Here is a 55,837-nt window from a genome sequence, read left to right as displayed (position 1 = left end):
AGTTTTTTGGAATAGATTGTTTTTACAATGCGGTTTTATTTTGGTTGGATGGATATCGTCATGAACCGTTTTCTTCAGACTTTGATTGTGACCGCGCCGATGGTGATTGCCGCGCCTTATGTGGCGGCGGAAACGCATCCTGCGCAAAAGCAGATGCAGCAGAATATTGATGCTGTGTTGAAAATTGCACGCAATACGTCTTTGACAGAAGCTCAACGTGTGAAACAGGTTGAGCAGTATGCCAACCGTTATCTGGATTATGAGCGTATTTCGGCTTTGGCGGTTGGTGCGCCATGGCGTGAATTTTCTGCCAAACAGAAAGCCGATTTTATCCGTGCATTCAAAGATATGGTGATTGCGATGTACTCGCATTCTGCACTGATTGGTGCGGCGGATGCAAATGTGCGCCTGTTGCCGAAGATGACGGCAAACGGCAATAAGTTTGACGTTTTCTCGGAAATTCAGACCAAAAAAGGTACTAAGTATGAAGTGGCCTACCAGCTTTACCAAAGTGGCGGTGCGTATAAGATTTACAACATCCGCGTGGACGGTACCAGCTTGGTAACGGTATACCGCAACCAATTTGGCGAGCTGATTAAGAGCAAAGGCATTGACGGTACGATTGCGACTGTCGAAGCCAAGGGCTTGAAGAAACAATAAGGCAGATTGAGAAAAAGGCCGTCTGAATATTCAGACGGCCTTTTTGTGTGACGGGCTGATTAAGCACGTTTGCGGAATTCGCCGGTACGGGTATCGATTTCGACTTTGTCGCCGTTTTCGATGTAAGACATCACTTGGATTTCAGTGCCACCGACCAGACGTGCGGTTTTCATCACTTTACCAGAGGTATCGCCTTTAACGGCAGGCTCGGTGTATTCAACTTCGCGAACGATGATGGTAGGCAATTCTACGGAGATTGGGTTGCCTTCGTAGAAAGTGACTTCGCATACGTCTTCCATGCCGTCAACGATGAATTTCAACGCGTCGCCGATGTTGTCGGCTTCGATTTCGTATTGGTTGAATTCTTCGTCCATAAAGACGTACATTGGGTCGGCAAAGTAGCTGTAAGTACAGTTTTTGCGGGCCAAGATTACGACGTCGAATTTGTCGTCGGCTTTATAAATGCTTTCAGAAGCGGCACCGGTCAGCAGGTTTTTCAGTTTCATGCTGACTTTGGCGGAAGAGCGACCGCCTTTGATGTATTCGGTTTTTTGAACAACCATAGGGTCGTTGCCAACCATAAATACGTTGCCGGCGCGCAGTTCTTGTGCTGTTTTCATTGTAGTTTTCCAATCAAATCGGTTGTAATAAAACGCGCTATTTTAGCGTATTTTTTTGTGCTTTGAAATAAAGGCAGCAAGTTTTTCAACGGCACTTTTTTGAGCAAAAAGTCCGTCCCGCCATTTTGCCGCGCTTTGCCACCATTCGTTTTGATGTGCCGTCAGGGTTTGCCATGCCTGCAGGCGCTGGTTGTCGCTGAGTGCTTCTCCGTTGTTGAGTTCGTCGGAAAGGCGGCGGTGTGCCGTGGCGACAACATCCGGATAAACCTGATGCGCTTTGTCCCAAAAAGCGTGCAGCTTGTCGAGATGGATATTTTCTTCTTGCGGATAGATGTGCCAAAAGAAAGGTTTTCCGGCGAGCTGGGCGCGAACAAAGCTGTCTTCGCCGCGTATGACGGCACCGTCGGCAAGGTTAAGCAGTTTATCAAAATCCTGTTGGGCGACAAAAGGGATTTTGATCAGGGTAATGTGTTCGCTCTGATACACATCGCCGTCTTCAAGCAGGACGTTTGGCGGCACTAGGCCGTTGTTTTTCAGGCTGGCGATGATTTGTGTACCTGCAAGCAGCAAGGTAATGGGTTGGCAGGCCTGTTGCCACATGGTCAGCCATTTTGCCCAAATATTGCTTTGATAGCCGAAAAGCAGCCATTCGGGCGTGTTTTTTGCGGGAAGTTTGAGTTGTCGGCGTAAGGTTTCCGTATCAAATCCGGCCGATTTGGCGTAATCGCGTTCGCGCAGCAGGCCGCCGCTTTTTTCGCTGAAACCCATAAACCAAAAATATTTCTGTATGCCGCTGGCTTGGGGTGAGGGCATTAAGTGCAGCCTTTCGTTGCTGTCTTCCGCGCTGAGGTATTCCCAGTTGAGCCAAAGCGGTCGGTGTCGGCGGATGATGGTTTGAACGTTGTCGGGCAGTTCGCAGGCGAAGGTTTCGATGACGATGTCGGGGGGAGGGGCTGTATCGGTATCTTCGGCATGGTCGGCTTGCCAAGCGTGAATGCCGATGCCTTGATGGATATTGGGAATCGAGGCTAAGTCAGGGCAGAGTGCCTGAAGGGACGGGAAGTCGTCTGTCCATAAATGCACTTGCCAGCCGAGTTCGCGTTGCAAAATACGCGCCAGCCGCCATGAAACGCCGATGTCGCCGAAGTTGTCGATGACATTGCAGAAAATCCAGCAGGTATAAGGTGAGGTGGTGTTCATGGAAAAATATGCCCAAGGCCGTCTGAAAACATCAGAATGCGCCGAAATAGTGGAATAAATAAACAATCAGCAAAACAATCGGGATAAACATCCAAATGCTTTGCCGTTTCAATTCGGGCTCTTGTTTGAGGTGGTGTTTGATGACGTCAAAGAGGACGAATTTAAATAGGAACGTGGCTTCGCAGGCAAGGATGATGCCGTTGATGAGGTGTTGCGTTTTGTCTTCGGGCGGGTTGAGGGCAAACCACAAAAGGGTGGCGAGCGGAATCAGGCAGACGACGAGCCAGCGCAGAAGGATGGGTTTGGACATGGTGTGCGTGCAAGAAATAAAAAGGGCATTATACCCTGTCGTCTTTCAGACAAGTGCAAATCAGGCTATCATTCGTTTTATTTGAAGCGAACATTTATCCCTATGCAAACCCAAGCCATCATCCGCCATATCGTTCAATGGCTCAAAGATTACGCCGAGCAGGCGCGTGCTAAAGGTTTTGTCGTCGGCGTATCCGGCGGCATCGATTCTGCTGTGGTTTCCACACTTGCCGCGCAAACCGGTTTGTCGGTTTTGTTGTTGGAAATGCCGATTCGTCAGAAATCCGACCAAGTCAACCGCGCGCAAGAACACATGGGCCGTCTGAAACAGCGTTATCCCAATGTAAAAGCGCAAAGCGTCGACTTGACCCAAACGTTCGATACTTTCGCTGATACCGTTGATGTCAGCGAAACCGAATTTCGCAACAAACAGCTGGCACTCGCCAATGCACGCAGCCGCCTGCGTATGACGACGCTTTATTATTACGGTCAGTTGCATGGTTTGCTGGTGGCGGGGACGGGCAACAAAATTGAAGATTTCGGCGTCGGTTTCTTCACCAAATACGGCGACGGCGGCGTGGACATCAGCCCGATTGCCGATTTGACCAAAACTCAAGTGTACGCGTTGGCTGCCGAGCTGGACGTCTCGGAAGACATTCAAAAAGCCGTACCGACAGACGGCCTTTGGGATACCGAGCGTACCGATGAAGAACAAATGGGCGCGTCTTATCCCGAACTCGAATGGGCGATGAGCGTGTACGACAGTCACAAGCCTGAAGATTTTGAGGGCAGACAGCGTGAAGTTTTGGCAATCTATACCCGATTGCACAAAGCCATGCAGCACAAAGTCAATCCGATTCCGGTTTGCAAGATTCCGGAAGAATTGTTTTAAGTTTGAATATCAAAAGGCCGTCTGAAAACGCTAGATTAAGGTTTTCAGACGGCCTTTTATATTTTATTTCAATAAGAATTAGGAATATGCTTGAAAAACAGCATCATCAGATACCAAAACAGTGTAGCCGCCGCCGCGCCCAGCAATACCCACGCGCTGATTTTGGCGATTTCCCGAATGGTGCGCTTTTGTTTGCGGCTGAACAAACGGTTCACAATCAATGCCGCTATGGCGCAAAAGAAAAAAATCGCAAAAGCCTGCCTATCATTCCACATTCTCCCAAAAATATTGCCTTTAATCAGGGCAGGCCGTCTGAAGCCTCATGCACAAAACAAAACGAAACGTTATAATACCCCTTTTGCCGCTTCACTTGGAAATTACAAATGACAACAAATGCCTCAGTGGGCATTGTAACGCCCCAGAAAATCCCGTTTGACACACCGCTTGCTCTGGAAAACGGCAAAACCTTACCCCGTTTCGATCTGATGATTGAAACCTACGGCACACTCAATGCCGACAAAAGTAATGCCGTCCTGATCTGCCACGCCCTGTCAGGCAATCATCATGTTGCCGGCAAGCACAGTGCGGAGGATAAATACGCCGGTTGGTGGGACAATATGGTCGGCCCCGGCAAACCTATTGATACCGACCGCTTTTTCGTTGTCGGTTTGAACAACTTGGGCGGCTGCGACGGCAGTACCGGCCCTTTATCCGAAAATCCTGAAACCGGCCGCGAATATGGCGCAGATTTTCCGGTTGTAACCGTCAAAGACTGGGTGAAGTCCCAATCCATGCTTGCCGATTATCTCGGCATTCAAAAATGGGCGGCCATTGTCGGCGGCAGCTTGGGCGGTATGCAGGCATTGCAATGGACGATTTCTTTGCCTGAACGCGTTGCCCACGCGCTCGTCATCGCTTCTGCGCCTAAACTTTCCACTCAAAACATCGCGTTTAACGATGTTGCCCGTCAGGCTATTTTGACCGATCCCGATTTTCATGAAGGAAATTACCGCAGCCATCATACCGTTCCTTCACGCGGTTTGCGTATCGCGCGCATGATGGGGCACATTACCTATCTTGCCGAAGACGGCTTGGGTCAAAAATTCGGCCGCGATTTAAAATCAGACGGCTATCAGTATGGTTACGGCGTTGAATTTGAAGTGGAATCTTATCTTCGCTATCAAGGCGACAAGTTTGTCGGCCGCTTTGATGCCAACACTTATCTGCTGATGACCAAGGCGCTTGACTACTTCGACCCGGCCGCCGATTACGGCCACAACCTCACGCGTGCCGTGGAGAATGTACAGGCCAAGTTTTTTGTTGCCAGCTTCAGCACTGACTGGCGCTTCTCGCCGCAACGTTCGCATGAATTGGTCAAGGCATTAATCGCTGCACAAAAATCTGTGCAGTACATTGAAGTCAAATCCAATCACGGACACGATGCCTTCTTGATGGAAGACGAAGCCTATATCCGCGCGGTTGCCGCTTATATGAACAACGTTTACAAGGACTGCCAAAAATGAATCTGCGCGACGATTTGCAACTCATTTACGATTGGATACCCGAAGGCAGCCGCGTACTCGATTTAGGCTGCGGCGACGGCGAGCTGTTGGCTGCGTTGGTGGAACATAAAAATTGCACCGGCTACGGCGTTGAAATCGATACCGACAGCGTGATTGCCGCCATATCCCGCGGTGTGAACGTCATTCAAGCCGATTTGGAAGAAGGTTTGGTGGCTTTTGGCGATCAAAGCTTTGATGTGATTGTCTTGAGCCAAACCATTCAGGCGATGCAGAACACGGAAAAAATCCTGCGCTGCCTGATGCGCGTGGCCAAGCAGGCTATTGTCAGCTTCCCTAATTTCGGCTACTGGCGCAACCGTTTTCAAATCGCCGTTGGCGGCCATATGCCGGTTTCCGAGCGGATGCCGTATCATTGGTACGATACGCCCAATATCCATTGGTGTACCCTCAAAGACTTCGATTTATTGTGTGCCAAAAATAAAATCCGTGTGCTTGAGCGTGCGGTCATGACGGGCAACCGACAGGTCAAACATCTGCCGAATTTATTAGGCAGCCTGGCGTTTTATCGCGTAGGTTGATTGCGGTTATCAATAAAGGCCGTCTGAACAGGTAATCACGAAAGCATGGCTTTTGCGGATACCTGTTCAGACGGCCTTTTATTGTTAAAGTCGGTTTAAGCCTGTGTCAATTTTTCCAACAAGGCCAAACTGCCGGCATCGACCAGACGGTAGGTTTCGTCAAAGTCGCCTGTGTACCACGGATCGGGAACGTGGTTGTAACCTGAATCGGGGATAAGGTCGGTCAGTTTGAAGATTTTGCCGGGGTGGAAACCGAGCTGCTTTTCGGTTTCTCTGAGGTTGTTGTCGTCCATCACGATGATGTAGTCGAAATGATCGGCATCGCTGGGTTTGATTTTGCTGCTGGTAAAGCCTGACGGGTCGATGCCATGTTGCTTGAGCGCGCGGCGTGTGCCTTCGTGCATGTTTTCGCCGTCGTGCCAACCTGATGTGCCTGCGCTGGCTGTAACGACGGCATTGCTCATGCCTGCTTCGCGGGCGCGGTGGCGCAGGACGTATTCGGCCATGGGGGAACGACAGATGTTGCCGAGGCAGACGAAAAGGATTTTGTGGGTTTTCATATGCGTGAAAATGAGCGGTAAGGTTTGAAAATCAATGCAACACGCTAAACCGTTTTCAGACGGCCTTGGCGTGTTGTATCTTCAATTTAGTTTACATTGCTGAAGAAAGGATTATGACCTTCCAGTTTCAACGCTTGGGCATAAGTAGGGATATTCTCGTTTTCGCCCAGTGGCTTGTGCAGCAGGTAGAGGTGCTCGATTCGGCATTCGGCCATCAGGTCGAGGAAGTTTTGCTGAACGATGGCGATATTGTCGGTTGAAGCCAGCTCCCAAGTGAAGGTCTGCGGAACAATTTCAAACGCGCTGTCTGTCGCGTTGAAGCTGAACTGGAGCTTGCCGTCCGCTTTTGCTGCGGCAACAACGCCGACGCGCGGGCTTTGCATACGGATGGCGCGGATGGCGTTGGTGGCAAAAACGTCCATGGCCATGCGTTGGCGGGTGTGGCTGCCTTCGGTCAGCGCGTCAAGCGGTGTATTGGGCGAGAGCGGGTTGGTAAAGAGGGTAACGCCGTCGAGGGCGAGATGCTCTTGCCAAACCTGCATCAATGGCAGGCCTGCCTGTTGCAGGTTGAGGCCCAAGGCCGTCTGAATGTCTTTATTGCCGTAGCCCAGCGCGTAAACAACATGGACGGATTGACCTTCGGGCAGCATCAATGGTTTGTATTCGAATTTTTGCAGGAATGCGCCTGCCGCTTCATCGTTTTGCTTGGCTTGGAACCATTCGCCCGGGGTAACGCTGCTCAAATCGGTCGATTGGACGAGGTAGGGTAGCCATTGCGTGTTTTGCGTGAGGGTGCGCAGGTTGGGGTAGTTTTGCAGGCAAGCAAAAAGGGCTTCGGTAGGCAGCATGAGCGGCAGGGTTTGTTCTCTTTTGCAACCGGCGACTAAAACGACAGGCAGGGCAAACCATTGGGCTTCGTTATCGTTTTCTGCCTTCAGGACTTCGCCCACGCTTTGAATCAGGCTGGTGTAAGTGCCGACATCTGGCGCCATGGTCATTGCCAATGAAAGGTTGATGTAATGGTTTTGGCTGAGCATGGTGCGGATTTCGGTTTGTAGTTGGCCAGCTGAAAGCTTGCGTGATGCGGAGGAGGAGTTGTGCGCCAGCTGATAGGCATTGAGCAGAAGGTAGTTTTTGATAGGGCTCTGCGGATAAGGGCGGGTATCTGGAAGAACAAAGGTTTTCATGACGGTTTGAAGTGTTGTGTTGTAAGTGTGGCGATTATAGCAATTTAGTCAGTCGGTGTGCTTGTTAATACATGAAATTCAAATAGCGATAGAGGATACGCTTCATTTCTACACGGTGTATGTATCGGCATTTTCTAAGATGAGGGGGCAAATGCCCGATGTGTTATAATCCATGACCAAACATAATTCAGAAAGGAACAAAATCATGCGCTTGCTTCATACTATGCTGCGTGTAGGCAATCTCGAACGCTCTTTGGATTTCTATCAAAACGTATTGAATATGCAACTGCTGCGCCGCCGCGATTATCCTGAAGGCCGTTTTACTTTGGCTTTTGTCGGTTATGGCGATGAAGCGGATCATACTGTTTTGGAACTGACCCACAACTGGGATACCGAGTCTTACGACTTGGGTGATGCTTACGGCCACATTGCGATTGAAGTCGATGATGCTTACGCCGCGTGTGAACGTGTCAAAGAGATGGGCGGCAAAGTGGTACGCGAAGCCGGTCCGATGAAACACGGCACGACTGTGATTGCGTTTGTTGAAGATCCGGATGGCTACAAAATTGAATTTATTCAAAAGAAAAAGCGGTAGCGATTCGGTGCAATATTCATCTTAAGACATAAGATAATGGAAAAGGCCGTCTGAACATTCAGACGGCCTTTTGTTTGATCAGCCCAACTGTTTTTGCTTTTCGCTTAACAGGGCGTGTACTTGAAGCGCAGTAGTGTAGCGGTCTTCTCCTGCTTCCATCGGATCGAGGAAATGCAGCTCGACCGTGCTGGAAGGCTGGCTGATGACCATGCAGATGGATTGCCAGAGGCTGATGTCGCCGTAGTAGGCAGTTTGCGGGTTGGGGCTGCTGCCGTCCGGATTCGGATAGCGGCAGAGTGCCGGAATAATCGGTACGCCTGCATCATAGGCCGTCTGAAAAAAGCTGGGTTTGAACGGCAGGATTTCACGGCCTTCGGTACTAGTGCCTTCGGGGAAAATGGTGACGGTATCGCCGTTTTTCAGCGCTTCGGTCACGCCTGCAATTTTGGCAGAGTTGCCTTTGATGCCGCGGTTGCGCGAGACGTAAACCGTTTGCGCCTGCGTGGCGAGATAACCGACCACCGGCCATTTGGCTACATCGTCTTTAGCCACGAAACGGCCGGGGAAAGCGCCGTTGACCGCCATAATATCTAACCATGAAATATGGTTGCTGATAAGCATCTGGCCGCGGCCCTCTTGCGGCGGCGTGCCGAAAGTTTGCAGTTTCATGCCGCAGGAAGCGAGCACGCGCAGCGACCATAATTGGATCGCGCGCAGTTTGCGTTTGCTGCTGTAAAAGGGAAACAGAAAAAACATTTCGGCCATGCCGTATAAAAGGCAGCCGGCAATACAGAGAAGACGGAAGATAAAACGGATTTTGGCGGTCATTGTGTGTGTTTTTATAAAGATTAGGCAGGCCGTCTGAAGTTTCAGACGGCCTTTTATTATGAATCGGCTTTAGGGGCAAAACGCTGCAAGTAGCGGTCGGAAAGGTGGTTGATGTCCATCATGATCAGCACATCCGCGCAGTTGAACGCTTCATCGACGCAAGGCTCGCCGCAGAACCACGCGCCTGCTTTGAGATAGCCTTTGATCAGGGCAGGTACAGGCGGATTTTCAGACGGCGTGATGCTGTCCCATTTGAGCGGGTTGAGCGGTTTGACACACCATTGTGCCGGAGCGAGGTATTTGTCTTTCAAAGCATGATACAGGCCGGCCGCATCGTTGCCGCCGTCACGCATTTCGATACTGCCGCAACCAATCATAAAGCGCAGGTTTTCGTCTTTCATGAATTTGACCAAACCGGTCCACAACAGCATGACCAAGCCGCCGTTGCGGTAGTCCGGGTGGGTACAGGCGCGGCCGAGTTCGACGGTTTGCGGCAGGATATCTTTCAAAGGCTCAAGATCAAATTCATGCTCGCTGTACCAGCCACCGACTTTTTTTGCGGTTTCTTCGGTAATCAGGCGGTAGCAGCCGATTACCTCGCCGGTTGCATCGTCAAAGGCGAGCAGGTGGTGGCAATGTTCATCATAAGGATCGACATCGCGGCCGTCATCGCTTTCGATTTCCGCACCCAATTCTTGGGCAAAAACTTGATAGCGCAATCTTTGGGCGGCTTCGATTTCAGCTTGGGTTTCTGCAAGGCGTACGCTCAGGCCGATTTTTGGGCCCGTTTGATTGAAACGGCTGGGGGACATGATATTTCCTGTTTGAAGAAAATGGCTGATTATAGCGGATATACGGACAGATTTATATTGATTTGCTTTGCGGTAGGGCAAATTATGTCGGGTTGTTGGAAAAAGGCTTCAGGCCGTCTGAATTTGGCATGCCAAGCGGTAGAAGCGTAAAATCAACGTTTTTGCCGCTTTTTTTTGTTATGGAAACCTCTTTTCTGCTTGCCGGAAAAATTATCGAGCTGACGCTGATTGTTTTGATGGGCGTGGCCTTGGTGAAGGCAGGGCTGTTGAAATCGGAAAACAGCTATACGCTCTCCGTCATTGCGCTTTACCTGATCAGCCCGTCCGTCATGATTCATGCCTTTCAGATGGACAATACGCCGCAGATTATCGAAGGGCTGAAGCTTTCCGTTATGCTGGCGGTGTTTTTCCATGTGGTGTTGATTGTTTTGGGCAGGGTGTTTAAACACTTGTTCAAACTCGATGCACTCGAACACGCGGCGACGGTGTACAGCAATTCGGGCAACCTGATTATCCCTTTGGTAATGTCGGTCTTTGGTGCGGAATGGGTGATTTACACCAGCGGTTTTATCATGGTGCAGACGTTTTTATTTTGGACGCATCTGCGCCTGTTGATTTGCGGCCGCGGCAATGTGGCTTGGAAAACCATTTTCACCAATATCAACATCTTATCCATGCTGGTCGGGCTGCTGATGTTTGCCTTTCAAATCAAGCTGCCGCATATTATCGATAATACGTTGGCGACGGTGGGCGGCATGATTGGGCCGGTTGCCATGTTGGTGGCAGGCATGCTGTTGGCCTCTTTGCCGCTACGCTCAATTATGTGGACGCCGAGGCTTTATCTCGTTGCTTTTTTAAGGTTGATTTTGATTCCGGTATTATTGCTTTTTTCCGTCAAAGTCTGCGGTTTTGCCCATCATGATGCGCATGCGGATACGGTTGTTTTGATCAGCTTTTTGGCAACGACTTCGCCTGCTGCCGCGACAGTTACCCAAATGGCGGTTGTTTACGGCAAAAATGCCCAAAAAGCCAGCGCGATTTATGGGCTGACGACCTTGCTTTGTGTGGTAACCATGCCGGTAATGATTGCGTTATATCGTTGGATTATTTAAGAAAAGGGCAGGCCGTCTGAAACTTTGACTTTATGTTTCAGACGGCCTGTTTGTTATTTTAAATTTGAAAATAACTTTTATTATCAATTAATTAAACAATTAAAAAACTATACAAAGCTGATTGCTGAGTGTATCCTTACGTCTAACATTCATTCAATATAAATCTTTAAAGGAACACAGCCATGACCGACTTTACCGTTTGGGAAACCGCACCTTTCAATTCTACGATTGACCATATCCTGCAACGTTATCACAACGTTCACCGCGCCCAGTTTGAAGAGTTGGTACCGCTGGCGCAAAAAGTGGCGCAGGTTCATGCCGACACTTTCCCTGCCGAAGTTCCTGATTTGTTGGCCTATATGCAAAACGAGCTGTTGATGCACATGATGAAAGAGGAGCGCATGTTGTTCCCAATGATTAATCAGGGCGTGGGTCGCGGCGCGGCCATGCCCATCAGCGTGATGATGCATGAACACGAAGACCACGATCAGGCCATCGCGCGCTTGGAAGAATTGACCAATAATTTTGAGCTTCCCGAAGGCGCTTGCGGCAGCTGGACCCGTTTGTACACTTTGGCCAAAGAGATGGTGGATGATTTGAAAGACCATATCCATTTGGAAAATGAGATTTTGTTCCACCGCGTTTTGGCTTCTTAAAATTTGAGCTTAATCAAGGCCGTCTGAATATTCAGACGGCCTGTTCTTTAATCCCTTGCTAAGTTAGTGCAATAGTTCTAAAATTTTAATAAAGAAACAAAATTAGGCAGTAAAGGCACACATCCGTTCTTTTGTTTACTTGAGAAGGAGTTTATGAATGAAACATTCTAAAGTTTTACTATCGGGTATTCTGTTTGTTGCTTTGACCGCGTGCGCCCAAACGATGGACGGCAGCTGGAGTGCCCTGCAGGATACGAAAACAGGCGTGCAGTCGCGGCCTTATTATGAATTTGGCAATGTACTTCAGAAGATTTCTTTTAAGAAAACCGGCAATCCGGAAAATGGTCTGAAAAAGCCTGTCTTGACGGTGTATCGTCAGGGCAAGCTGTTGGGCGAAGCATATAATTTGGAAGCCTCTCATGGCAGCCCCTTGTTGCCAACCCTGTTTCTAGTAAACGGCAAGTCATTAAATGTAAAGGACGGCAGCGATAAAAAACAATTGGCTTCTGCGAAGAGAATCGATTTTTACGATTTCGGCCACGGCCGTATCGGCCATGCAGTCTTTACCGCGCCTAACGGCATCTGTCAGGATATGAAACACGGCAAAGGTGTTTCCTACAAGCTGGTTACCAACTATGTTAATTTTCCGGATTATCCTTCGCCTGAAAATATCTTGATTATCACTGCGCAAGGCAAATATGAGCAAGACGGGTTTATATTGGATTCCACTGAGTCAAGAGTGACCAGTGCCAATAAAGAGTTTGCCAGAAAATATGGCGAAGCCCTGAAATCCAAGAATGGCCCTGAGACCAGGCATGTGAATATGGCCAATGCAGCCAGTGCGGAAAAAGGCAGACTGTTGGCTGATTATGTATGTAGGTGATGAAATCAAAGGCCGTCTGAAATTCAGACGGCCTTTTTGAATCATGAATGCATCTCTTGTTCAAACGACAGCAGAATCTGTTTCACTTCATCCGCTTCTTTGACGGCGCGGATGCGGTCAAACAATACCTGCGCCTGTTCAAACTCTTTTTTCATCATGCCCAGCCACTGTTTCAAACGGGCAACCGGATATTTGTTGTTGGCTTCTTTAGTAAGGCATAAGTCGAAGAATTGGACTATCCATGAAGAGACTTCGGCAAAGTTGGTGTCTTTGACTGTTTCGCCGTTTTCATATTGCTTGATTTGCCGCGCCAAGTCGGGACGAATCACCGCGCCGCGCCCAAGCATCACGCTGTCGCAGCCGCTGACGGTTTTAATGTCGAGATAGTCTTGAAGGCTGAACACATCGCCGTTGGCGGTAACGGGGATACTGACTGCATCGCGGATTTTGCGCACCCATTCCCAATGTGCCGGCGGTTCGTAGCCTTCGACTTTGGTGCGCGCATGGACAGTCAACGCGCATGCACCACCGTTTTCAATCGCAGAGGCGCATTCCAATGCCAGACTTTTGTCTTCATAACCGAGCCGCATCTTGGCAGTCAGCGGAATGTGTTGCGGCAGGCGTTGGCGCAGGGTGTGGACGATGTGGTAAATCAAGTCGGGCTCTTTGAGCAAGACCGCACCGCCTTTGTGTTTGTTGACAGTCGGCGCGGGGCAGCCGAAGTTGAGGTCGATTTTGTCCGCACCGAAACGCACGGCTTCCAAAGCATTGACGGCCATGTTTTCCGCATCGCTGCCCAAAAGTTGGACAGTACAGGGCGTGCCGGCCGGCGTGCGGTTGGCATGGGCGATTTCGGGAACATATTTAAGCCAAGTGGCGCGTGAGTAGACCGTGTGCGTAATGCGGACAAATTCGCTGACGCATTCGTCAAATCCGCCAATACGCGTCAACAGGTCGCGCATCACATCGTCCACCAGCCCCTGCATGGGGGCAAGAATAAGCTGCATGAGTCAGGCCGTCTGAAAAAAGGAGGACATATTGTAGCGGTATATCGGTTAAAATACAGCTTCCTTTTTCAGACGGCCTTTTTATGATGCACACAATTCCGGCAACCGCCGCCATGTTGGTAAAAAATTCAGAACGTTATCTTTCAGAAGTTTTGAGTGCGCTGAAAGACTTTGACGAAGTCCTGCTGTTGGACAACGGCTCAACCGACCGTACTTTTGAAATTGCCAAGGATTTTCCCAATGTCAGCTATTACAAGCATGACTTTATCGGATTTGGCCTGATGAAAAATCTGGCGGCCAGACTGGCGCAAAACGATTGGATTTTCAGCATAGACAGCGATGAAGTGGCGGATGAGGCTTTAATCGAATCCATTCGTGCGGCCGTTTTGGAAAATGAGAAGGAATATATTTTTTCGCTTTCTCGTTTGAACCATTATCACGGCAGACTGATTAAAGGCTGCGGCTGGTATCCGGATATTATTCCACGCCTTTATCATCGCAGATTTACCCGTTTTTCCGACCGTCAGGTGCATGAGTCTTTGGTGTTGCCGCAGGAAGCTAAGGTTAAACACCTTGATGGCCGTCTGAAACATTATTCTTTTGAAAACGCCGAAGGGCTGATTCAGAAAATGCAGCAGTACAGCTCGCTGTATGCGGAAGAAAACCGCTTCAAGAAAGACAGTTCGCCGTTTAAGGCTTTGCTGCATGGCGGCGTATCGTTTGTGAAGAACTATCTGCTTAAGCGCGGCTTTGCCTATGGGGCGGACGGCCTGACGATTTCGGTGTCCAACGCACAAGGTTCGTATTACAAATATGTCAAGCTCTATGAGCGCAACCGCACGATAACCGTCTCCCTCATCATTACCACCTACAACCGCCCCGATGCTTTGGAGCTGGTGTTGAAATCGGCTTTATCGCAAACCCGTCTGCCGGATGAGATTATTGTCGCGGATGACGGCTCAAGGCAGGAAACCGCCGAAGTGGTTGATTTTATCCGCCGTAGGACAAGCATTCCTGTTAAACATTCATGGCAGCCGGATAGGGGCTTTCGTGCCGCCGAATCGCGCAACCGTGCGTTGGCGCAAGCGAAAAGCGATTATATTGTGTTGATTGACGGCGATATGGTCTTGGATCCGTCTTTTATCGCCGATCATTTGAAGATTGCCCGCAAAGGCCGACTGATACAAGGTTCCCGCGTGATTTTGACTGAGGATAAAACGCAGGATATTTTGAACGAAGGTGATTTGCCTGCCTTGTCCATGTTCAGCTCGGGAATAGAAAAACGGCTTTCCGCCCTGCGCTGCCGTTGTTTGGCCAAACTGGCAGGCCGAAAAGGCAACCGCAAACACAAAGGCATCAAAACCTGCAATATGGGATTTTTCCGCAGCGATGCGCTTGCCGTCAACGGGTTTGACAATAGCTTTGTCGGTTGGGGCAGGGAAGATAGCGAATTTGTCGCCCGTTGCTATCATAACGGGATGAAACGCCATAATTTGAAATTTGCCGGCATTGCATACCACCTCTGGCATAATGAGGCAGAACGCGATTCCTTGCCGCAAAACGATGCCTTGTTGGAGGCAACGTTGTCGGAACGTAAAATCCGCTGTGTTCATGGCGTATCGGATTTTATAAAAGATGAAGAAGTAGCCGGAAAATAGCTTTATCATCTTTTAGAATCATAGAGGCCGTCTGAAAATCTTCAGACGGCCTTTTTTGTGTTTTTAAAAACCTAGCGGTTAAATGAGAATATTATTTATTTGATATAGATCAGTATGTATAATTAGGTAAAGTATGGTTATGGAAGAGGGTTTACTCTATAATCCAACCGTTTGTAATTTTATTTCGGTCAAAGCCGGATTTTGGGAGTTGTGATGTCAACTATGTTTTTTATCCAGTTTGCCGTTGTGTTGCTGTGTATCCTGATTGGTGCGCAGGTTGGCGGTATTGGTTTGGGCGTGCTCGGCGGTATCGGCTTGGCCGTATTGTCTTTTGGTTTCCATCTTCAGCCGACCAGCCCGCCGATTGATGTGATGCTGATGATTATGGCGGTAGTGTCTGCCGCCGCGGCCATGCAGGCCAGCGGCGGTTTGGACTATATGATTAAGATTGCCACGCGCGTGTTGCACCGCAATCCGAAATACATCACCTTTATCGCACCGGCGGTAACTTACACCTTTACCGTCTTGGCAGGTACGGGCCATGTGGCTTACTCGGTCTTGCCCGTGATTGCCGAAGTCAGCCGTCGCAATGGCATCCGTCCTTCCCGTCCGCTGACGATGGCGGTTATCGCTTCCCAATTTGCGATTGTTGCCAGCCCGATTGCCGCCGCGGTTGTTGCCTGCGTCACCATGCTTGAGCCGCAGCACATCACGATGGCGGACGTGTTGAAAGTTACCGTTCCGTCCACGATTTTGGGTATCGGTTTGGCTTGCGTGTTCGTAAACAAACTGGGCAAAGAATTGAAAGACGATCCGCATTATCAGGCTTTGTTGAAAGACCCGAACTATGTGAAAGAATACATCGATGTGGAGGAACAACAAACCGATGTCGCCATTTCGCCGAAAGCCAAATTGTCGGTCGGTATTTTCTTGACTGCGGCATTGCTGGTGGTCGTGATGGGTGCGCTGCCTGAGCTGCGTCCGGCTTTTGAACACGATGGCGCGATCAAGCCTATGGGCATGGCGCATACGATTGAAATCGTGATGTTGTCTGCTGCTGCGCTGATTATTTTGGCGTGTAAACCCAATGGCGATGCGATTACCCGAGGTTCGGTATTCCATGCCGGTATGCGTGCCGTGATTGCGGTATTTGGCGTGGCTTGGTTGGGCGATACCTTGATGAACGGCCACTTAACAGAAGTGGAATCGACCGTCAGTCATTTGGTTGAATCTGCACCATGGACCTTTGCCTTTGCCCTGTTTATCTTGTCGGTATTGGTCAACAGCCAAGGCGCGACAGTAGCGACGCTGTTCCCAATCGCCATTAAACTGGGGATTCCTGCGCCCATCATTATCGGCACATTTGTTGCGGTAAACGGCTATTTCTTTATACCAAACTACGGTCCGATTATTGCAGCTATCGACTTCGATACAACCGGCTCGACCAAAATCGGCAAATTTATCTTTAACCACAGCTTCATGATTCCGGGCTTGTTGAGCATGGCATTTAGTCTGGCGTTCGGTTTGTTGTTGGTTCAACTGTATTATTGATAGGCTGAAAAATGAAGGCCGTCTGAAATTAAATTTCAGACGGCCTTTTTGATATTGTTATTCGAGAGCTTAATTGCAGTATTTATTGACGTCGTTTTGGTATTGTTTAATCAGGCTGTCACGATTGGCCAAGCGTGCGCTTTCGGCGACTTGGCGGTTGATTTTGGCGATTTTGCAGTTTTCCAGCTTGTTTTGGCGGTTTTGCTCTTCGATTTTTTTATTGCGCTCTTCGATTTGTTTGTTTTGTTCTGCAACCTGTTCGTTGGGCTGCTCGGCAACCGGCTCAGATGCCGCAACAGCAGGCGCAACGGCAGGTTTGACGTTGTGCGTGCGGATGTTGACCACGCCGGAACGCTTCGGTTGCAGGCGGTTTGGCGTATCGGAATAGCTGTTGCCCGATGTGCCTTTCCAAGTGTAAACCTCGGCCGCGCCGGTCAGGGCGGCAGAAGAGAGAAGGGCTGCTATCAGACAGGTTTTGAGTACGGAAGATTTCATGGGTTTCCCTTATGTAAATGATGTTCTCATCTAGACTATTTTACTTGAAACTGCAATGCGTTGGCATATTTTTGTACCGCAGATCAAATCATGTAAAAAAATAACGTTAAAACGTGTATTGCCAATGTTAGCATCAAGCCGGTGTGATATAATGCCGTGCATCTTGCACAAACTGAAAGACCGAGCATCATGCGTATTGTAGAAAAAGCCTATACTTTCGACGACGTTTTGTTGGTTCCAGCGCACTCAAACGTGCTGCCTCGAGATGTCAAACTTCAAACCAAACTCACCCGCGATATCACGCTCAACCTCCCTCTACTTTCTGCTGCAATGGATACCGTTACCGAAGCGCGTCTGGCCATTTCTATGGCTCAAGAAGGCGGCATCGGCATTATCCATAAAAACATGACGCCGGAGTTGCAAGCGCGTGCCGTTTCCAAAGTGAAGCGCCATGAGAGCGGCGTGGTGAAAGATCCCATTACCGTTGCGCCGACCGCATTGATCCGCGAAGTCTTGGAAATGCGCGCACAACGCAAACGCAAAATGTCCGGTCTGCCTGTTGTTGAAAACGGCAAAGTGGTCGGTATCGTGACCAACCGCGACCTGCGTTTTGAAAACCGTGTCGATCTGCCGGTTTCTGCCATCATGACCCCCCGCGACCGTTTGGTTACCGTACCTGAAGGCACCAGCATCGATGAAGCCCGCGAAATCATGCATGCGCACAAAGTTGAGCGCGTTTTGGTGTTGAACGACCAAGACGAACTCAAAGGTCTGATTACCGTTAAAGATATTCTGAAAACAACCGAATTCCCTAATGCCAACAAAGATGCCGAAGGCCGTCTGCGCGTCGGTGCTGCGGTGGGTACCGGCGGCGATACCGAAGAGCGTGTCAAAGCATTGGTAGAAGCAGGCGTGGACGTGATTGTGGTCGATACTGCCCACGGTCATAGCCAAGGCGTTATCGATCGCGTGCGCTGGGTAAAAGAAACTTATCCGCACATCCAAGTCATCGGCGGCAACATCGCGACTGCTAAGGCCGCTTTGGATTTGGTGGCCGCAGGTGCGGATGCCGTTAAAGTCGGTATCGGCCCGGGCTCGATTTGTACGACCCGTATCGTGGCAGGCGTAGGCGTGCCTCAACTGACTGCGATTCACAATGTTTCTGAAGCCCTGAAAGGTACAGGCATTCCCCTGATTGCCGACGGCGGTATCCGCTTCTCCGGCGATATTGCCAAAGCTCTGGCAGCAGGTGCATACAGCGTCATGCTCGGCGGTATGTTTGCCGGTACGGAAGAAGCACCGGGCGAAATCGAACTCTACCAAGGCCGCTCTTACAAGTCTTACCGCGGCATGGGTTCGTTGGGTGCGATGAGTCAAGGTTCTGCCGACCGCTACTTCCAAGACAAAACCGACAGCACAGACAAATATGTTCCTGAAGGCATCGAAGGCCGCGTTCCTTACAAAGGTCCGATTGTGAACATCATCCACCAGCTGACCGGCGGTCTGCGTTCCAGCATGGGTTACTTGGGTTGCGCCAATATTGCTGAAATGCATGAGAAAGCAGAATTTGTGGAAATCACTTCTGCCGGTATGAGCGAATCTCACGTTCACGACGTACAAATCACTAAAGAAGCGCCTAACTACCATCGTTAAACCAGTATAAAAAGGTCGTCTGAAAATATTTCAGACGGCCTTTCTGTTTTTATAAGGTTTTAAAAATGAAGAGAATATTACTTGCCGCTGTTTGGTCTGGTGTTTCAGGTTAGGTATTTGCAGAACTTGCCGGATAAATTGGGAAGACAAACGCTTCACGCGCTGAAATGACATGTATCAACTAGTACGTTTTGAACTGAGCGATTAAACCGAGTTTCAGATGGCCTTTTAAAAATCGTATTACAATAAGCTAAAATTAAAAACACATTCCATTATGTCCAAAAAAATCCTGATTATTACCCCAAGCTGGATTGGCGACTGTGTCATGACCCAACCGCTTTATCGTCGTTTGCATGAGCTGCATCCCGGCTGCACCATTGATGCTTTTGCACCCAAATGGTCGATGGCCGTATTTGAGCGTATGCCTGAAATCAACCGTGTGATGGAAAATCCGTTTGGACATGGTGCGTTGGAATTGAAAAAACGCTGGCGTATCGGGCGTGAATTGGGAAAAGAAGGCTATGATCAAGTAATTGTTTTGCCCGGTTCGCTCAAATCCGCCATCATTGCCTTGGCTACGGGCATTAAGCAGCGTACGGGCTACGTCGGTGAGTCGCGCTATTTTTTGCTGAACGATATCCGTAAGTTGGATAAGGCCGTGTTGCCTCTGATGGTTGACCGCTATACTGCGCTGGCGCATCCGACCCAAGCGGATTTTAACGGGCATTCCGATAATCCGTGTTTCACGATTGATCCTGAAAGCCGTCAAGCCGCTTTGTCAAAACATGGTTTGGCGACGGATAAACCGATTTTGGCATTTTGTCCCGGTGCGGAATATGGCCCGGCCAAGCGTTGGCCTGCGCGTCATTTTGCCGAACTTGGCCGCCGCTATTTGGCTGAAGGTTGGCAGGTTTGGCTGTTTGGTTCGCAAAAAGATTTCGATATTGCAGATGAAATCAACCGACTTTCAGACGGCCTGTGTACCAATCTTTGCGGCAAAACCAATCTTCCTGAAGCCATTGATCTGTTGTCTTGCGCTGATACGGTCGTGTGCAACGACAGCGGTCTGATGCACCTTGCGGCCGCGCTTGATCGGAAATTGGTTGCGGTTTACGGTTCATCCAGCCCTGACCATACGCCGCCTCTCAGCCAAAAGGCAAAAATCGTCAGTTTGAATTTGGATTGCTCGCCATGTTTTAAACGCGAATGTCCGTTAGGGCATACGGATTGTTTGAACAAGTTGATGCCGGATATGGTGCAAAAAGCGGCGGAAGAGCTGACTCGTTCGGCGTAATCCAATAAAGATTGGATGGAAAACAGTAAAGGACAGATTTGAGTCTGTCCTTTTAATCTTTCGTTTCTTTTATTTTTTAACAAAAGGCCGTCTGAAATATGATTTTCAGACGGCCTTTTTGTCGGTTTGAAATCAATACATCCGATTATTTTTGATGCAGATGATAAACGTATTCGACTTCTTCGCGGCTGCCCATGAATACGGCAACACGTTGGTGCAGGCCGGTAGGTTGGATGTCGAGCATGGCTTCGATGGCGTTATTTGATGCGCCGCCGGCTTGTTCCATAAGCAGGCTCATCGGGTTGGCTTCGTACATCAGGCGCAGTTTGCCCGGTTTGGATGGGTCGCGTTTGTCTTGCGGATACATGAATACGCCGCCGCGCATCAGGATGCGGTGGATTTCGGCAACCATGCTGGCTACCCAGCGCATATTGTAGTTTTTGCCGCGTACGCCGGTTTCGCCTGCTAGCAATTCGTCAATGTATTGTTGAACAGGGGCGAACCAATGTCTTTGGTTGGACATATTGATGGCGAATTCTTTAGTAGATTCTGGAACGCGCGGATTTTCTTTGGTCAGCAGGAATTGGTTGGCATCGTCCAGAGTGAAGACGAATACGCCGTGACCGACAGTCAGTACCAGTTGGGTTTGCGGACCGTATAAAACATAACCTGCGGCCACTTGGTCGCGGCCTTTTTGCAGGAAGGATTCGGTAGTCAATGCGCCTTCAGGTTTCGCCAAGATGGAGAAGATGGTGCCGACGGAGATGTTGACGTCGATATTGGAAGAGCCGTCCAGCGGATCAAACAATACCAAATAGCCGCCGTTTTCGTGTGTGGCGACATAGGTGTCTTCTTCTTCGCTGGCAAGACCTGCGATGTTGGCATTGGCTTTTAAAACATCAATCATGATGTTGTTGGCGATGACATCGAGTTTCTTTTGGTCTTCGCCTTGGATGTTGCCGGTACCTGCCATGCCCAAAACGCCGGAAAGCGCGCCGAGGCGGACTTTGGCGTTGATGTCCAAACAGGCGGCGGCTACGGATTCCAATACGCTGGCCAGCTCTTGCGGTAGTTTGTGTTCGGGCAGGTGTTGGGCTAAGAATTGGTTCAATGTCTTCATGGTTTCACTCTTTTCCTAAGTTTGAATCGAATATTTTTCAATTTCAGGCCGTCTGAAAACGGCGTGTTCATTTGGTTTTGCTATCGGCCATGCCTAAAACTTCTTTAGTGCAGGCGATGCTGGTGTCTTTGATGCGTTTTTTCAGCTCGTCGCTCATGGAGTCGCTGCCGCCCAAAAGCGAGGTCGCTTCTTCAGGATTGATTTGGTCGACTGTTTTTTCGCCGATGCAGCGGCAGATTTTTTCAGTGGTCGCTGAATCAAACGGGCTTTTTCCTGCGGCTTTTTCTACACAGGCTTCGGTTGCCGAGCGGACAAATTCAGTGCGGAAACTTTGGGTAAATTCTTCTTTAAATTCGTTTTTTGCAGATTCGCTGCACGAGCAAAGCAGGAGCGTGCAGGCTAGGGGTGTGCGTATATTCATGAGTGGACGGCCGTTAATTGTTATGTTGTGAATTGTAGTGGAAAAAGGCTTAAGTATAAAGGGTTAAGGCCGTCTGAACAGGTATTGTGGCAAAATCGAAGCGCTTGGGTATGCGTTCAGACGACGGCGTTTATTTCGTTTTACTTTCCAATACATAATGCGCGTCTGCATCTTGCGCCAAAATTTTGGAAAGTTCGGGCAGATTGTTTTGCAACTGTTCGGCAAGCATGTAGGGCGGATTGATGACGAACATGCCGCTGCCGTGCATACCGAAGCCGTCGCTGCGCGGCGTATGGACATGAAGCTCGGCGTGCAGATAATTGTCGGGAGCGATTTTTTTGTAGTTCGTCCGGCAGTTTGCGGCTTTCTTCGCGGCTCAAGCAAGGATACCAAACCATGTAGCAGCCGGTTTCAAAGCGTTTCAAGGCATCTTTCAAGACTTGGACGACACGGCGGTAGTCTTGTTTTTCTTCGTAGGGCGGATCAATCAAGACGGCGGCACGGCGGGGCGGAGGAGGCAAGAGTGAAATCAGGCCTTGATAACCGTCCGCTTGGCTGACCTGCACTTTACGCGCAGGACGGACTTCGCGCATATTGTTTTGCAAATGGACAAAATCGGCAGGATGCAGCTCAAAGAGGCGCATTTTGTCGCTGTCGCGCGTGATCGCCTGTGCCAGCCAAGGCGAGCCGCAGTAAAGGTTGTCTTGCGGCAGTATTTGTTTCAGACGGCCTACAAATTCAGCCAATTCGGAAGGCAGCTTGTCAGCTTGTTCCAAGAGCGCAATGCCTTGTTTGTATTCACCGACTTTTTGCGCTTCATCGCCGCTCAAATCATACAAACCGGCACCGCTGTGCGTATCGATATACCAATAAGGCTTGTCTTTGCGGTTGAAATATTCGAGGACGAGGAAGAGGGTAAAGTGCTTGAGCATATCGGCATGGTTGCCGGCATGGAAGGCGTGGCGGTAGCTGAGCATGATCGGGCTGCGGAAATAAAAATCCGATTATACCCCAAACCATCGCCATTACCGCTTTCAGACGGCCTTTGTGCCTGGAAAATGCTACAATATCCGCCTTATCGTACCATCGGAAAGAAGACATCATGTTTACAGGCATCGTACAAGGCATGGGCAAAATTACAGACATCGCCCAACCTTCGCCCGACTTTCGTACCCACACAGTCGAGCTGCCCCCCGAAATCGCCGACAATCTGCAAACCGGCGCCTCTGTCGCCAACAACGGCTGCTGCCTGACCATTACCCGAATCGACGGCAACAAAGTCAGCTTTGATTTGATGGACGAAACCTTACGCAAAACCAATCTCGGTAGCTTAAAAGTCGGCGACAGTGTCAATTTGGAACGCGCGGCACGATTTGGCGATGAAATCGGCGGCCATGTGATGAGCGGTCATGTGATGGCGGTTACCCGAATTTCCCGTATCGAATCCAGCGAGTTCAACCGTACAGTTTGGTTTGAGCTGCCGGAAAACCTCAAGCCCTACATCCTGACCAAAGGCTTTGTCGGTTTGGACGGTTGCAGTCTGACCATAGGCGAAGTCAGCGACAGCGAATTTTGCGTACACCTGATTCCGGAGACTTTGGAGCGCACCCTGTTTGGCAGCCGCAAAGAAGGCGACCTCATCAATATTGAAATCGATCCGCAAACCCAAGCCGTTGTCGATACCGTTATGCGAGTATTGGCGCAAAAGGCCGTCTGAAAAAAAGAAAGCCGAAATGAAATTATCCAATTTTTTGAAAAAAGCTAATTCCGTTTTAAACCGTCTGGATTTAATCCTGCCTGACGAAGCCGGTAAAACCGACTGGCGCGCTTTGGCCTACCGTTGGCACAGCGTGGGCAAAAAAGGCATTTTGGAAAGCCTGCCGCGTCCGCATACGTTTCCTTTGAGCAGATTGGCGGCAGTCGGTTCGCAAACCGACAGGCTGAAACGCAATACCGAGCAATTTTTGGCAGGCCGTCCGGCAAATAATGTCTTGATGACTGGCGCACGCGGTACGGGCAAATCTTCCTTGGTTAAAGCGTTGTTGCACGAATACGCCGAGCGCGGCCTGCGACTGATTGAGGTGGACAAAAGCGATTTAATCAGTTTGCCGGCTTTGTTGACGCTGTTGTCTGAGCGTCCCGAGAAATTTATCGTTTTCTGCGATGATTTGTCGTTTGAAACCGGCGATGAAACCTATAAAGCCTTGAAAACCGCTTTGGATGGCGGACTGTCGCAACGTTGCACCAATGTTTTGGTTTATGCAACTTCCAACCGCCGTCATTTAATTCCCGAATACATGGATGAAAACGGCGGTACGACGGGCACTCGCGGCGAAATCCATCAGAAAGAGGCCGTCGAGGAAAAAATCTCCCTTTCCGACCGCTTCGGCTTATGGCTGAGTTTTTATCCTTTCGATCAAAACGATTATCTGACCGCTGTTGCCAACTGGTTGGACGATTTCAATGTGCCTTTTGACGATACGGCGCGCCAAGCCGCATTGCAATGGGCGCAAATGCGCGGCAGCCGTTCAGGCCGCTCGGCATGGCAGTTTGCCTGCGACTGGGCAGGCCGGTTGCCGGAAGAAAGAGTGTTGGATTAAGGCTGAAAAAGCAAAGGCCGTCTGAATATGGTTTCAGACGGCCTTTTTGTATTTTTATTTATCCATCAGCGCAAGCATGAAGACAACCATTGCTGGCGCTGGCGCGGATTGAGCAGATGATAGAGGCGGTATTGGATTTCCATTTCATCCACCGCATAGTCCATGCTGGAGAGGTAGCGGTTTTCAACATAATCGCGGGCGGCGTTTGAGTCGAATGAGTCGCCGGAGAGGATTTTGATGATGGTTTGACGGCGGTTGCGGTCGGAGCGTACGGTTTTGCGGTAGGCTTTATCGTTGATTTGTTTGAAGTCGGTACGCAGGCGGCGCAGGGCGGCGTGTTGGTCGGCGGATAAATTGAGCTGTCGGATGTCGCAATTTGGGTGGAAGTCGTCCAAAGTGGCCAGAAACGGACCGGCATGTGCAGGCAGACTGGAACAGAGTAGGGCAAGTGCTAAGAAAATAAAAGTCGGATAGCGGGAAAGTGCAACAGACACGGTGTTTTCCTAATGTTTCATCAGGTTTGGAAATATAACCGATAAGCGTGTGAAAGGCAGTATCAATGCAGTTAACTTTTGTTAATGATGTTAGATTTTTTTGAATGTGTATGTAATCTAATAATTTATTTTCAAAGCCTTACTATGTGATTATAAGTTTCATTAATGTATATGAAATGTAAATTCACAAAAATGACGGCAGAGACGTTGTCGGCGGCATACAACATAGGGTTAAAAATGCGATAATGACAAAGGAACACACTTTAGGAGAATAAACATGACCGACTACCGTATTGCCCCCAGTATTTTGTCCGCCGATTTTGCCCGTTTGGGCGAAGAGGTTGCCGAAGTTATCCGCGCCGGTGCGGATTTGATTCATTTTGACGTGATGGACAATCATTATGTACCGAATCTGACTTTCGGCCCTATGGTTTGCGCGGCTTTGAAACCGTATGCAACCGTGCCGGTCGATGTGCATTTGATGGTTGAGCCGGTGGACGATTTGATTCATGCGTTTGCCAAAGCCGGTGCCAATATCATTACCTTTCATCCGGAAGCCAGCCGCCATGTCGACCGCAGCTTGGGTTTGATTAAAGAATACGGCTGTCAGGCAGGCTTGGTATTGAATCCTGCTACGCCGGTCAATATTCTGGAAAACGTTTTGGACAAACTGGATATGGTGTTACTGATGTCGGTTAACCCGGGCTTCGGCGGACAAAGCTTTATCCCGAATACGCTGGTGAAAATCCGCAAAGTGCGCGAGATGTTGGACGAGTACGAACGGCAAAGCGGCCGCCATATCGCCTTGGAAGTTGATGGCGGCGTGAAGACAGACAATATTGCTGAAATTGCGGCGGCAGGTGCGGATACGTTTGTTGCCGGTTCGGCGATTTTTGGCAAACCGGATTACAAAGCTGTTATCGATGAAATGCGTCAACAGTTGGCGAAAGTCGGATAATTAAGCCAGGATATTCTTGGTTTCCAAACTTTGGAATCATCAATGTTTAATATTAAAGGCCGTCTGAAATGATTTTCGGACGGCCTTTTGTTTTAGCCTAAACCCTTACAGCGGCCATTTCAATGCAGGATTGCTTTCAATGACTGCTTTGAATTGGTTTTGAATACGCTCAATCGCTTCTTGCGTATCCGCTTCAAAACGCAATACCAAAATCGGCGTGGTATTGGAAGCACGCATCAGGCCGAAGCCGTCAGGGAATTCAACGCGCAAGCCGTCGATGGTGATAATTTCGGTCGCACCTTCAAACTTGGCATTGGTAGCCAGCTCTTCAATCACTTTGTGGCCGTTGCTGCCTTCCGGCAGGTCGATGTTGAGTTCCGGAGTGGAAATGCTTTGCGGCAGCTTGTTCAACACTTCGGACGGATTGTCGAAGGCAGACAGGATTTCCAAGAGGCGTGCGCCGGCATACATACCGTCGTCGAAGCCGAACCAGCGTTCTTTAAAGAAAACGTGGCCGCTCATTTCGCCGGCAACCAGTGCGCCGGTTTTTTTCATGGTGGATTTGATGAAGCTGTGGCCGGTTTTTTCCATCACAGGTTCGCCGCCGTGTTCTTTAATCCAAGGCGCGAGCAGACGGGTGGATTTGACGTCGAAAATCACTTTGGCTTTAGGATTGCGGCTTAACACGTCTTGCGCGAAAAGCATCAGTTGGCGGTCTGGATAGATGATGTTGCCGTCTTTGGTGACCACGCCCAAGCGGTCGGCATCGCCGTCAAATGCCAAGCCGATTTCGGCATCGCTGTTTTGAAGCTCGACGATGAGGTCTTGCAGGTTTTTCGGTTTGGAAGGGTCGGGGTGGTGATTAGGGAAGTTGCCGTCTACTTCGCAGAAAAGTTCGGTAATTTCATTGCCCAAACCTTTGTAGAGTTTGCCTGCAAATGCGCCGCCGACACCGTTGCCCGCGTCAATCACGATTTTCATCGGGCGTTTGAGCTTGATGTGGCCGACGATGTTGTTGTGATATTCGCCGGAGATGTCTTTTTCGGTTACGCTGCCTTGTTTGTCGGCGGCAACAAAACCGTCCTTCTCAATGATGGCCAAAAGTTCTTGAATGGCCTCTCCTGCGAGCGTGTCGCCGCCGAGCATCATTTTGAAACCGTTGTAATCAGGCGGATTGTGGCTGCCGGTAATCATCACGCCGCTGCCACCGCATTCGTTGATGGCTGCGAAGTAGAGCATAGGGGTGGCAACCATGCCGACGTTGAGGACGTCGATGCCGCTGTCTGTGAAACCGCGTTGAATTTGTGCCATCAGGCCGGGGCCGCTCAAACGGCCGTCGCGACCGAGTGCGATGCGGGTAATGCCTTTTTCTAAGGCTTTGGTGGCAATGGCTTTGCCAATTAAGTAGGCAGCTTCGTCGGTCAGGGTTTTACCGACGATGCCTCGGATGTCGTAGGCTTTGAAAATGTCGCGGGCGATATTTGCCATGTGGATTTCCTTTGAATTTAAGGGAAAATAATAGGTATTATTTTAACACGGCTAAAAGGCCGTCTGAAAAAATCAGACGGCCTTTTGTCGTTACATCGACGAATCAATTGTTGAAAGTGTTGCACTGGTTGATGTCGCCGCTTTCCAAACCGCGCTTGAGCCAAGTCATGCGTTCTTCGGACGAGCCATGGGTAAAGCTGTCGGGAACGACATAGCCCTGAGCCTGTTTCTGCAAGCGGTCATCGCCGACGGATTCGGCGGCAAGCATCGCTTTTTGAATGTCTTCTGTTTTGAAGATATTTTTGTTGATGGCGTAGTGTCCCCAAATACCAGCGAAACAGTCGGCCTGCAATTCGAGTTTGACGGAAAGGGCATTGGCCTCTTTTTTGCCGACTTGCTGTTGCATTTTGTGGACTTTAGGCAGAATGCCGAGCAGGTTTTGAACGTGATGGCCGACTTCATGGGCAATAACGTAGGCAAACGCGGCATCGCTGGCGGATTCGAGCTTGGTGCGCATGTCTTCGTAGAAACTCAAATCCAAATAAACTCTTTGGTCGCCCGGACAGTAAAACGGGCCCATGGCAGATTGGCCCGTACCGCAGGCGGTGGACGTACTGCCTTCATACAACACCATGGTTGTCGGTGTGTAGTGTTGGCCGTGTTGCTGGAAATATTTACTCCATGCTTTTTCGGTATTAGCAAGGACGACACGGGACAGTTCTTTCAACTCGGCTTCTTGTTGGCTGTCGAGTCGGGAAGCTTGCTGGGTAGGAATGCCCATCGAAGATGAGCCGCCAACCAAACCGCTCAAATCCACGCCGTAATATGCGCCGATCAAAACCACGATAATGCCGAGTATGCCCGGTGTTTTGCCGCCACCGCCGCCGCCACGGCTTCCGCGGCGATCTTCGACGTTTTGGCTTTGTTCACGACCTTTCCAATCCATAATGCGTATCCTGTGTAGTTTTGATGCGGCGGATTATACTATGGAATGTCAAATGTGTTTGATCGAATTGTGAATATTGCTTGAGGCCGTCTGAAAATGCGACATCGGGAAAGTGAAAACGGCAGTATCTTTCAGACGGCCTTGGGGTTTGTTAGAATGAACAAACCTACTATTGGGAGATATAAGATGAAAGTCAGCAGTAAAGCTATTGTCAACGGCGAATTTGAAGACAAATACGGCAAGCGCGGCAGCCAGTTCAGCCCGAGCGGTATGCCTTCTTATTCGATTCCTTTTGAGATTGAAGATGCGCCTGAAGGAACAAAATCGTTTGCCGTGGTGTTGGAAGACAAAGATGCTATTTCAGCATCCGGCTTCGTATGGACGCATTGGTTGATTTCGGATTTGAAACGCACTTCCGTGGCAGAAAATGAAAGTATTTCTGCAACAGATTTCACACAGGGCGCGAACACTTGGGCGAGCGCGTTGGGTAAATTTGAAATCGAAGAGGCCTCATTTTACGGCGGTATGGCACCACCGAACAACCGCCATCGTTATGAACTGATTGTGTACGCGCTGGACACCGTTTTGGATTTGCCGCGCGGTTTCCGCTTTAATGAGCTGCATTTTGCCATGCAGGGCCATGTTTTGGATTCGGCATGCGTGGTCGGTACTTATGATGTATGACGGTATGCGTCATTATTGAAAACAGCCTGTCCGTTTTTAATTCGGACAGGCTGTTTTTATGGGAAATCAAATCAATTAAACCACTTCGGCTTTAGTGATGATGACAGGTTCGCTCGGTACGTCGTCGTGGTAGCCGTGACGTTTGGTAGAAACGCCTTCGATGGCATCGACAACGTCAAAACCGTCAACGACTTTACCGAATACGGCATAGCCCCAGTCTTGGACAACGGTTTTGCCGTACAGCTCTTTAGAACGGAAGTTCAGGAAGGCGTTGTCGGCAGTGTTGATGAAGAATTGCGCGCTGGCAGAATGAGGATCGGAAGTACGCGCCATGGCGATGGTGTATTTTTCGTTAGGCAAACCGTTGGACGCTTCGTTTTGAATCGGATCGCGGGTTTCTTTTTCGTTCATGTTTTCATCCATGCCGCCGCCTTGAATCATGAAGCCTTTGATGACGCGGTGGAAGATTACGCCGTCGTAGAAGCCGTCTTTAACGTATTGCTCGAAGTTTTTAGCTGTAACGGGGGCTTTGTCGAAATCGAGTTCGATTTTGATGTCGCCCTTGTTGGTGTGCAGGATAATCATGGGTTTCCTTTCGTTAGAATCCGGTTTTGAATCATTCGTTAAATTGTGTCTGAACGAGAAACTTCAAGGCCGTCTGAAAAATATTCTTTCAGACGGCCTTGAAGTTTAGGTCGATGGTTTACATCAGTACAGCGTAAGCCCACAGAGCAACCAATACCACGCAGAGGATGTTCAGCAATAAGCCGACATTCATCATCTCGCGTTGTTTGATTAAGCCTGTACCGAACACAATCGCGTTAGGCGGTGTGGCAACCGGCAGCATGAAGGCACAAGATGCACCGACACCGATCACGAATACCAAGACTTGTTCTGGCAGGCCCATTTGCGCGGCGATGCTGGCAAAAATAGGTACAAGCAAGGCGGCGGAAGCTGTGTTACTGGTGAACTCGGTTAGGAAGATGATGAAGGTCGCAACCACGAAAATCACCAGCAATGCAGGAGAATGGGAGAACGTAGAAGCAACTTGCTGACCCAGTGCTTCAGATGCGCCGGAAGATTGCAGCAATGCGCTCAAGCTGATACCGCCACCGAAGAGCATCAATACACCCCAGTCGGTATTGCGGGCAACTTCTTTCCATTGCGCCACGCCGAATACGACGACGGCAACGGCGGCAATCAGGGCAATAACGGTATCAGGGTTGGAAATACCAAATGCGGCTTTGATTTTGGAGCTGAATACCCAAGCGATGGCGGCTGCCAAGAAAATCAACAGCGCGATAACGCGGTGCAAAGTCCAAGGGATAGATTCGGCTTTAACTTCCACACGCTCGTTCAAATTAGGTTTGAGGATGACGTACATGGAGAACAGCATCAGCGGCAGAATCAACAGCATCATCGGCAGGCCGAGCTTCATCCAGCCGACGAAGTCCAAGTTTAGCGCTTTGGCGGCAATCATGTTCGGCGGAGAACCGACCACGGTGCCCAAGCCGCCGATACTGGCGCAGTAGGCGATACCGAGCAGGACGAAAACGTAGGTTTTGCGTTCTTTTTCTTGGTCGAGGTGGCTCATCATACCCATTGCCAAAGGCAGCATCATCGCGGCAGTTGCAGTGTTACTGATCCACATAGACAGGAAGGCGGTAACGGCAAACAGCATCAACACGGCCACTTTCATATTGCCACGGGACAGGCGCAACAGGCTGACAGCGATTTTACGGTCGAGACGCTGCATGTGCAGGGCGGTTGCAAGCGCGAAGCCGCCGAAGAAGATGTAAATCGTCGGGTCGGAGAAACCGGCCATCGCTTTTTGATGTCCATATCCGGGAAACCGAGTACAACGGCAAGGATAGGGATCATCAGTGCGGTAACGGTAATGTGTACGGCTTCGGTAAACCAAAGCGCGGCAACGAAAATCAACAGCGCTATACCTTTGTTGGCGTCGGGGCTGTAGGGAAGGATGTAATAAATGCCGAAGCAGACAACGGCGGAGATGATGGTGGTCAGCAAGCCTTTAAAGTCGGTAATCGGCTTTTGTGCACTGAGCAGCTCGACGTTTTCCGGATGCTGGGTTTTGTCCTTTGCGTGCAGATCCATAGAATGTTCCTCTGAAGTTTGCTGGTTTTTCTTTTACGCTTGTGCCGGCCGTTTTCAGACGGCCTGACAGCGACAGTATATTTGTAATTTAATGTAGTGTAAATAAATTGTAAATTATTTTTTAAAATAAAATAAAAAACGGACAAGCAGCAGGAAGGCTGTTTGTCCGTTCGATTAGGAAAGTGATTGGATTTTAAACGTTTTGCGTCAGATTGTCTTGTTCCTTAAACAACAAACCGCAAACGGCAAAACCTGCCGCAGCTAAGAGCGCGCCTGCAATGCCGATATTGGAAAGGCCGAACCAAACGGTTACATAATGCCCCAAAAGCGCGCCGCCGCCGATGCCGACATTGTACAAACCTGAATAAATCGAGTTGGCCACATCTGTTGCATCCGAGGCAAATGCCAAGACTTTCGACACCATGCCCAAGCTGACGATGACGATGGCCACGCCCCAAATAAACACCAGCGCGTACACCGCATAAGGGAAAGAGGCAAACGGCAGAAGCAGCAGGGCAGAGAGCAGGATGACCGCCACCGCGCCAAGCATAAACAGACGTTGCGATTTGGCAAACCATTTTCCAAACAGATAAGAAGCAGCGAAGCCCGCCAAACCGTACAGGCTCAAAACGATGGTAACTTGTTCTGCCTTAAATCCGCCAACTTGCAACACAAAAGGCTCGATATAGCTGTATGCCGTGAAGTGTGCCGTAATAATCAACACCGTCATGGCATAAAGCAACATCAGGTTGCGGCGTTTGAACAAACTCGGCAGGCTGCTTAAAGAGCCGGTATTTTGGCTGGGTAAAGCAGGCAGGTTTTTAGCCAACACCAGCATTACGCCGGCAGCACAGACCCCGATTAGCAGGAAGCTAAGCTGCCAGCCGAAGTATTGCCCGACCACGCGCCCCAGCGGAATACCCAAAACCATGGCCAAAACCGTACCCGTACTGAGCAGGCCCAAAGCCTGATTGGTTTTGCCGGTGGGCGCAAGCCGTACCGCCAAAGAAGCCGTAATCGACCAAAATACCGCGTGTGTCAGCGCAATCCCGATACGGCTGACCAAGAGGATGTTGAAGTTCCAAGAAAAGAACGACAGCGCGTGAAACAGCGCAAACAGTGCAAACAGCATCAGCAATAATTTGCGCCGTTCGATGTTTTTCGTCATCAGCATCAGCGGCAGCGATAGGAGCGCAACAATCCACGCATACACCGTAATTATCATGCCCACTTCCGTTGCAGGTTTGCCAAAGCTCTGACCGATGTCGCTCAAAAGCGCAATCGGAATATATTCGGTGGTATTGAAAATAAACGCCCCCACCGCCAGCGCGCATACGCTAACCCATTGTTTGAATGTTGAAGTCATTATTATGTCCGTTTGATGAAGCACAGGGCGTTATTGTACGCCTATCTGCAGTTTTCAGACGGCCTTAATAAAGAATTTGCAAGCTGTTTGCGTAAGGAGTAAAGTATTTGGCAACCATATTTGTGTGAATGAAAGGAAATACAAATGCAAACTGTTACCCTCAACATCGACGGCATGACCTGCGGCGGCTGCGTGAAAAGCGTAACCCGTCTTTTGGAAGGCGTAGAAGGCGTGGAAAAAGCAGAAGTCAGCTTGGAAAACAAAAATGCAGTGATTACTTTCGATGAAAGCAAGACGGATGCCGACGCGCTGATTGATGCCGTAGAAGACGGCGGCTACGATGTGGCTTTGTAACCGATAAGCGTATTTTTGAATAAAGGCCGTCTGAAACGCTTCAGACGGCCTTTGTCTCTTGATAACTTACTTTTTGCCATTATTTGGATTACACCGCCACACGGGTAAACAAAAGTTTTCGCGCATATCTGAAGCAAAGCGGCGGCAAGTGGCTGCCGTATTACGACGAGGCCTGTACCAAACCGTTAGCGGCCGACTAAGGCTACCTGAAACTTTTCAGGTAGCCTGTTTCTATTCTGCCCAAGCCGCCTAACGCTCCTCCAGCCCGGCCAAAATCGCACAATCCGGGCAGTCGTCTCCCGCGCAGGCATCGTGCCAACGTTGCAGCTCGGCCACCATGCCCTGCAAGCGTTCGATTTTGGCTTCCAGCTCGGCGATGTGCCGCGCGGTGAGCGTTTTCACTTCGCGGCTGGTACGCTGCGGGTTGTGTTGCAGGCTCAAAAGCTGCCCGATCTGCGGCAGCGAAAAGCCCACTTCCCGCGCATGGCGGATAAAGCGCAGCCGGACAAGGTCGGCCTGTCCGTAGCGGCGGTAGCCCGCTTCGCTGCGCGCGGCCGGGGCTATTAGGCCGTGCTTTTCGTAGTCGCGGATTTGTTTGGCGGAAAGGCCGCTCTCGGCCGCGGCCTGGCTGATGTTCATCATGATGCTTGACCTTTACTTCGGGTAAAGCTTTATAGTGGCGGCACTTAGCGGGAAAGCAAGAGCAGACCCATCATTTCAGGTTACCTGAAAGTTTTGGCTGCAACGGGCTTTAAAACCTCAGCCTCATTCCAACAGAAAGGAAACCCTATGCAAACCATCACATTAAACATCGAAGGAATGACCTGCGGCGGCTGCGTGAAAAGCGTTACCAGCATCATCGAAGGCGTAAACGGCGTGGACAAGGCCGAAGTGAGCCTGGAAAACAAGAATGCCGTCGTGGAATTCGACCCCGCCCAAACCAACCCCGCCGCGCTGATAGAAGCGGTGGAAGACGGCGGCTTTGATGCGGCTTTGTAAATCGAATCGCAACAAATCGACTGCAACACCCCAAAGGCTACCTGAAAACCCTGCTCAGCTTTTTTCAGGTAGCCCAACCACATTCAGAAGGAAGAAACCATGCAACAAAAAGTCCGTTTTCAAATCGAAGGCATGACCTGTCAGGCCTGCGCTTCGCGTATTGAAAAAGTGTTGAACAAAAAAGATTTTGTCGAATCGGCAGGGGTGAACTTTGCCAGCGAGGAAGCGCAGGTTACGTTTGACGACAGCAAAACCTCCGCAGCCGACATCGCCAAAATTATCGAGAAAACCGGCTACGGCGCGAAGGAAAAAACGGAAGACGCGCTGCCGCAGCCCGAAGAAGCAGCGCATGTAAGCTGGAGGCTGTGGCTTTTGTTGGCCATCAATATTCCGTTCCTTATCGGCATGGCAGGGATGATGATCGGGCGGCACGATTGGATGATTCCGCCTGTATGGCAATTTGTGCTGGCAAGCATAGTGCAACTTTGGCTGGCCATCCCGTTTTACAAAAGCGCGTGGGCGAGCATTAAAGGCGGGCTGGCGAATATGGACGTGCTGGTTACCATCGGCACGGTATCGATTTACCTGTATTCCGTTTATATGCTGTTTTTCAGCCCGCACGCGGCGCACGGCATGGCACACGTGTATTTTGAAGTAGGCGTGATGGTGATCGGTTTTGTGTCACTGGGCAAATTTTTGGAACACCGCACCAAAAAATCCAGCCTGAACAGCTTGGGCTTGCTGCTCAAACTCACGCCGACCCAAGTCAACGTGCAACGCGATGGCGAATGGAAACAACTGCCCATCGACCAAGTGCAAATCGGCGACCTTATCCGCGCCAACCACGGCGAACGCATTGCCGCCGACGGCATCATCGAGAGCGGCAGCGGTTGGGCGGATGAGAGCCATCTTACCGGCGAATCCAACCCCGAAGAGAAAAAAGCGGGCGGCAAAGTGTTGGCAGGTGCGCTGATGACCGAAGGCAGCGTGGTATACCGCGCTACGCAGCTCGGCAGCCAAACCCTGCTCGGCGACATGATGAACGCGCTCTCTGAAGCACAAGGCAGTAAAGCACCGATTGCACGCGTGGCAGACAAGGCGGCGGCGGTGTTCGTGCCTGCCGTCGTGGGCATCGCGCTTTTGACTTTTATTGTTACTTGGCTGGTGAAAGGCGATTGGACGGTTGCACTGATGCACGCCGTTGCCGTTTTGGTGATTGCCTGCCCGTGCGCGCTTGGTCTGGCAACGCCCGCCGCGATTATGGTCGGCATGGGCAAAGCGGTGAAACACGGTATTTGGTTCAAAGACGCGGCGGCGATGGAAGAAGCCGCCCACGTCGATGCCGTCGTGTTGGACAAAACCGGCACGCTGACCGAAGGCAGGCCGCAGGTTGCCGCCGTTTACTGCGTTCCCGACAGTGGCTTTGACGAAGGCGCTTTGTACCGCATCGCCGCCGCTGTCGAACAAAACGCCGCTCATCCGCTTGCCCGAGCCATCGTTTCCGCCGCCCAAGCGCGCGGTTTGGAGATTCCCGCCGCACAAAACGCGCAAACCGTTGTCGGTGCAGGCATTACCGCCGAAGTCGAAGGAGTGGGTTTGGTGAAAGCGGGCAAAGCCGAATTTGCCGAATTGACCTTGCCGAAGTTTTCAGACGGCGTTTGGGACATTGCAAGCATTGTTGCAGTCTCAGTCGATAACAAACCTATCGGCGCATTCGCACTTGCCGACGCGTTGAAAGCTGATACCGCCGAAGCCATAGGCCGTCTGAAAAAACACGGCATCGACGTTTACATCATGAGCGGCGACAACCAAGGAACGGTTGAATATGTCGCCAAACAACTGGGTATCGCACACGCCTTCGGTAATATGAGTCCGCGCGATAAAGCTGCCGAAGTGCAGAAACTCAAAGCTGCCGGCAAAACTGTAGCTATGGTCGGCGACGGCATCAACGACGCGCCCGCACTCGCTGCTGCCAACGTCAGCTTCGCCATGAAAGGTGGTGCGGACGTTGCCGAACACACCGCCTCCGCCACGCTGATGCAGCATTCGGTCAACCAACTCGCCGATGCCCTGCTGGTGTCGCAGGCAACTTTGAAAAACATCAAGCAAAACCTGTTTTTCGCCTTCTTCTACAATATTTTGGGCATTCCGCTCGCCGCACTCGGCTTTTTAAATCCGGTCATCGCAGGCGCGGCAATGGCGGCAAGCTCGGTTTCCGTGTTGAGCAATGCCTTGCGCCTGAAACGGGTGAACATTGAGTGATAATATAAAGGCCGTCTGAAGATTGTTTTTTTTTCAGACGGCCTTTAATCCATATTTTCTGATTTTGAGATCCAAGCGGGAGTATGTCGTATGGACATGATGTTGTTTACCAATATTGTATTGATTGTTTTATGTATTTTTACCATGTTGCTGGTGTGGTCGCGCAACTGGAAACGCAAGCAGGCGTATTTTGAGAAAATCAAAAGCAATCCGGAAAACCTCAAATGGGTTGGGCAAAATCTGACCGGTCAGGAATGGAAGGATTTGAAAGTCGTAAGCGACCGTTTTGGTCTGCCCATGTTGCAGGCCAAGCAATTAATTGATTTTTATAAAAACAGTCAGCTCTAATTGATGATTTAACGATAGAACTTGACTGAAGTTAAGGCCGTCTGAAATAGCACTCTTATAATAATATAAGTGATATTTCAGACGGCCTTGCTGTTGATTCAAATAAAGGGAGGAGAACAAAAATGACCGTTTACTTAATCGGCGACTCCGTTCGGCTTGCTTCGGAGCCTTACACGCGCGCCGCTTTGCCTGAGGTGGATATTGTTTCTCCATCGGAAAACTGCCGTTCGTCGCATGATGTGTTAGAGCATATCAGGCAATGGACAGAGGGCGCGACTGTGGGAGACATTATCCACATCAATTGCGGTTTGCACGACATCCGCCATAATCAAGGCTGTAATGAGCCGGGGGCCGATATAGAAACCTACCGCAACAACCTGATCCAAATTTTCGATTATCTGAAACAGACTGGGGCAAAAATTATTTGGGCGAGCAGTACGCCGTTTTTGGAAAGCGTACACAATATCGTCAAACCCTCGCGCCGCTATCTAGCTGATTTGAAGGCCTATAACCGTGTGGCAGAGGATTTGGCAAGACAATATGGCTTTGCCGTCAATGATTTATACAGCCTAATGTTTGAGCAGGATTTGACCGATGTGATGCTGTGTGACGGGCTTCATTTCAATGAGTTCGGCAGTAAGATGATAGGCGAGGCAGTAGCCGAAGCGATATTGAAACAGTTGTGCTAACTTGACGTAATCCATTTTTATTATGTTTTTAATATTGAGACAGACTTTAAGTTGCAACCCAATATCTATTGGGGTATAGTGATTACTCTTATCAACATGAAACTAAGAAGGAATAAATGATGACTGGCAAATTAGATCAAATCAGCGGTGAAGTAAAAGAGAAAGCCGGCGAAGTTCTTGACGATTCCAAACTCAAAGCTGAAGGCGTAGTTCAACAAGGCGTCGGTAAGACAAAAGAAGTTGCTGCGGATGCTAAAGAAAAAGCAGAAAACTTTGCAGGTGAAGCCAAAGAAAAAGTAGAAAACTTTGCAGGTGAAGCTAAAGAAAAAGCAGCTCATTTAGCCGGTGAAGCCAAAGAGAAAGTAGCACACTTGGCTGAAGAAGCCAAAGAAAAAGCTGAAGGCTTGATTAATGATATTAAAAGCAAATTTTAATATTTAAAGAATAAAAGGCCGTCTGAAAGATTTTTCAGACGGCCTTTGTTTATGGTTTTAAAGTTTAGGCAAACTGTTTGCCAAATTCGATAAACTCGTCTTTTTTGGCTTTGGCTTTGCCGGAGTCGATGGCTTCTTGCGCGGCTTTGACACCGTCCGCCAGCGATGCGACCACATTTCCTGCGTAGAGCGCGGCGGCTGCATTGAGGACGACGATGTCGCGTGCGGCACCGACTTTGCCATCCAGCACTTCGTTCATTTTTTGCAGGGATTCTTGCGCGTTTTCGACTTTGATTTCGTCCAAATTGCGGCGGATTTCCATGCCGAAATCGGCCGGGCTGATATCGTATTCGGTGATTTTGCCGTCTTTCAGTTCGGCAACGCGGGTTTTGCCGGTCAGCGTGATTTCATCCAAACCGCCTTCGCCGCACACAACCAAAACATGCTTGGAACCAAGCTGTTGCAATACGCGGGAAAGAATGCCGCACAAGTCGATGTGGAACACGCCCAACAGTTGGTTTGCCGCGCCGGCAGGATTGGTCAGCGGGCCTAAGATATTGAAGATGCTGCGGAAGCCGAGCGAACGGCGGACAGGGGCAACATAGCGCATGGCGCTGTGATGGTTGGGCGCGAACATAAAGCCGATGCCGGTTTGCTGAATGCTTTGGGCAACCTGTTCGGGGTTGAGGTTGAGGTTGGCGCCCATTTGTTCCATGACATCGGCAGCGCCGCTGGATGAAGAAACGGAGCGGCCGCCGTGTTTGGCGACTTTCGCGCCTGCCGCAGCCGCGACAAACATGGAAGTTGTGGAAATATTGAAGGTTTTGGCACCGTCGCCGCCTGTGCCGACAATATCGACCAAGTCATCGGCGTTTTCTAGCGGCACTTTGGTGGCAAATTCGCGCATCACGCTGGCTGCAGCGGTAATCTCGGAAACGGTTTCAACTTTAATCCGCAGTCCGGTCAGAATGGCGGCGATTTGCTCGGGCGGAACTTGGCCGCTCATGATTTGGCGCATGAGGTCGGTCATTTCATCGTAGAAAAGTTCGTTGTTGCTGATAAGGCGTTCAATCGCTTGTTGAGGGGTAATCATGATTTTTCCTTTGTTCGTGTCCGATGTGATTCAGGCCGTCTGAAAATGCGGTTTGAACATTGTCAAACACCTTTCAGACGGCCTTTCATTAAGATTTTTGCGGGCGGTAGTCTTTGAATTCTTCCAAGAAGTTTTTCAGCATATCGTGGCCGTGTTCGGTCAGCAGGGCTTCGGGGTGGAACTGTACGCCTTCGACGGCATATTCCTTATGGCGTACGCCCATGATTTCGCCGTCTTCCGTCCATGCGGTAATTTCGAGGCAGTCGGGCAGGGTGGCGCGGTCAATAGCCAGGCTATGGTAGCGCGTGCAGTTGACCGGATTGGGCAGGTCTTTAAACATGCCTGTGCCGTGATGGAAAACGGGGGAGACTTTGCCGTGCATCATCGTTTGCGCGCGCACGACATTGCCGCCGAACGCTTCGCCCATGGTTTGATGGCCGAGGCACACGCCCATGACGGGCAGCCTGCCGGCAAAGTGCTGCATGGCTGCAACAGAAATGCCTGCTTCTTTAGGGGAACAAGGGCCGGGGCCGATGACCAGATATTGCGGTTTTAGGGCTTCAATTTCTTCGATGGTGATTTCATCGTTGCAACGTACCAAAACTTCCTGCCCCAATTCGGCAAAGTATTGGACGATGTTGTAGGTGAAGCTGTCATAATTGTCGATAAATAAAAGCATTTGCAAACCTTTAATGACATTTTGGAAGACAGGGTAAGGCCTGCCAAAAGTGTAAAAATCGTTTATGTTTGCATAATATCACAATCTTTACTGAAAGGCCGTCTGAAACGGCGGATAAGACAAAACAGCTAAAAAATGCTATGCTTTACGCTTTGAACCTAATCTGTTTGAAGTGATGAAAAAGTATCTTATCCCGACTGCCGCCGTCGTTGTCGCCGCTGCGCTCGGCACGCCTTATTATCTTGGTGTCAAAGCGGAAGAAAGCCTGACCGAGCAACAAAAGCTGTTGCAGGAATCCGGTTTCTTGACCGTTGAGTCCCACCAATACGATCGCGGCTGGTTCAGTTCAACCGAGACGACCGTCATCCGCCTCAAGCCGACCCTGCTTCAAAATACGCAAAAATACCTGCCGGACAATTTGAAAACCGTCCTGCAAGAGCCGATTACGGTCATCAACCATGTGACACACGGCCCGTTTGCCGGCGGCTTCGGCACGCGTGCGCACGTGGAAACCGAGTTCCAATATCATCCGGAAACCAAAAAGTTTTGGACCGCTTCTTCGGCCAGCAAACGCCGTTGACCATGACCAATACGGTTTACCTTTCCGGCGACGGCAAACTCAGCCTCAATATCCCCGCCTTCGACTATGAAGAGCTTTCCGGTATCAAGCTTAACTGGAAAGGCTTTGGCGGCAATACCGATTACAGCCAAGGCCTCAAAAGCTATCGCCACGATTACCTTGCGCCGTCTTTACAAGTCAAATTGGCCGACAAAGGCGATGTGTCTTTGGAAAACCTGCGCTTCCAATCCGAGACGGAAGACGGCCTGACCAAACTTGCTTTGGGCAAGAGCAGCATTACGCTGGATAAATTCCTGCTGCAATGGAAAGAAAACATTGATTACAACGTTAAGTTGAACGAACTGGTCAACCTTGTGACCAACCTGCAAATTGGTGCATTCATCAATCCGACCGGCACGATTGCTCCGTCTAAAATCGAAGTCAGCAAACTGCGTTTCGATACCCAGACCGGCGAAGTCGATAAATTCATCAACAGCGAAGGCCGCTTCCAATTTGAAAGCCTGACTTATGGCGAAGACAAATATGGCTCTCTGGACATCAATGTCGCTGCCGAGCATTTGGATGCGGCATCACTTTTGGCATTGAAAAACAAAATTGCCGAAGTGTCCGTGAAGAAAATGAGCGAAGAAGAAATTCAGGCTTCCTTGATTCAGACGGCCAAAAACGAGGCTTCGGGCCTGTTTACCAACAATCCGGTTTTAAACGTCAAAACCTTCAAATTCACCATGCCTCATGGCGATGTCGATGTCAGCGGCAAACTCGCGTTTAAAGGTTTGGCAGCCAAAGACCTTAACAACTTGGGCGATATGCTGAAGAAAACCGAAGCTGACTTCAATATGAGCGTACCGCAAAAATTGCTGGAGCAGCTCGCCGTCAACCAAGCAAGCAGCCTGTTCAGCGTCAATGCAGAAGATGAAGCATCAGGCCGCGCCAGCATTGACGATATCAATGAGACCTTGCGCCTGATGGTGGACAGCACCATCAAAAGCATGGCAAGCGAGAAATATCTGACCTTAGAAGACGATAATGTCAAAACCCATCTGACTCTGCAAAACAACGAGTTGAAATTAAACGGAAAAGTCCTTCAAAGCGACCCGGAACCCGAGTTTGACGAAGCAGACTTTCCCAATAACTAATCCTCAATCACACAAACAGCGGTTTTAACTTCCCGGAAGTTAAAACCGCAAATCAACCCACAATCAAAAAGGAAACCCATGTTCCGTACCATGCTCGGCGGCAAAATCCACCGTGCCACCGTTACCGAAGCCGACCTCAACTACGTCGGCAGCATTACCGTTGACCAAGACCTGCTGGATGCGGCAGGTATTTGCGTTAACGAAAAAGTCGCCATCGTCAACAATAACAACGGCGAACGCCTTGAAACCTACACCATCCCCGGCGAACGCGGCAGCGGCGTCGTTTGCCTCAATGGCGCGGCCGCGCGTTTGGTTCAAAAAGGCGATATCGTGATTATCATGTCTTACGTCATGTTGTCCGAACCCGAAATTGCAGCGCATGAGCCGAAAGTCGTCCTCGTCGATGAGAACAATAAAATCCGCGACGTGATTTCTTATGAGCCGCCGCACACCGTGTTGTAATATTCAAACAAAGGCCGTCTGAAACGTTTCAGACGGCCTGTTTCCCAAATTCAACTTATCTGAAAGGCTTTGCCGTGAATATCCAAATCAACAACATCACCGTCAGCAACGATGCGCCCTTTACCCTTTTCGGCGGCATCAATGTCCTTGAAGACCTCGACTCTACGCTGAAAGCCTGTGAGCAATACGTTAAAGTAACCGATAAACTCGGCATCCCTTACGTGTTCAAAGCCTCTTTCGACAAGGCAAACCGCTCTTCCATCCACTCTTTCCGCGGTGTGGGTTTGGACGAAGGCATGAAGATTTTTCAAGCGGTAAAACGCGAGTTTAACGTTCCCGTGATTACCGACGTTCACGAGCCTTACCAATGCCAGCCGGTTGCCGAAGTCTGCGATGTCATCCAGTTGCCTGCCTTCTTGGCACGCCAAACCGATTTGGTGGTGGCAATGGCGAAAACCGGCAATGTCATCAACATCAAAAAGCCGCAATTCCTCAGTCCGTCTCAAATGAAAAACATCGTCGAGAAATTCCAAGAAGCAGGTAATGAGCAAATCATTTTGTGCGAACGCGGCGCAAACTTCGGCTACGACAACTTGGTGGTCGATATGCTCGGCTTTGGCGTGATGAAAAAAACGTGTAACAACCTGCCTGTTATTTTTGACGTAACCCATTCCTTGCAAACGCGAGAATCCGGCGCTGCTGCATCAGGCGGCCGTCGCGCCCAAGTATTGGACTTGGCGCTTGCCGGTATGGCAACCCGATTGGCCGGTTTGTTCCTTGAATCCCATGCCAATCCCGACCAAGCTAAATGCGATGGCCCAAGCGCATTGCCGCTTGCCCAATTGGAAGACTTCCTGACCCGTGTTAAAGCAATCGATGAAACCGTGAAATCGTTTGCGCCTATGGATATTCGTTAAGGGCAAATAAGTTAAAAGGCCGTCTGAAAGCATTTTCAGACGGCCTTTTTATTGGCGTTACTGTCCGCGTAAAAACAACGCATCCAATTCTTTTAAAGTCAGTTTGACCCAAGTCGGACGGCCGTGATTGCACTGGTTGCTGCGCGGCGTGTTTTCCATATCGCGCAGGAGCGCATTCATTTCCGGCAGTGTAAGCTGGCGGCCGGCGCGGACGGAGCCGTGGCAGGACATGGTGGCGAGGATGTGGTTTTCGTGTTCCTCGATGGTTTGGCTGCTGCCGACTTGGGCGAGTTCGCCCAATACATCTTTGGCCAGTGAAACGACGTCGGCTTTGCCGAGCATGGCGGGAACTGCGCGGACGGCAAGGGTATTACCGCCCATGTCGGACAATTCCAGCCCGAAGCCTGCCAGTGTTTCGACATGATCGGCAAGGGCGGCACATTCTTCGTGGGATGCGGCAAAGGTTACGGGAATAAGCAGACGCTGGCTTTGCAGGTTGCCGTTTTCCTGACGTTGGCGTTTCATTTTCTCGTAGTTGACGCGCTCGGCGGCAGCGTGCATATCGATGAGCAACAGACTGTCTTCTGCTTGGGCAAGGATGTAGATGCCAAGTAATTGGGCAATGGCAAAACCGAGCGGCGGCAGTTCGGATTGTGATGGAAGGCCGTCTGAAAGCGGCGTATCTGTTTTGGGAGTAGGCATTTCAGACGGCATATTGCCGAAACGTGCCTGCTCGAATTGGCTCAACTCAAGGTCGATGTCGTCGGTTTTTTGTAAAGCTCGGCGTAAGTATTCATGGCCGCGCGGCTTTCGCGCAGGGACAGGCTGCGTTGTTGCGGCGCGCGCGCGGCTTGGTAAGGCATGGGCGCGGTTTTACCTGACGAAACAAAGGCATTGCGTGTATCGGATTTGTTGCCTGCCGGGTAGTTGGATGCGCTATCAAACAGATTTTCGCTGTCGTTTTCAGACGGCGTTGAGGCAGGAGTAACGCCGGTAATGTCATGCAACACTTCGCCAGCGTTGCTGACGCTTTCGGTCAGGTCGGCGCGTGTGTCGGCAAGGGCTTTGTTGAGTGTGTGGAACACGAGTTGGTGTACCTGCTGGCTGTCGCGGAAGCGGATTTCGGTTTTGGTAGGGTGGACGTTGACATCTACGGCTTCGGGCGGCAGGTCGAGGAAGAGGACGAAAGCAGGCGTCAGCGCGTTGTGCAATACATCTCGATATGCCTGCTTGACAGCATGGAGCATGACTTTGTCGCGGACAAAACGATGGTTGACGAAGCAGTATTGTTTGTCGGTTTTGCCTTTGGCGAAAGTCGGTTTGGCAATCGCGCCATAGAGCCGCAGTGCGCCATTTCCGCTGTCAATTTCCAATGAGGCCGTCTGAAAATCATCGCCGACAATGGCGGCGATACGTTCATGCAGGCTTTGGGCTGGAAGTTTGAACACTTGTTTGCCGTCGCGTTTGAGTGAGAAGGCAATGTGCGGATGCGCCAGAGCGAGGCGTTCGAGCATGGTAGCGCAGTGGGCATATTCGGTGTTTTCGGATTTGAGGAACTTGCGTCGCGCAGGGGTGTTGAAGAAGAGTTCGGCGGCTTCGATGGTGGTGCCGACGGGGTGGGCGGCTGCCGTAGGACTGCTAAGTTTGCCGTCTTCGGCTTTGACTTGGGTCGCGTGCGAACTGTCTTCTTGACGGCTGGTCAGGGTCAGGCGGCTGACGGAGGCGATACTGGCCAAACCTTCGCCGCGAAAGCCCATGCTGGCAACGTGTTCCAAATCGTTTAAGGTTTTGATTTTGCTGGTGGCGTGACGGTGTAGTGCAAGCTCGATGTCGTCCGGATGGATGCCACTGCCGTTGTCGCTGACGCGAATCAGGCGGATGCCACCGCCTGCCAGCTCAACATCAATCGCTGTCGCGCCTGCATCAATACTGTTTTCAACAATTTCTTTCAGAGCGTTGGCAGGACGTTCGACCACTTCGCCGGCGGCGATTTGGTTGACAAGATGGTCGGGTAGGGCGGCAATTCGGGACATCGGTTTCTTTCAAAAAAGCAACGGCGGGAGGAGAAATTACAGGTATTTGCGCATCAATTCGCATTCGACGCGGACGGTTTTGTTCAGTTGCAACACGGCAGTACCGAGCGACTCGTAGCGGTTGAGGCGATAGAAAGGCACGGAATTGAGCGAGGCATACAGTTTGAGAAAGCTGAGGCCTGCATTTCGTGCCATTTCTTCGGCGCGGCTGAGCAGGGCCGTGCCCAAGCCGAGATTGTGGAAGAGCGGATGGACGTATAAGGCGTCCAGTTGCGCTTCTTTGAAATCGACTTGGAAGAAGCCTTGAATCAGCCCTTTGTATTCGACCACCCACAAGGCTTTGTTTTTATCGGAGATGGTTTCTAAATAGCTGTTGATGTCGAGCAGACTTTCCCATGTGTGCATAATGGTTTCATCGTAACTGCGGATGCAGGCGTATTGAACGGCATGCAGATGGGCGTTGTGTATGTCTTGGCAGTCTTTTTCGGTTGCTGGACGGAGGATGGTCAGAAGGCTCATGGCGGATGGTCGGAAAAATTGATTTCAGACGGCCTTTAGCGATCAAAGGCCGTCTGAAAAAGTGGGTATGGTTACAGGCTTTGATGCAAGGTTTGTGCGGTTTGGAATGCGTTGTCCGCATCATTGGCCAAGACGGTAAAGTGGCCCATTTTTCGGCCTTTGCGCGCGGCTTTTTTACCGTAAAGATGCAGATGTGTATTCGGGTTGCTTTGCAGCGGCAGCCATTCGGGTTCGCCGCCGTCTTCCTTCCAAACGTCGCCCAAAATATTCGCCATACAGCAAGAACTCAGCAATTTGGTGTCAGCCGGAGGCAGGTTGCACATCAGGCGGACCTGTTGCTGGAATTGGTCTGCCGCGCAGGCGTCGATGGTATGGTGGCCGGAGTTGTGCGGACGCGGCGCGATTTCGTTGACGACCAATTCATGTGTATCGCCGACAACAAACATTTCTACTGCCAATACGCCGACGTAGTTCAATTCATCGGCCAAACGCTGCGCCATCTGCCGCGCCTGTTGCTGCACGTCGGCACTCAGTCGCGCAGGGACGATGGAGTAGGCGAGGATGCCGTTTTCGTGAATATTTTCGGCAGGGTCGAAAGTTTGCACGTTGTCATTGTTCAGACGGCATACGATAACGGAAATCTCGCCGCGCAAGTCCACCATTTTTTCTAAAACGCAATCCACGCCACCGTGTTCGGCAAATGCGGCTTTGAGTTCATCCAATGTTTTTACGCGGATTTGGCCTTTGCCGTCGTAGCCCAAAGTGGCAGTTTTCAGGATGCCGGGCAGAAATTGTACGCTTTCTTCAGTGATGTCTTCGGCCTTGCAAACTGCTTGATACGGCGCGGTTTGCAGACCTGCTTTGCGTATCCATGCCTTTTCCTGAATGCGGTTTTGCGCGATGGCAACGCAGTCGCCGCTGGGGGAAACATTGGTGTGTTTGGCGAGAAAACGCATCGCGTCGGCATTGACGTTTTCAAACTCGGTCGTAACAGCCGCGCATTTTGCCAATTCTTCCAAAGCGGCCGGGTCATCAAACGGCGCACACAAATGGCGGTCGGCAAATTCCGCTGCTGGCGCATTCGGGTCGGGATCGAGTACGGTTACTTTGTAGCCCATGGTTTTGGCAGCAACAGTAAACATTCTGCCTAATTGTCCGCCGCCAAGAATGCCGAGCATAGCAGGAGGGAGGATGGGGGATGTGTTCATGGATAATCGCTTTATGAAGAAATTGTGTAGGGTGTTTGCGGGCCGTCTGAAAATGGTTTCACGGCTTCAGACGGCCTGATGTTTTAAAGTTTGCCGATAAATTGCGGCGGAACGTTTTCAGTTAACCATACGCCGTTGTCCGCCAAATAAAATTGATGTCCTGCCGCAAGCATGGCGACAGTGTCGATGGTCAATACAACCGGCTTGCCGTGGCGGGAGCCGACGTTGACGGCTGTTTCGGCATCGGCAGACAGATGGACAAAATGGCGCGAGGCAGAATGCAGGCCTTGCTCCAAAATAGACGGAACAGAGTGCTCAGCCGTACCGTGATACAAAATCTGAGGAGGCGTTGCCACTTTGTGTTCGACCTGAACTTGTGCCGTCGAATGACCTTGCGCCGCGCGGATGCGTTTGCCGTCTTCAGAAAGGGTAAACCGTTTTTTATCGTTGTTTTCGACCACTTCCAATAATATTTCATAGGTCAGCGGATTACCTGTAAAGCCGCGCTCGGGATGGTTTACCTGCGTCAGTAAGGTATCAATATTCACCCAGCCGTCTTTATCCAAAGTAATGCCGATTTGTTCAGGATGATGGCGCAAGATAAAGCTGAGGAATTTGCTGATGGATTTTAGTTGTTTTTCGTTTGGTATCATAATCTTGTTGTTTAGTCATTTTAGAGTGCAGGCCGTCTGAAGATTATTTATCCAACCCTTCTTGCACCATTTGCGCTGCACGTATTACTGCTCGGGCTTTGTTTTGGGTTTCCTGCCATTCGGATGTTGGGTCGGAGTCGGCAACTACGCCTGCGCCGCTTTGGACGAAGAGGGTATTGTTTTTAATCACGGCAGTGCGGATGGCAATGGCTAAGTCCATGTCGTTGTTGAAACTCCATACGCCGACTGCGCCGCCGTAGATGCCGCGTTTGCTCGGTTCGACTTCTTCGATGATCTCCATGGCGCGGACTTTGGGGGCACCGGAAAGTGTGCCTGCCGGGAAGGTTGCGGCGAGGATGTCCATATTGGTCATGCCGTCTTTCAGACGGCCTTCGACGTTGGAAACGATGTGCATCACATGGGAGTATTTTTCAATCACCATTTTGTCGGTGACTTTGACTTCGCCGGTTTTACTAATGCGGCCGACATCGTTGCGTCCTAAGTCAATCAACATGACGTGTTCGGCAATTTCTTTGGCATCGCTCAGCAGGTCTTGCTCGTTGGCAAGGTCTTCGGCTGGTGTTTTGCCGCGCAGGCGAGTACCGGCAATAGGGCGGACGATGACATCGTCGCGTTCGCGGCGGACAAGGATTTCGGGCGAAGAGCCGACAATATGGAAATCGCCGAAATCGTAGTAGAACATATACGGCGATGGGTTTAGCGTACGCAGGGCGCGGTAGAGGGCAAGCGGATTGTCGGTAAATTCCATGCTCATGCGCTGGCTGGGGACAACCTGCATACAGTCGCCTGCAAAGATGTAGTCTTTGATTTTGTTGACGCAGGCTTTGAAAGGTTCTTCTCCAAATTCGCTGACTGCTTGCGTCTGCTTGCTGCCGAGAGAAAGCGGGATGGCACAACTTTGGCGTAACTGGGTACGGATGTCTTCAAGACGTTCGCGTGCGCGTTCGTAGCCGTTGGCTTGAGACGGATCGGCATAAACAATCAGGTAGATTTTGCCGCTTAGGTTATCCACTACTGCAAGCTCTTGCGAGAGCATCAGGAGGATGTCGGGCGTACCGAGCGGATCGGCTTTGGCCGTATGTTTCAGGCGGTGGGAAAAATGTTCAAAATTGTAGATGGTTTCATAACCGAAGTAGCCGACCAGACCGCCGGTAAAGCGCGGCAGGCTTGGAATTTCGGGCGTTTTGAAGCGGTTGTGAAAGGCTTCGATAAAGGGCAGGGGATTGCCGTCGTGTTGTTCGACGATTTCGCCGTTTTGATACACATCGATATGTTTGCCGCTGGTTTTGAGACAGTGGCTGCAAGGCAGGCCGATAAAGGAATAGCGGCCGAAGCGTTCGCCACCGACAACGGATTCGAGCAGGTAGGTGAAAGGCTTGTTGGCAAGTTTGAGGTAGATTGAGAGCGGTGTGTCCAAGTCGGCAAGCAGCTCTTGAACGAGTGGAATGCGGTTGTAACCTTGTGCGGCTTGGGCTTGGTATTCTTGTTTGCTGATCATCTTGATAAGTCTTTCAGACGGCCTGTTTTAGGGTGTTAAATCGTGTGAAGAGTATAGCATTTTATTGGGATTGTTGACAGTCTGAGCGTTATGTCAGATATAGAAAACGCCGTCTGAAAAAGACGGCGCGAGGTATCAGGCAAGGGTATTGCCGATTTTGTTTTTTCGGCTTCGCTTCCACTTGAAAACATAAGCGGCAACAACGGGAATCAGGGCGATAATGGATTTGAATGTCCAGCCTGAATACCATGTGCCTTCGGGAACATCGCTTGCAAGCCAAGTGAAGTACGGCCACCAGCAGGCAACTAGGCTGCCGAGGAACAGCGGCCAAATATGACGGCTTAAGTTGCGTTGCCATAAAAGGAAACAGATGGCCGCCCAAACAAAAGTCAGTACGGTAATCAGGAGAATGGTGTAGGCATCTGAAATCAGGATGGCGGCAAAGTAGTAGCTGAGTGCGACCCATAACAGGGCAAGTACCAAAACAATAATTTCTTCTGGACGTTTAAACATGATTTTTCTCTTTTGTAAGACTGACAAGGCGACAATACTATACCCTAAACAAGGTGTGATGATAAGAGTCTTTCAGACGGTCTTGTAATCGGGTTTGCTATAATGTGTGCAATCAATTTTTTGGAAAGGACAAACCATGACGGCAAACTTTCAAGAAACGCTGAAGGCTTTGGGCAAACAGGCGAAAAAGGAAGCTGCGGAGCGGGAAGTGGAAGCGAAGGCTAAAAAGCAGGCAGAAGATGTGGATTTCAGCAAGGCGGTTGGCAAGGTTACGCCTTTGAAAAATGCCGGCAACTATTATGAACAGCCTCGCGATAAATCGCCTATCAAACCGCGACCTAAAGAAATGGCAACTTTGGAGCAGGAAGATTATTTTTATGTGGGCAGCGGCGGCTGGGAAGAACCGCCGGCTTCGTTCAGTAAAAACGGGCAGGGTAAAAATGATTTGATGCGTTTGCGAAACGGCCATTATCCTGTTGTGGCTGATGTGGATTTGCACGGCTATACTCAGGAAGAAGCGCAGCAGGTATTGAACGAATTTATTGAGTTTACGAAAAAACGCGGCGTTTGCGGCGAGATTGTCCACGGTAGTGGCTTGGGTTCTTCAGGCTATAAACCGGTTTTGAAAAATATGACGCGCCGCTGGTTGATGCAGCATCCTGATGTGTTGGCTTATGTCGAGCCTCGACAAGGCAATGATGGCGCAGTCAGGATTTTGTGAAGCGTCAACGCCGAGACGATGATTGGAAGCAGTAAAATATAAAAAGCAGTGTCGATAAAATGACACTGCTTTTTTATGGTTGTCAGTTTAAGAAGATTTCTTTTTGGAAACCGATTCGCAACCTTTGCCATTGGTCATTGTAGTTTTGGAATCTTTGGCAGAATCAATATCAGTGCATTTGTAAGCATTGCCCAAGCTGTCCATCCGAACGGAAAGTTTGTAATCAGTACCGGTTTTCGGAGTGGCGAAAAGATAATAGGCCCTGCTGTTTTTAGCGTCCTTATTTTTCATTTCACCGCTGAAGTCATATTTAGCAGCGACCTCGGGCGCAGCTTTGTAGGTCTTAACCAATCCTGTATCTCCCTCAACTTCATCTTCTATTTTGAGGGTAGGATTTTTGACTAATTTGGTTTTCAAGGCATTATTAATAGCAAGCAGTTCTGTATGCGCTTGTGATTGGTAGCCGCGTTCAATGTAGCGATTGTAAGACGGAATGGCAATGACGCTCAGGATGGCTAAGATGGCGACGGCAATCATCATCTCAATCAGCGTAAAGCCTAGTTGTTTGGTAGAGGTCTTATTCATTATATTATTCGCTGGCAACGTAAGACTGAAGAACGACTTGGGTATTGGCATTCTTACCCCATGCTTTGGCAGTAACGCGGTAAATAGTACGTTTGTCGGCAGAGTTAGTGCCTAGATATTCGATGATGTAGCGCGGACTTTTTTTGATGCCGCTATTTTCACCTAGAGAATATTTTTTGCCGTTGACATCAATACATTTTTGGGGTTTTTTCTTCTTTTTTTCATCTTTTTCTATACATTCAGGGAGTATACGATTCCAAGCATCTCCTATATTATTGTCATTTTCTTGTGTTTGAAAGTTACCGTCGTATTTAACGTATGGTGTAAAGCATAAACCGTCTTTACACTCTTTAGTAAAATTAGTCTTTTTCCCTTCAATATCAAAAATTTGATTTTCACCTTCACGCAATGCCGCTTCGGCCAAGGTAGTTGCCAGTTTGCGGTCGGCATCGTTGGTGCTGATACGCTGTTCGGTATTGTAGGACTGGGTGGCTGTAACCACGAGCAGGGCGATAACGACCATCATCATTAAGACGATAAACAAAGCATAGCCCTGCTGCCGGTCAGGTTTGATTAGAGTGATCGGTCGGCGCATACGTTTCCTCCGCGGATGGTGGCATTAATATTATAGATATCGACTTTATTGTCTTGTTCTTTTGATGGGTCAATACTGCCGTTATTCAGTACGATTTGGATAGAAGCCGGAGACTTAGCTTCAGCTGAGATATCCAATGCGTTTTTGTAATCAAATGATTCTGTATTCAATCCGCTGGCAGATGCATTTTCAGAATCAGGACATTCTGCATAGATATAGTGGATATCCATGCTTGTAATGCCTTTAATCAACAGCTGCGGGTTGCTCCATGAGCCATCATCAGATAATTGGAAACGGAATAAGCTGCTCTCTTTGCTCTCTTCGCCAAGTTTACCGACAGCGTAGGCAATCATTTCATGTTTCATGATGGCGATAGTGCCGTCTTGATCAGAGTCGGTAATTTTTAAATTCAAAGCTGATTTTGCCGTATTCAAATCTTTAATTTTTGTTTGAGGCTTTGCAATGCGGGAGCAGCTGCTGACAATGGCAGTTTTTGCAGCCGCGTCTGCTTTGTCGATACCGTATTGGAACAGCAGGGCTTTGCCCTTTTGAGTAAAGCCGGGATAGCTTAATTCGATTTCTTTAATCGGTAACAGATTATTAGCCGTTTTCAATGTGTATTCATCCGAGCTTTTGTCTTCTATCACTGCAGAGGCAGGAAAATTCGACATATTGAAGCAGCCGAAATTGCCTGCCATACGCGCATCACGGACGATCATATTGGCGGTGTTGCGCAAATCTTGTTGGATACCGATACGGGTGTTGGCAGATTTGTTCAATCCGCGTGCAGTAAAGTAGGTGGAGCTGACAGCCATTAAGACGATCATGCTGAGCAGGCTGGCAACCAGAAATTCAAGGATGCTGAAGCCGCGAATGGCGGTTTTATTGGAAATATGGTTGAGTAAGCGTTTATTGTTCATTATTAGTCTCTTACGCGTGATTGGTAGGTATAGACAACGTGATGCCCCGATGTGTTGAGATTTTTTGCGGTATTTTCTTCTTCGACATCTTGCAACCATAAAACTTTAACGATGGTTGTATCGCCTTTGCCATCGCAGTTTGCTTGGAAGCCATTTTCGTAAGTCGGCTCTGCACCGGAAGAATCTTTGCAGATGGTTGAGAACACTTGGGCTTCGGGAAGGGCTTTGGCTAAGTCGGTTTTAAACTGTGCAATTTGAGCCTGTGCAAGTTGGGCTTTGTTCATTTTGGCTTCAAATTTTCCAGTTTGTTTAGAGTCGGATTTTAGATAGGCATCATAGGATTTTTTATAACGGGAGGTTTTTTCCCCTGCAGTATCGGTTTCTTCAGAGAGCGTCGGATTAATGAGCATGCCTTCAATCAGATTTTGCGTAATTTGGGCGACTGTGGTTTGATTTTCAGACTCGCGCACGTTGGATACGGTACGTAATTGAACAGCCAGCAGGGCGAGTACGCCGATAGCCAGGACAAACATGGCAATCAAAACTTCAATCAGGGTCATACCTGATTGAAGTTTTGGGGTAAAGCTTGTTGAGCTCGTTTTCAGACGGCCTTTAAATGATCTGAGATGAGTAGGATTAGTAATGTTCATAAGATACCGTTGTTATTATTTGGAAGTGTATTCGCACATTTTGCGCTCATCGTTTTTAGCACAGATTTCGACATGCCCATTGCCATTGATTAAAAGTACGGTAGCACGGGCTTTTTTGGTTTCAGCATCGGTGGCAAATTTATCCGTCAGGCTGATTTTGATGTGACCGTCTGAAAATTGATAATTTTTCTTATCCTTATCACCATCCTTATCATCGATTAAATATTCAAATGTACCATTGGGCAGGAATTTCCACCAGACTTCTTTTGGATCGGAAGAGGAGAGGGCGGAAAGTGAAGTACCGCTGGGAATATAGTCGAAGCGGTATTCCACTTTTTCAGTGTCGCCATTGAGAATGATGTAGCGGATAGATAAATCGTCTTCATCATTTTGATAGCTGGAATTTTCGTTTTTATCGGCGTAGGCCAACATACCAATACTGGTACTGGTACTGTTTTTTTGTGAATGCAACCATTATGCGAGCCATCGGATTTGATTTTGGCCGGGCAGATGTAAACGGGAAGATTGAGACGGACGGCCTCATTACGCGCGAAACGCAGCAGATTGGCAATTTGCTCTGCTTGCGATGCCGCACGTCTGGAGGCAATCCATTGATTCATATTGGGAAGTGCGATGACGGCCATTACTGCTGCAATAGTAATGACGATCAGCAACTCAATTAGGGTGAAGCCTTTTTGTGTCTGATACATGAGTGATTTTTTTGGTAGTAATGTGTTGGGTAACTAACGTTTTCTCTTTTGCACTTGCCTGTGGCAATGCTTTTGCTTTTATTAGATTTATTTTAAACGATTTTGTAATGCGTGACTAATAAAATATGAAATTCGGTTAGTTTTTCAGACAATCTGTCTCAATCTTCCATCAACATGGATTCTGGAACATAGGCAGCATTATCAAATTTGGTAAATTGACCCATCCAAGTGAGGAACACTTTCCCGACGGGACCGTTACGGTGTTTGCCGATAATACATTCCGCCAAGCCTTTTGCGGGTGATTCTGAGTTGTAGTATTCATCACGATACATGAACATAATCAAGTCGGCATCTTGTTCGATTGCGCCGGATTCACGCAAGTCGGACATCATCGGGCGTTTGTCGGTACGCTGCTCAACTGTACGGCTCAACTGCGACAGGGCAATGACGGGAACTTGCAATTCTTTAGCCAATGCTTTGAGGGAGCGGGAAATTTCGCCAAGCTCGGAAGCACGGTTGTCAGAACGGCCGGAGCCTGACATTAATTGCAAGTAGTCGATGACGATCAAGCCCAATTTGCCGTTGAACTGGCGAGCAAGACGACGGGCGCGGGCGCGCAGTTCGAGCGCGGTCAAACCCGGCGTTTCATCGATATACATGGGTGCATCGGAGAGTTTAACGACCGCTTCGTTCAGACGGCCCCAGTGTTCGTCTTGCAATCTGCCGGTTTTTAAAACGCTTTGGTCTAAACGTCCGACTGAACCCAGCATACGCATAACCAGCTGCGCACCGCCCATCTCCATCGAGAATACGGCGACAGGCAGCCTGCCCTCTACGGCAACGTGTTCGGCAATGTTGATCGAAAAGGCAGTTTTACCCATGGAAGGACGGCCTGCGACGATAATCAAATCGCCCGGTTGGAGGCCTGATGTTTTTTTGTCGAGATCGATAAAACCTGTCGATATGCCGGTTACTTCATCAGGATTGTCGCGCGAATAAAGCATATCGATGCGCTCTACCACTTCTTTCAAAAGGTCGGGCATCTCAAGGAAGCCTTGTTTGGCTTTGGCGGTACTTTCGGCGATTTGGAATACTTTATTTTCTGCCTCGTCCAAAAGCTGGCCTGCATCGCGCCCTTGCGGATTGTATGCGCTGCGTGCAATTTCCGTGCCGACTTCGGCAAGCTGGCGCATGATGGAACGTTCGCGCACGATTTCGGCGTAGCGGCGGATATTGGCAGCGGATGGCGTGTTTTGCGCCAGTGTAATCAGATAGTTGAATCCGCCTGCCGCTTCCAATTCTTCATTGCGTTCCAAACTTTCCTGAACGGTAATGACGTCAGCAGGACGGCTTTCATTAATCAGGTTGGCAATTGCACGAAAAATCAGGCGGTGTTCGTGGCGGTAGAAATCCTCGCCGGAAACGACATCGGCAATACGGTCCCAAGCAGAATTTTCCAGCATCAGGCCGCCCAAAACGGATTGCTCCGCTTCTGTGGAATGTGGCGGCAGTGACAATGCGCTGATTTCACGGTCTTCAGACGGCATATCGGAATAATTGCTCATGACGGGCATCTCTGGCTGGAAAATTGCAATCCACTATTATAGCGCAGTGTAAGTTCAATTGGTTTGTTTAGGCTAAAGCAGGTAAAATAGCAATGTTGTCGATTTGACAACACACACTACCAAAATATAAATATCAATAATTAGGAGCATAAAAATGGAACACAAGCTGCCACAATTGCCTTATGAACTGGACGCATTGTCCCCACATCTGACCAAAGAAACTTTGGAGTTTCACTACGGCAAACACCATCAAACTTACATCACCAATTTGAACAATCAAATCAAAGGCACTGAGTTTGAAGAAATGCCTTTGGAAGAAATCCTGAAAAAATCTTCCGGCGGTATGTTCAACAATGCTGCCCAAACTTGGAACCACACTTTCTACTGGCTGGGCTTTACCCCTAAAGGCCAAGGCAAACCTGCCGGCGAATTGGCTGCAGCCATCGACGCCAAATGGGGCAGCTTCGAGAAATTCCAAGAAGCGTTCAATGCTTGCGCGGCCGGTACTTTTGGCTCCGGTTGGGCATGGTTGGTAAAAACGCCTGCCGGTGAATTGGATCTGGTTTCTACTTCCAATGCAGGTACTCCGCTGACTACTGAAAACACTCCACTGTTGACTTGCGACGTATGGGAACACGCCTACTACATCGACTACCGCAACAGCCGTCCTAACTACCTGAAAGGTTTCTGGGAAATTGTTAACTGGGATGAAGTTGCCAAACGCTTCGCCGCATAAAACGATATGAGTGAAAAGGCCGTCTGAAAATTTTTCAGACGGCCTGAAACCTTTGAACAATTAGCAGTACGTGCAATGGCCGCCCTTTACGACATCATTAAGGTACATCAATCGGGCGCTAATATTTTAGTGGTATCGCATGGTCATACCTTGCGGCTTTTATTGTCCTTACTAGGCGGAGCGACTTGGGAAAACCATCGTGATGAGGGTAAATCCGTGTCATTGTTGAATACTTCGATCAGTATTGTGAAATACGATAGTGAAAGCGGTTTTCATATTGAGCAGCTTAACGATGTGGCTCATTTACAATGATCACACCCATTCATCAATAATAAAAAAGTGGGCATTTTACCCACCTTTTTTGCCATTAGCCGAATACTTTTTCCAAGTGTGCTTGGTAGTCTGCTAAGTATTGTTCCACTTGTGGATTTTTGATCACATCGTTACATAAGAATGTCGGCAGACGGTTCAAACCGATGAACTCGTTGAGTTTGTGGAAAGGCATGAACACAGCATCCACATCTTTGCCTTCAAAGAAGTCGCCTTCACGGGTGAACGCTTTAATCGGCGCATTCCAAGTAAGCGAAAGCATGTGTTTTTTGCCTTGCAATAAACCACCTGTACCGAAGCCTTCGGTCGGGCTGACACGATGACGGCCATCACTGTGGTAAAGCTTGCCGTGTCCAGCG

General features: G+C 49.6%; 54 protein-coding genes and 9 pseudogenes. 28 read left to right on the top strand and 35 right to left on the bottom strand.

Annotated elements, in window-relative coordinates; translation table 11 throughout:
* Window positions 1-60 precede the first annotated feature (60 nt).
* Window positions 61-660, top strand: a complete 600-nt coding sequence (locus tag TW89_RS10845; RefSeq protein ID WP_128581432.1) for an MlaC/ttg2D family ABC transporter substrate-binding protein — start codon at window positions 61-63, stop codon at window positions 658-660.
* Between the two features lie 59 nt (window positions 661-719).
* On the opposite strand, the gene efp is transcribed toward TW89_RS10845, so the two are convergent.
* The 3 genes from efp to TW89_RS10830 are packed head-to-tail and all read right to left on the bottom strand — an operon-like array spanning window position 720 to window position 2,790.
* The gene (gene efp, locus TW89_RS10840; protein WP_070608205.1) at window positions 720-1,280 is read right to left on the bottom strand and encodes an elongation factor P; all 561 of its coding nucleotides are present in this window, start codon (window positions 1,278-1,280) and stop codon (window positions 720-722) included.
* A 42-nt stretch (window positions 1,281-1,322) separates the two neighbouring features.
* Entirely contained in the window at window positions 1,323-2,480 is a 1,158-nt protein-coding gene (gene earP, locus TW89_RS10835) for an elongation factor P maturation arginine rhamnosyltransferase EarP (protein WP_128581431.1), read from the bottom strand.
* 31 nt (window positions 2,481-2,511) lie between these two features.
* Window positions 2,512-2,790 carry a hypothetical protein gene (locus TW89_RS10830; RefSeq protein WP_003682447.1) on the bottom strand — a complete coding sequence of 93 codons (279 nt, stop codon included), beginning with the start codon at window positions 2,788-2,790 and terminating at the stop codon, window positions 2,512-2,514.
* Between the two features lie 102 nt (window positions 2,791-2,892).
* On the opposite strand from TW89_RS10830, the gene nadE reads away from it, so the two are divergent.
* Entirely contained in the window at window positions 2,893-3,681 is a 789-nt protein-coding gene (gene nadE, locus TW89_RS10825) for an NAD(+) synthase (protein WP_128581430.1), read from the top strand.
* 68 nt (window positions 3,682-3,749) lie between these two features.
* On the opposite strand, the pseudogene TW89_RS10820 reads toward nadE, so the two are convergent.
* Window positions 3,750-3,949 (bottom strand): annotated as a pseudogene (locus tag TW89_RS10820) (protein MIGRI).
* Window positions 3,950-4,064: 115 nt separating this feature from the next.
* Here TW89_RS10820 and metX point away from each other — a divergent pair.
* Window positions 4,065-5,204: a homoserine O-succinyltransferase MetX gene (gene metX, locus TW89_RS10815; RefSeq protein WP_128581428.1), complete on the top strand. Its 1,140-nt coding sequence runs from the start codon at window positions 4,065-4,067 to the stop codon at window positions 5,202-5,204.
* Window positions 5,201-5,782 carry a methionine biosynthesis protein MetW gene (metW, locus tag TW89_RS10810; protein WP_004519858.1) on the top strand — a complete coding sequence of 194 codons (582 nt, stop codon included), beginning with the start codon at window positions 5,201-5,203 and terminating at the stop codon, window positions 5,780-5,782. Before metX ends, metW begins: the two co-directional genes overlap by 4 nt.
* Window positions 5,783-5,877: 95 nt before the next feature.
* Here metW and TW89_RS10805 read toward each other — a convergent pair whose 3' ends face one another.
* Both TW89_RS10805 and TW89_RS10800 read right to left on the bottom strand, forming a co-directional pair.
* The gene (locus tag TW89_RS10805) at window positions 5,878-6,342 is read right to left on the bottom strand and encodes a low molecular weight protein-tyrosine-phosphatase (RefSeq protein WP_128581427.1); all 465 of its coding nucleotides are present in this window, start codon (window positions 6,340-6,342) and stop codon (window positions 5,878-5,880) included.
* Between the two features lie 86 nt (window positions 6,343-6,428).
* On the bottom strand, window positions 6,429-7,529 hold the full coding sequence (locus TW89_RS10800; RefSeq protein ID WP_107697098.1) for a conjugal transfer protein: 1,101 nt from the start codon (window positions 7,527-7,529) through the stop codon (window positions 6,429-6,431).
* 205 nt (window positions 7,530-7,734) lie between these two features.
* On the opposite strand from TW89_RS10800, the pseudogene gloA reads away from it, so the two are divergent.
* Window positions 7,735-8,149 (top strand): annotated as a pseudogene (gene gloA, locus TW89_RS10795) (lactoylglutathione lyase).
* Window positions 8,150-8,202: 53 nt separating this feature from the next.
* Here gloA and TW89_RS10790 read toward each other — a convergent pair.
* Window positions 8,203-8,952, bottom strand: a complete 750-nt coding sequence (locus tag TW89_RS10790; protein WP_107697097.1) for a lysophospholipid acyltransferase family protein — start codon at window positions 8,950-8,952, stop codon at window positions 8,203-8,205.
* A gap of 56 nt (window positions 8,953-9,008) precedes the next feature.
* Window positions 9,009-9,764: a GNAT family N-acetyltransferase gene (locus TW89_RS10785; RefSeq protein WP_004519852.1), complete on the bottom strand. Its 756-nt coding sequence runs from the start codon at window positions 9,762-9,764 to the stop codon at window positions 9,009-9,011.
* 179 nt (window positions 9,765-9,943) lie between these two features.
* On the opposite strand from TW89_RS10785, the gene TW89_RS10780 reads away from it, so the two are divergent.
* The 3 genes from TW89_RS10780 (at window position 9,944) to TW89_RS10770 (ending at window position 12,415) form a co-directional block, all read left to right on the top strand.
* Complete coding sequence (locus TW89_RS10780) at window positions 9,944-10,876, top strand: AEC family transporter (RefSeq protein WP_128581425.1); 933 nt, start codon at window positions 9,944-9,946, stop codon at window positions 10,874-10,876.
* Window positions 10,877-11,058: 182 nt separating this feature from the next.
* The gene (gene dnrN, locus TW89_RS10775) at window positions 11,059-11,532 is read left to right on the top strand and encodes an iron-sulfur cluster repair protein DnrN (RefSeq protein WP_107697094.1); all 474 of its coding nucleotides are present in this window, start codon (window positions 11,059-11,061) and stop codon (window positions 11,530-11,532) included.
* Between the two features lie 157 nt (window positions 11,533-11,689).
* A complete protein-coding gene (locus TW89_RS10770) occupies window positions 11,690-12,415 on the top strand; it encodes a hypothetical protein (protein ID WP_128581424.1) in 726 nt (241 codons plus the stop codon).
* A gap of 41 nt (window positions 12,416-12,456) precedes the next feature.
* Here the strand turns inward: TW89_RS10770 and TW89_RS10765 are convergent, their stop codons facing one another.
* Window positions 12,457-13,422, bottom strand: coding sequence for a tRNA dihydrouridine synthase (locus tag TW89_RS10765; protein WP_128581423.1), 966 nt, complete (start codon window positions 13,420-13,422; stop codon window positions 12,457-12,459).
* An 83-nt stretch (window positions 13,423-13,505) separates the two neighbouring features.
* On the opposite strand from TW89_RS10765, the gene TW89_RS10760 reads away from it, so the two are divergent.
* Both TW89_RS10760 and TW89_RS10755 read left to right on the top strand, forming a co-directional pair.
* Entirely contained in the window at window positions 13,506-15,080 is a 1,575-nt protein-coding gene (locus TW89_RS10760) for a glycosyltransferase family 2 protein (protein ID WP_128581422.1), read from the top strand.
* Between the two features lie 222 nt (window positions 15,081-15,302).
* Window positions 15,303-16,631 (top strand): anaerobic C4-dicarboxylate transporter family protein, encoded by a 1,329-nt coding sequence (locus tag TW89_RS10755; RefSeq protein WP_128581459.1) that lies wholly within the window; start codon window positions 15,303-15,305, stop codon window positions 16,629-16,631.
* Window positions 16,632-16,700: 69 nt separating this feature from the next.
* Here TW89_RS10755 and TW89_RS10750 read toward each other — a convergent pair whose 3' ends face one another.
* Window positions 16,701-17,126, bottom strand: coding sequence for a DUF4124 domain-containing protein (locus TW89_RS10750; protein WP_070625407.1), 426 nt, complete (start codon window positions 17,124-17,126; stop codon window positions 16,701-16,703).
* Between the two features lie 189 nt (window positions 17,127-17,315).
* On the opposite strand from TW89_RS10750, the gene guaB reads away from it, so the two are divergent.
* Both guaB and waaF read left to right on the top strand, forming a co-directional pair.
* Window positions 17,316-18,779, top strand: coding sequence for an IMP dehydrogenase (gene guaB, locus TW89_RS10745; protein WP_128581421.1), 1,464 nt, complete (start codon window positions 17,316-17,318; stop codon window positions 18,777-18,779).
* A 274-nt stretch (window positions 18,780-19,053) separates the two neighbouring features.
* Complete coding sequence (gene waaF, locus TW89_RS10740) at window positions 19,054-20,073, top strand: lipopolysaccharide heptosyltransferase II (RefSeq protein WP_128581420.1); 1,020 nt, start codon at window positions 19,054-19,056, stop codon at window positions 20,071-20,073.
* A gap of 145 nt (window positions 20,074-20,218) precedes the next feature.
* Here waaF and TW89_RS10735 read toward each other — a convergent pair whose 3' ends face one another.
* From TW89_RS10735 to TW89_RS10725, 3 genes and pseudogenes are all read right to left on the bottom strand, one after another.
* The gene (locus TW89_RS10735) at window positions 20,219-21,193 is read right to left on the bottom strand and encodes a class 1 fructose-bisphosphatase (protein WP_128581419.1); all 975 of its coding nucleotides are present in this window, start codon (window positions 21,191-21,193) and stop codon (window positions 20,219-20,221) included.
* A gap of 67 nt (window positions 21,194-21,260) precedes the next feature.
* Entirely contained in the window at window positions 21,261-21,614 is a 354-nt protein-coding gene (locus tag TW89_RS10730; protein ID WP_128581418.1) for a hypothetical protein, read from the bottom strand.
* A gap of 130 nt (window positions 21,615-21,744) precedes the next feature.
* Window positions 21,745-22,591 (bottom strand): annotated as a pseudogene (locus tag TW89_RS10725) (23S rRNA (adenine(2030)-N(6))-methyltransferase RlmJ).
* A 125-nt stretch (window positions 22,592-22,716) separates the two neighbouring features.
* Between TW89_RS10725 and TW89_RS10720 the strand changes: the two are divergent.
* Window positions 22,717-23,331 carry a riboflavin synthase gene (locus tag TW89_RS10720; RefSeq protein ID WP_003683409.1) on the top strand — a complete coding sequence of 205 codons (615 nt, stop codon included), beginning with the start codon at window positions 22,717-22,719 and terminating at the stop codon, window positions 23,329-23,331.
* A gap of 16 nt (window positions 23,332-23,347) precedes the next feature.
* Window positions 23,348-24,214, top strand: coding sequence for an ATP-binding protein (locus TW89_RS10715; RefSeq protein ID WP_036472369.1), 867 nt, complete (start codon window positions 23,348-23,350; stop codon window positions 24,212-24,214).
* A gap of 65 nt (window positions 24,215-24,279) precedes the next feature.
* Here the strand turns inward: TW89_RS10715 and TW89_RS10710 are convergent, their stop codons facing one another.
* A complete protein-coding gene (locus TW89_RS10710) occupies window positions 24,280-24,708 on the bottom strand; it encodes a Spy/CpxP family protein refolding chaperone (RefSeq protein ID WP_049336552.1) in 429 nt (142 codons plus the stop codon).
* 277 nt (window positions 24,709-24,985) lie between these two features.
* Here TW89_RS10710 and rpe point away from each other — a divergent pair, with 277 nt between their 5' ends.
* Window positions 24,986-25,666 (top strand): ribulose-phosphate 3-epimerase, encoded by a 681-nt coding sequence (rpe, locus tag TW89_RS10705; protein WP_128581417.1) that lies wholly within the window; start codon window positions 24,986-24,988, stop codon window positions 25,664-25,666.
* A gap of 105 nt (window positions 25,667-25,771) precedes the next feature.
* On the opposite strand, the gene TW89_RS10700 is transcribed toward rpe, so the two are convergent.
* Both TW89_RS10700 and ypfJ read right to left on the bottom strand, forming a co-directional pair.
* Window positions 25,772-27,154 carry a phosphomannomutase/phosphoglucomutase gene (locus TW89_RS10700; RefSeq protein WP_128581416.1) on the bottom strand — a complete coding sequence of 461 codons (1,383 nt, stop codon included), beginning with the start codon at window positions 27,152-27,154 and terminating at the stop codon, window positions 25,772-25,774.
* A 103-nt stretch (window positions 27,155-27,257) separates the two neighbouring features.
* Window positions 27,258-28,100: a KPN_02809 family neutral zinc metallopeptidase gene (gene ypfJ / locus TW89_RS10695; RefSeq protein WP_128581415.1), complete on the bottom strand. Its 843-nt coding sequence runs from the start codon at window positions 28,098-28,100 to the stop codon at window positions 27,258-27,260.
* Window positions 28,101-28,286: 186 nt separating this feature from the next.
* On the opposite strand from ypfJ, the gene TW89_RS10690 reads away from it, so the two are divergent.
* Complete coding sequence (locus TW89_RS10690; protein WP_002232090.1) at window positions 28,287-28,784, top strand: YbhB/YbcL family Raf kinase inhibitor-like protein; 498 nt, start codon at window positions 28,287-28,289, stop codon at window positions 28,782-28,784.
* A 75-nt stretch (window positions 28,785-28,859) separates the two neighbouring features.
* On the opposite strand, the gene TW89_RS10685 is transcribed toward TW89_RS10690, so the two are convergent.
* The 3 genes and pseudogenes from TW89_RS10685 to TW89_RS10675 all read right to left on the bottom strand — a co-directional run bounded on the left by TW89_RS10685 (window position 28,860) and on the right by TW89_RS10675 (window position 32,268).
* On the bottom strand, window positions 28,860-29,369 hold the full coding sequence (locus tag TW89_RS10685) for a peptidylprolyl isomerase (RefSeq protein ID WP_004519830.1): 510 nt from the start codon (window positions 29,367-29,369) through the stop codon (window positions 28,860-28,862).
* A gap of 118 nt (window positions 29,370-29,487) precedes the next feature.
* Window positions 29,488-30,902, bottom strand: a pseudogene (locus TW89_RS10680) (SLC13 family permease).
* 193 nt (window positions 30,903-31,095) lie between these two features.
* Window positions 31,096-32,268, bottom strand: coding sequence for a sugar transporter (locus tag TW89_RS10675; protein ID WP_128581414.1), 1,173 nt, complete (start codon window positions 32,266-32,268; stop codon window positions 31,096-31,098).
* A 144-nt stretch (window positions 32,269-32,412) separates the two neighbouring features.
* Between TW89_RS10675 and TW89_RS10670 the strand changes: the two genes are divergently transcribed.
* A complete protein-coding gene (locus tag TW89_RS10670; protein WP_049344680.1) occupies window positions 32,413-32,622 on the top strand; it encodes a heavy-metal-associated domain-containing protein in 210 nt (69 codons plus the stop codon).
* A gap of 249 nt (window positions 32,623-32,871) precedes the next feature.
* Here TW89_RS10670 and cueR read toward each other — a convergent pair whose 3' ends face one another.
* Window positions 32,872-33,264, bottom strand: a complete 393-nt coding sequence (cueR, locus tag TW89_RS10665; protein ID WP_049336562.1) for a Cu(I)-responsive transcriptional regulator — start codon at window positions 33,262-33,264, stop codon at window positions 32,872-32,874.
* Window positions 33,265-33,411: 147 nt separating this feature from the next.
* Here cueR and TW89_RS10660 point away from each other — a divergent pair, with 147 nt between their 5' ends.
* The 5 genes from TW89_RS10660 (at window position 33,412) to TW89_RS10640 (ending at window position 37,354) form a co-directional block, all read left to right on the top strand.
* The gene (locus TW89_RS10660; RefSeq protein ID WP_070695535.1) at window positions 33,412-33,621 is read left to right on the top strand and encodes a heavy-metal-associated domain-containing protein; all 210 of its coding nucleotides are present in this window, start codon (window positions 33,412-33,414) and stop codon (window positions 33,619-33,621) included.
* A 99-nt stretch (window positions 33,622-33,720) separates the two neighbouring features.
* Entirely contained in the window at window positions 33,721-35,883 is a 2,163-nt protein-coding gene (locus TW89_RS10655; RefSeq protein ID WP_128581413.1) for a heavy metal translocating P-type ATPase, read from the top strand.
* A gap of 90 nt (window positions 35,884-35,973) precedes the next feature.
* The gene (locus TW89_RS10650; protein ID WP_049329664.1) at window positions 35,974-36,231 is read left to right on the top strand and encodes a hypothetical protein; all 258 of its coding nucleotides are present in this window, start codon (window positions 35,974-35,976) and stop codon (window positions 36,229-36,231) included.
* 122 nt (window positions 36,232-36,353) lie between these two features.
* Window positions 36,354-36,920 carry an SGNH/GDSL hydrolase family protein gene (locus TW89_RS10645; RefSeq protein WP_128581412.1) on the top strand — a complete coding sequence of 189 codons (567 nt, stop codon included), beginning with the start codon at window positions 36,354-36,356 and terminating at the stop codon, window positions 36,918-36,920.
* A gap of 116 nt (window positions 36,921-37,036) precedes the next feature.
* Window positions 37,037-37,354, top strand: a complete 318-nt coding sequence (locus TW89_RS10640; RefSeq protein ID WP_371460129.1) for a CsbD family protein — start codon at window positions 37,037-37,039, stop codon at window positions 37,352-37,354.
* Between the two features lie 64 nt (window positions 37,355-37,418).
* Here TW89_RS10640 and trpD read toward each other — a convergent pair whose 3' ends face one another.
* Both trpD and TW89_RS10630 read right to left on the bottom strand, forming a co-directional pair.
* On the bottom strand, window positions 37,419-38,447 hold the full coding sequence (gene trpD / locus TW89_RS10635; RefSeq protein ID WP_003747072.1) for an anthranilate phosphoribosyltransferase: 1,029 nt from the start codon (window positions 38,445-38,447) through the stop codon (window positions 37,419-37,421).
* 88 nt (window positions 38,448-38,535) lie between these two features.
* On the bottom strand, window positions 38,536-39,126 hold the full coding sequence (locus tag TW89_RS10630; protein WP_003683598.1) for an aminodeoxychorismate/anthranilate synthase component II: 591 nt from the start codon (window positions 39,124-39,126) through the stop codon (window positions 38,536-38,538).
* A 175-nt stretch (window positions 39,127-39,301) separates the two neighbouring features.
* Between TW89_RS10630 and TW89_RS10625 the strand changes: the two are divergent.
* The 3 genes and pseudogenes from TW89_RS10625 (at window position 39,302) to kdsA (ending at window position 42,221) form a co-directional block, all read left to right on the top strand.
* Window positions 39,302-40,842, top strand: a pseudogene (locus tag TW89_RS10625) (YdgA family protein).
* 78 nt (window positions 40,843-40,920) lie between these two features.
* Window positions 40,921-41,304: an aspartate 1-decarboxylase gene (gene panD, locus TW89_RS10620; protein WP_003678944.1), complete on the top strand. Its 384-nt coding sequence runs from the start codon at window positions 40,921-40,923 to the stop codon at window positions 41,302-41,304.
* A 74-nt stretch (window positions 41,305-41,378) separates the two neighbouring features.
* Window positions 41,379-42,221 (top strand): 3-deoxy-8-phosphooctulonate synthase, encoded by an 843-nt coding sequence (gene kdsA / locus TW89_RS10615; RefSeq protein WP_036472435.1) that lies wholly within the window; start codon window positions 41,379-41,381, stop codon window positions 42,219-42,221.
* 57 nt (window positions 42,222-42,278) lie between these two features.
* On the opposite strand, the pseudogene mutL reads toward kdsA, so the two are convergent.
* The 6 genes and pseudogenes from mutL to TW89_RS10585 form a co-directional block, all read right to left on the bottom strand.
* Window positions 42,279-44,254: pseudogene (gene mutL / locus TW89_RS10610) on the bottom strand (DNA mismatch repair endonuclease MutL).
* Between the two features lie 36 nt (window positions 44,255-44,290).
* Entirely contained in the window at window positions 44,291-44,773 is a 483-nt protein-coding gene (locus TW89_RS10605; RefSeq protein WP_070583404.1) for a GNAT family N-acetyltransferase, read from the bottom strand.
* 71 nt (window positions 44,774-44,844) lie between these two features.
* Window positions 44,845-45,981 carry a 5-(carboxyamino)imidazole ribonucleotide synthase gene (locus TW89_RS10600; RefSeq protein ID WP_128581411.1) on the bottom strand — a complete coding sequence of 379 codons (1,137 nt, stop codon included), beginning with the start codon at window positions 45,979-45,981 and terminating at the stop codon, window positions 44,845-44,847.
* Window positions 45,982-46,064: 83 nt separating this feature from the next.
* Window positions 46,065-46,634: an RNA 2'-phosphotransferase gene (locus TW89_RS10595; RefSeq protein ID WP_107697079.1), complete on the bottom strand. Its 570-nt coding sequence runs from the start codon at window positions 46,632-46,634 to the stop codon at window positions 46,065-46,067.
* A 43-nt stretch (window positions 46,635-46,677) separates the two neighbouring features.
* Window positions 46,678-48,153 carry an anthranilate synthase component I gene (gene trpE / locus TW89_RS10590; RefSeq protein WP_128581410.1) on the bottom strand — a complete coding sequence of 492 codons (1,476 nt, stop codon included), beginning with the start codon at window positions 48,151-48,153 and terminating at the stop codon, window positions 46,678-46,680.
* 135 nt (window positions 48,154-48,288) lie between these two features.
* Window positions 48,289-48,666 (bottom strand): hypothetical protein, encoded by a 378-nt coding sequence (locus TW89_RS10585; RefSeq protein WP_128581409.1) that lies wholly within the window; start codon window positions 48,664-48,666, stop codon window positions 48,289-48,291.
* 136 nt (window positions 48,667-48,802) lie between these two features.
* Here TW89_RS10585 and TW89_RS10580 point away from each other — a divergent pair.
* A pseudogene (locus TW89_RS10580) lies at window positions 48,803-49,422 on the top strand (Smr/MutS family protein).
* Window positions 49,423-49,474: 52 nt separating this feature from the next.
* On the opposite strand, the gene TW89_RS10575 reads toward TW89_RS10580, so the two are convergent.
* The 6 genes and pseudogenes from TW89_RS10575 to dnaB form a co-directional block, all read right to left on the bottom strand.
* Window positions 49,475-49,972, bottom strand: a complete 498-nt coding sequence (locus TW89_RS10575) for a PilX family type IV pilin (RefSeq protein ID WP_128581408.1) — start codon at window positions 49,970-49,972, stop codon at window positions 49,475-49,477.
* 4 nt (window positions 49,973-49,976) lie between these two features.
* Complete coding sequence (locus TW89_RS10570) at window positions 49,977-50,567, bottom strand: pilus assembly PilX family protein (RefSeq protein ID WP_128581407.1); 591 nt, start codon at window positions 50,565-50,567, stop codon at window positions 49,977-49,979.
* Window positions 50,546-51,487: a PilW family protein gene (locus TW89_RS10565; RefSeq protein WP_128581406.1), complete on the bottom strand. Its 942-nt coding sequence runs from the start codon at window positions 51,485-51,487 to the stop codon at window positions 50,546-50,548. The genes TW89_RS10570 and TW89_RS10565 overlap by 22 nt, the downstream gene beginning before the upstream one ends.
* A gap of 2 nt (window positions 51,488-51,489) precedes the next feature.
* Window positions 51,490-52,137, bottom strand: coding sequence for a type IV pilus modification protein PilV (pilV, locus tag TW89_RS10560; RefSeq protein WP_225522208.1), 648 nt, complete (start codon window positions 52,135-52,137; stop codon window positions 51,490-51,492).
* 15 nt (window positions 52,138-52,152) lie between these two features.
* A pseudogene (locus TW89_RS10555) lies at window positions 52,153-52,847 on the bottom strand (pilus assembly FimT family protein).
* Window positions 52,848-53,005: 158 nt separating this feature from the next.
* Window positions 53,006-54,412 carry a replicative DNA helicase gene (gene dnaB, locus TW89_RS10550; RefSeq protein ID WP_128581404.1) on the bottom strand — a complete coding sequence of 469 codons (1,407 nt, stop codon included), beginning with the start codon at window positions 54,410-54,412 and terminating at the stop codon, window positions 53,006-53,008.
* A gap of 154 nt (window positions 54,413-54,566) precedes the next feature.
* On the opposite strand from dnaB, the gene TW89_RS10545 reads away from it, so the two are divergent.
* Window positions 54,567-55,148: a superoxide dismutase gene (locus tag TW89_RS10545; protein WP_070646879.1), complete on the top strand. Its 582-nt coding sequence runs from the start codon at window positions 54,567-54,569 to the stop codon at window positions 55,146-55,148.
* A 54-nt stretch (window positions 55,149-55,202) separates the two neighbouring features.
* Window positions 55,203-55,460, top strand: a pseudogene (locus tag TW89_RS10540) (histidine phosphatase family protein); the annotation flags it as partial.
* A 55-nt stretch (window positions 55,461-55,515) separates the two neighbouring features.
* Here the strand turns inward: TW89_RS10540 and TW89_RS10535 are convergent.
* The coding region (locus tag TW89_RS10535) for an NAD(P)H-dependent oxidoreductase (protein WP_283114719.1) at window positions 55,516-55,837 on the bottom strand (322 nt) is incomplete at its 5' end.

The organism is Neisseria flavescens, assembly GCF_001618065.1.
Classification (GTDB): Bacteria; Pseudomonadota; Gammaproteobacteria; order Burkholderiales; family Neisseriaceae; genus Neisseria; species Neisseria flavescens_A.
This window is presented reverse-complemented; position numbering and strand designations above follow the sequence as displayed.

Excerpts from the sequence above, each read along its gene's own strand:
- TW89_RS10830 (WP_003682447.1), bottom strand. The coding sequence starts at position 2,790 with ATGTCCAAACCCATCCTTCTGCGCTGGCTCGTCGTCTGCCTGATTCCG.
- TW89_RS10770 (WP_128581424.1), top strand. The coding sequence starts at position 11,690 with ATGAAACATTCTAAAGTTTTACTATCGGGTATTCTGTTTGTTGCTTTG.
- ypfJ (WP_128581415.1), bottom strand. The coding sequence starts at position 28,100 with ATGGATTGGAAAGGTCGTGAACAAAGCCAAAACGTCGAAGATCGCCGC.
- TW89_RS10645 (WP_128581412.1), top strand. The coding sequence starts at position 36,354 with ATGACCGTTTACTTAATCGGCGACTCCGTTCGGCTTGCTTCGGAGCCT.
- TW89_RS10750 (WP_070625407.1), bottom strand. The coding sequence starts at position 17,126 with ATGAAATCTTCCGTACTCAAAACCTGTCTGATAGCAGCCCTTCTCTCT.
- TW89_RS10755 (WP_128581459.1), top strand. The coding sequence starts at position 15,303 with ATGTTTTTTATCCAGTTTGCCGTTGTGTTGCTGTGTATCCTGATTGGT.
- TW89_RS10675 (WP_128581414.1), bottom strand. The coding sequence starts at position 32,268 with ATGACTTCAACATTCAAACAATGGGTTAGCGTATGCGCGCTGGCGGTG.
- TW89_RS10545 (WP_070646879.1), top strand. The coding sequence starts at position 54,567 with ATGGAACACAAGCTGCCACAATTGCCTTATGAACTGGACGCATTGTCC.
- panD (WP_003678944.1), top strand. The coding sequence starts at position 40,921 with ATGTTCCGTACCATGCTCGGCGGCAAAATCCACCGTGCCACCGTTACC.
- TW89_RS10735 (WP_128581419.1), bottom strand. The coding sequence starts at position 21,193 with ATGAAGACATTGAACCAATTCTTAGCCCAACACCTGCCCGAACACAAA.
- TW89_RS10670 (WP_049344680.1), top strand. The coding sequence starts at position 32,413 with ATGCAAACTGTTACCCTCAACATCGACGGCATGACCTGCGGCGGCTGC.
- TW89_RS10765 (WP_128581423.1), bottom strand. The coding sequence starts at position 13,422 with ATGCAGCTTATTCTTGCCCCCATGCAGGGGCTGGTGGACGATGTGATG.
- TW89_RS10785 (WP_004519852.1), bottom strand. The coding sequence starts at position 9,764 with ATGTCCCCCAGCCGTTTCAATCAAACGGGCCCAAAAATCGGCCTGAGC.
- TW89_RS10570 (WP_128581407.1), bottom strand. The coding sequence starts at position 50,567 with ATGCGCCGACCGATCACTCTAATCAAACCTGACCGGCAGCAGGGCTAT.
- TW89_RS10720 (WP_003683409.1), top strand. The coding sequence starts at position 22,717 with ATGTTTACAGGCATCGTACAAGGCATGGGCAAAATTACAGACATCGCC.
- TW89_RS10630 (WP_003683598.1), bottom strand. The coding sequence starts at position 39,126 with ATGCTTTTATTTATCGACAATTATGACAGCTTCACCTACAACATCGTC.
- TW89_RS10805 (WP_128581427.1), bottom strand. The coding sequence starts at position 6,342 with ATGAAAACCCACAAAATCCTTTTCGTCTGCCTCGGCAACATCTGTCGT.
- trpE (WP_128581410.1), bottom strand. The coding sequence starts at position 48,153 with ATGATCAGCAAACAAGAATACCAAGCCCAAGCCGCACAAGGTTACAAC.
- TW89_RS10595 (WP_107697079.1), bottom strand. The coding sequence starts at position 46,634 with ATGATACCAAACGAAAAACAACTAAAATCCATCAGCAAATTCCTCAGC.
- efp (WP_070608205.1), bottom strand. The coding sequence starts at position 1,280 with ATGAAAACAGCACAAGAACTGCGCGCCGGCAACGTATTTATGGTTGGC.
- TW89_RS10715 (WP_036472369.1), top strand. The coding sequence starts at position 23,348 with ATGAAATTATCCAATTTTTTGAAAAAAGCTAATTCCGTTTTAAACCGT.
- TW89_RS10760 (WP_128581422.1), top strand. The coding sequence starts at position 13,506 with ATGATGCACACAATTCCGGCAACCGCCGCCATGTTGGTAAAAAATTCA.
- trpD (WP_003747072.1), bottom strand. The coding sequence starts at position 38,447 with ATGATTACCCCTCAACAAGCGATTGAACGCCTTATCAGCAACAACGAA.
- TW89_RS10780 (WP_128581425.1), top strand. The coding sequence starts at position 9,944 with ATGGAAACCTCTTTTCTGCTTGCCGGAAAAATTATCGAGCTGACGCTG.
- TW89_RS10585 (WP_128581409.1), bottom strand. The coding sequence starts at position 48,666 with ATGTTTAAACGTCCAGAAGAAATTATTGTTTTGGTACTTGCCCTGTTA.
- TW89_RS10655 (WP_128581413.1), top strand. The coding sequence starts at position 33,721 with ATGCAACAAAAAGTCCGTTTTCAAATCGAAGGCATGACCTGTCAGGCC.
- TW89_RS10685 (WP_004519830.1), bottom strand. The coding sequence starts at position 29,369 with ATGATTATCCTGCACACCAACAAGGGCGACATCAAAATCGAACTCGAT.
- pilV (WP_225522208.1), bottom strand. The coding sequence starts at position 52,137 with ATGAACATTACTAATCCTACTCATCTCAGATCATTTAAAGGCCGTCTG.
- TW89_RS10565 (WP_128581406.1), bottom strand. The coding sequence starts at position 51,487 with ATGAACAATAAACGCTTACTCAACCATATTTCCAATAAAACCGCCATT.
- TW89_RS10650 (WP_049329664.1), top strand. The coding sequence starts at position 35,974 with ATGGACATGATGTTGTTTACCAATATTGTATTGATTGTTTTATGTATT.
- TW89_RS10660 (WP_070695535.1), top strand. The coding sequence starts at position 33,412 with ATGCAAACCATCACATTAAACATCGAAGGAATGACCTGCGGCGGCTGC.
- cueR (WP_049336562.1), bottom strand. The coding sequence starts at position 33,264 with ATGATGAACATCAGCCAGGCCGCGGCCGAGAGCGGCCTTTCCGCCAAA.
- TW89_RS10600 (WP_128581411.1), bottom strand. The coding sequence starts at position 45,981 with ATGAACACATCCCCCATCCTCCCTCCTGCTATGCTCGGCATTCTTGGC.
- nadE (WP_128581430.1), top strand. The coding sequence starts at position 2,893 with ATGCAAACCCAAGCCATCATCCGCCATATCGTTCAATGGCTCAAAGAT.
- TW89_RS10845 (WP_128581432.1), top strand. The coding sequence starts at position 61 with ATGAACCGTTTTCTTCAGACTTTGATTGTGACCGCGCCGATGGTGATT.
- TW89_RS10575 (WP_128581408.1), bottom strand. The coding sequence starts at position 49,972 with ATGAATAAGACCTCTACCAAACAACTAGGCTTTACGCTGATTGAGATG.
- guaB (WP_128581421.1), top strand. The coding sequence starts at position 17,316 with ATGCGTATTGTAGAAAAAGCCTATACTTTCGACGACGTTTTGTTGGTT.
- TW89_RS10640 (WP_371460129.1), top strand. The coding sequence starts at position 37,037 with ATGATGACTGGCAAATTAGATCAAATCAGCGGTGAAGTAAAAGAGAAA.
- dnaB (WP_128581404.1), bottom strand. The coding sequence starts at position 54,412 with ATGAGCAATTATTCCGATATGCCGTCTGAAGACCGTGAAATCAGCGCA.
- earP (WP_128581431.1), bottom strand. The coding sequence starts at position 2,480 with ATGAACACCACCTCACCTTATACCTGCTGGATTTTCTGCAATGTCATC.
- TW89_RS10790 (WP_107697097.1), bottom strand. The coding sequence starts at position 8,952 with ATGACCGCCAAAATCCGTTTTATCTTCCGTCTTCTCTGTATTGCCGGC.
- TW89_RS10700 (WP_128581416.1), bottom strand. The coding sequence starts at position 27,154 with ATGGCAAATATCGCCCGCGACATTTTCAAAGCCTACGACATCCGAGGC.
- waaF (WP_128581420.1), top strand. The coding sequence starts at position 19,054 with ATGTCCAAAAAAATCCTGATTATTACCCCAAGCTGGATTGGCGACTGT.
- TW89_RS10605 (WP_070583404.1), bottom strand. The coding sequence starts at position 44,773 with ATGAGCCTTCTGACCATCCTCCGTCCAGCAACCGAAAAAGACTGCCAA.
- metW (WP_004519858.1), top strand. The coding sequence starts at position 5,201 with ATGAATCTGCGCGACGATTTGCAACTCATTTACGATTGGATACCCGAA.
- TW89_RS10690 (WP_002232090.1), top strand. The coding sequence starts at position 28,287 with ATGAAAGTCAGCAGTAAAGCTATTGTCAACGGCGAATTTGAAGACAAA.
- TW89_RS10730 (WP_128581418.1), bottom strand. The coding sequence starts at position 21,614 with ATGAATATACGCACACCCCTAGCCTGCACGCTCCTGCTTTGCTCGTGC.
- metX (WP_128581428.1), top strand. The coding sequence starts at position 4,065 with ATGACAACAAATGCCTCAGTGGGCATTGTAACGCCCCAGAAAATCCCG.
- rpe (WP_128581417.1), top strand. The coding sequence starts at position 24,986 with ATGACCGACTACCGTATTGCCCCCAGTATTTTGTCCGCCGATTTTGCC.
- dnrN (WP_107697094.1), top strand. The coding sequence starts at position 11,059 with ATGACCGACTTTACCGTTTGGGAAACCGCACCTTTCAATTCTACGATT.
- TW89_RS10800 (WP_107697098.1), bottom strand. The coding sequence starts at position 7,529 with ATGAAAACCTTTGTTCTTCCAGATACCCGCCCTTATCCGCAGAGCCCT.